General features: G+C 64.5%; 44 protein-coding genes, 1 pseudogene and 1 riboswitch (1 of these 46 running past the window's edge). Of the genes and pseudogenes, 27 read left to right on the top strand and 18 right to left on the bottom strand.

The features are described from left to right. From P0D71_RS25060 to P0D71_RS25050, 3 genes are all read left to right on the top strand, one after another. A protein-coding gene (locus P0D71_RS25060) for an EAL and HDOD domain-containing protein (protein ID WP_408482631.1) crosses the window boundary here: on the top strand, positions 1-656 show its 3' end. 682 nt of this gene lie to the left of the window's left edge; the window shows 656 of its 1338 coding nt (coding positions 683-1338); its start codon lies off the left edge, out of view; the stop codon is at positions 654-656. 233 nt (positions 657-889) lie between these two features. Beyond that, a complete protein-coding gene (locus tag P0D71_RS25055) occupies positions 890-1450 on the top strand; it encodes a peroxiredoxin (RefSeq protein ID WP_408343141.1) in 561 nt (186 codons plus the stop codon). 100 nt (positions 1451-1550) lie between these two features. Further along, positions 1551-2015 carry a hypothetical protein gene (locus tag P0D71_RS25050; RefSeq protein WP_408482629.1) on the top strand — a complete coding sequence of 155 codons (465 nt, stop codon included), beginning with the start codon at positions 1551-1553 and terminating at the stop codon, positions 2013-2015. A gap of 79 nt (positions 2016-2094) precedes the next feature. On the opposite strand, the gene P0D71_RS25045 is transcribed toward P0D71_RS25050, so the two are convergent. The 4 genes from P0D71_RS25045 to P0D71_RS25030 form a co-directional block, all read right to left on the bottom strand. Further along, positions 2095-5418 (bottom strand): efflux RND transporter permease subunit, encoded by a 3324-nt coding sequence (locus tag P0D71_RS25045; protein ID WP_408296976.1) that lies wholly within the window; start codon positions 5416-5418, stop codon positions 2095-2097. Between the two features lie 3 nt (positions 5419-5421). Next, positions 5422-8556, bottom strand: coding sequence for an MdtB/MuxB family multidrug efflux RND transporter permease subunit (locus tag P0D71_RS25040; protein WP_408482627.1), 3135 nt, complete (start codon positions 8554-8556; stop codon positions 5422-5424). 18 nt (positions 8557-8574) lie between these two features. Continuing rightward, positions 8575-10008 carry an MdtA/MuxA family multidrug efflux RND transporter periplasmic adaptor subunit gene (locus tag P0D71_RS25035; RefSeq protein ID WP_408482625.1) on the bottom strand — a complete coding sequence of 478 codons (1434 nt, stop codon included), beginning with the start codon at positions 10006-10008 and terminating at the stop codon, positions 8575-8577. A 364-nt stretch (positions 10009-10372) separates the two neighbouring features. Beyond that, positions 10373-11209 (bottom strand): IclR family transcriptional regulator, encoded by an 837-nt coding sequence (locus P0D71_RS25030; protein ID WP_408482624.1) that lies wholly within the window; start codon positions 11207-11209, stop codon positions 10373-10375. On the opposite strand from P0D71_RS25030, the gene P0D71_RS25025 reads away from it, so the two are divergent. Both P0D71_RS25025 and P0D71_RS25020 read left to right on the top strand, forming a co-directional pair. Further along, the gene (locus P0D71_RS25025) at positions 11208-11447 is read left to right on the top strand and encodes a hypothetical protein (protein ID WP_408482622.1); all 240 of its coding nucleotides are present in this window, start codon (positions 11208-11210) and stop codon (positions 11445-11447) included. The two genes, P0D71_RS25030 and P0D71_RS25025, sit on opposite strands and share 2 nt — an antisense overlap. A 378-nt stretch (positions 11448-11825) precedes the next feature. Further along, complete coding sequence (locus P0D71_RS25020; protein WP_408482620.1) at positions 11826-12776, top strand: GGDEF domain-containing protein; 951 nt, start codon at positions 11826-11828, stop codon at positions 12774-12776. Positions 12777-12827: 51 nt separating this feature from the next. Here P0D71_RS25020 and crcB read toward each other — a convergent pair whose 3' ends face one another. The 3 genes from crcB to P0D71_RS25005 form a co-directional block, all read right to left on the bottom strand. After that, the gene (crcB, locus tag P0D71_RS25015) at positions 12828-13208 is read right to left on the bottom strand and encodes a fluoride efflux transporter CrcB (protein WP_408482618.1); all 381 of its coding nucleotides are present in this window, start codon (positions 13206-13208) and stop codon (positions 12828-12830) included. 76 nt (positions 13209-13284) lie between these two features. After that, positions 13285-13346: riboswitch (Fluoride riboswitch) on the bottom strand. Positions 13347-13510: 164 nt separating this feature from the next. Next, a complete protein-coding gene (locus tag P0D71_RS25010) occupies positions 13511-14698 on the bottom strand; it encodes an ammonium transporter (RefSeq protein WP_091794976.1) in 1188 nt (395 codons plus the stop codon). Then, complete coding sequence (locus P0D71_RS25005; RefSeq protein WP_408482616.1) at positions 14686-15057, bottom strand: hypothetical protein; 372 nt, start codon at positions 15055-15057, stop codon at positions 14686-14688. The genes P0D71_RS25010 and P0D71_RS25005 overlap by 13 nt, the downstream gene beginning before the upstream one ends. 53 nt (positions 15058-15110) lie before the next feature. On the opposite strand from P0D71_RS25005, the gene P0D71_RS25000 reads away from it, so the two are divergent. After that, positions 15111-16880: a sensor histidine kinase gene (locus tag P0D71_RS25000; RefSeq protein WP_091794973.1), complete on the top strand. Its 1770-nt coding sequence runs from the start codon at positions 15111-15113 to the stop codon at positions 16878-16880. Positions 16881-16883: 3 nt separating this feature from the next. Here the strand turns inward: P0D71_RS25000 and P0D71_RS24995 are convergent, their stop codons facing one another. Continuing rightward, positions 16884-17207, bottom strand: a complete 324-nt coding sequence (locus P0D71_RS24995) for a hypothetical protein (RefSeq protein ID WP_408186826.1) — start codon at positions 17205-17207, stop codon at positions 16884-16886. A 141-nt stretch (positions 17208-17348) separates the two neighbouring features. Further along, positions 17349-17930, bottom strand: a complete 582-nt coding sequence (locus tag P0D71_RS24990) for a DJ-1/PfpI family protein (RefSeq protein ID WP_091794967.1) — start codon at positions 17928-17930, stop codon at positions 17349-17351. A 339-nt stretch (positions 17931-18269) separates the two neighbouring features. On the opposite strand from P0D71_RS24990, the gene P0D71_RS24985 reads away from it, so the two are divergent. The 4 genes from P0D71_RS24985 to P0D71_RS24970 all read left to right on the top strand — a co-directional run bounded on the left by P0D71_RS24985 (position 18270) and on the right by P0D71_RS24970 (position 22867). Beyond that, positions 18270-18743: a BCAL1086 family glycoprotein gene (locus P0D71_RS24985; RefSeq protein WP_408186825.1), complete on the top strand. Its 474-nt coding sequence runs from the start codon at positions 18270-18272 to the stop codon at positions 18741-18743. A gap of 87 nt (positions 18744-18830) precedes the next feature. Further along, complete coding sequence (locus tag P0D71_RS24980) at positions 18831-19286, top strand: Rrf2 family transcriptional regulator (RefSeq protein WP_408186824.1); 456 nt, start codon at positions 18831-18833, stop codon at positions 19284-19286. Between the two features lie 143 nt (positions 19287-19429). Then, positions 19430-20077, top strand: coding sequence for an NAD(P)-dependent oxidoreductase (locus P0D71_RS24975; RefSeq protein WP_408482614.1), 648 nt, complete (start codon positions 19430-19432; stop codon positions 20075-20077). Between the two features lie 165 nt (positions 20078-20242). After that, a complete protein-coding gene (locus P0D71_RS24970; RefSeq protein WP_408482612.1) occupies positions 20243-22867 on the top strand; it encodes a mechanosensitive ion channel domain-containing protein in 2625 nt (874 codons plus the stop codon). 180 nt (positions 22868-23047) lie between these two features. Here the strand turns inward: P0D71_RS24970 and P0D71_RS24965 are convergent, their stop codons facing one another. After that, on the bottom strand, positions 23048-23716 hold the full coding sequence (locus P0D71_RS24965) for a cysteine dioxygenase family protein (RefSeq protein WP_408482610.1): 669 nt from the start codon (positions 23714-23716) through the stop codon (positions 23048-23050). Positions 23717-23854: 138 nt separating this feature from the next. Here P0D71_RS24965 and P0D71_RS24960 point away from each other — a divergent pair, with 138 nt between their 5' ends. Next, positions 23855-24328 carry an Lrp/AsnC family transcriptional regulator gene (locus P0D71_RS24960; RefSeq protein ID WP_408482678.1) on the top strand — a complete coding sequence of 158 codons (474 nt, stop codon included), beginning with the start codon at positions 23855-23857 and terminating at the stop codon, positions 24326-24328. A gap of 238 nt (positions 24329-24566) precedes the next feature. Continuing rightward, complete coding sequence (locus P0D71_RS24955) at positions 24567-24776, top strand: hypothetical protein (protein WP_408296992.1); 210 nt, start codon at positions 24567-24569, stop codon at positions 24774-24776. 129 nt (positions 24777-24905) lie between these two features. On the opposite strand, the gene P0D71_RS24950 is transcribed toward P0D71_RS24955, so the two are convergent. Then, the gene (locus P0D71_RS24950; RefSeq protein WP_408482608.1) at positions 24906-27458 is read right to left on the bottom strand and encodes an FUSC family protein; all 2553 of its coding nucleotides are present in this window, start codon (positions 27456-27458) and stop codon (positions 24906-24908) included. A gap of 203 nt (positions 27459-27661) precedes the next feature. Between P0D71_RS24950 and recC the strand changes: the two genes are divergently transcribed. From recC to P0D71_RS24935, 3 genes are read left to right on the top strand one after another with little or no spacing between them, the layout of a single operon-like run. Then, positions 27662-31045: an exodeoxyribonuclease V subunit gamma gene (recC, locus tag P0D71_RS24945; RefSeq protein WP_408482606.1), complete on the top strand. Its 3384-nt coding sequence runs from the start codon at positions 27662-27664 to the stop codon at positions 31043-31045. Further along, entirely contained in the window at positions 31042-34734 is a 3693-nt protein-coding gene (recB, locus tag P0D71_RS24940; protein WP_408482604.1) for an exodeoxyribonuclease V subunit beta, read from the top strand. The genes recC and recB overlap by 4 nt, the downstream gene beginning before the upstream one ends. Further along, positions 34731-36854 (top strand): AAA family ATPase, encoded by a 2124-nt coding sequence (locus tag P0D71_RS24935; protein ID WP_408482602.1) that lies wholly within the window; start codon positions 34731-34733, stop codon positions 36852-36854. Before recB ends, P0D71_RS24935 begins: the two co-directional genes overlap by 4 nt. A gap of 194 nt (positions 36855-37048) precedes the next feature. Here P0D71_RS24935 and P0D71_RS24930 read toward each other — a convergent pair whose 3' ends face one another. Next, positions 37049-37690: a VC0807 family protein gene (locus tag P0D71_RS24930; RefSeq protein ID WP_408482601.1), complete on the bottom strand. Its 642-nt coding sequence runs from the start codon at positions 37688-37690 to the stop codon at positions 37049-37051. 151 nt (positions 37691-37841) lie between these two features. Between P0D71_RS24930 and arfB the strand changes: the two genes are divergently transcribed. Then, positions 37842-38246 (top strand): alternative ribosome rescue aminoacyl-tRNA hydrolase ArfB, encoded by a 405-nt coding sequence (gene arfB, locus P0D71_RS24925; protein WP_091794934.1) that lies wholly within the window; start codon positions 37842-37844, stop codon positions 38244-38246. Here arfB and P0D71_RS24920 read toward each other — a convergent pair. Continuing rightward, the gene (locus P0D71_RS24920) at positions 38243-39562 is read right to left on the bottom strand and encodes an EAL domain-containing protein (protein ID WP_408482599.1); all 1320 of its coding nucleotides are present in this window, start codon (positions 39560-39562) and stop codon (positions 38243-38245) included. The two genes, arfB and P0D71_RS24920, sit on opposite strands and share 4 nt — an antisense overlap. A 546-nt stretch (positions 39563-40108) precedes the next feature. Between P0D71_RS24920 and P0D71_RS24915 the strand changes: the two genes are divergently transcribed. After that, on the top strand, positions 40109-40399 hold the full coding sequence (locus tag P0D71_RS24915; RefSeq protein WP_408186814.1) for a putative quinol monooxygenase: 291 nt from the start codon (positions 40109-40111) through the stop codon (positions 40397-40399). 86 nt (positions 40400-40485) lie between these two features. On the opposite strand, the gene P0D71_RS24910 is transcribed toward P0D71_RS24915, so the two are convergent. The 3 genes from P0D71_RS24910 to P0D71_RS24900 form a co-directional block, all read right to left on the bottom strand. After that, positions 40486-40743, bottom strand: coding sequence for a hypothetical protein (locus P0D71_RS24910; RefSeq protein WP_007182306.1), 258 nt, complete (start codon positions 40741-40743; stop codon positions 40486-40488). Positions 40744-41022: 279 nt separating this feature from the next. Further along, positions 41023-41262 carry a hypothetical protein gene (locus P0D71_RS24905; RefSeq protein WP_408186035.1) on the bottom strand — a complete coding sequence of 80 codons (240 nt, stop codon included), beginning with the start codon at positions 41260-41262 and terminating at the stop codon, positions 41023-41025. 247 nt (positions 41263-41509) lie between these two features. Continuing rightward, positions 41510-42226 (bottom strand): YdcF family protein, encoded by a 717-nt coding sequence (locus P0D71_RS24900; RefSeq protein ID WP_408482597.1) that lies wholly within the window; start codon positions 42224-42226, stop codon positions 41510-41512. 266 nt (positions 42227-42492) lie between these two features. Here P0D71_RS24900 and P0D71_RS24895 point away from each other — a divergent pair, with 266 nt between their 5' ends. Continuing rightward, entirely contained in the window at positions 42493-42816 is a 324-nt protein-coding gene (locus P0D71_RS24895; RefSeq protein ID WP_091794922.1) for a hypothetical protein, read from the top strand. Positions 42817-43197: 381 nt separating this feature from the next. Here P0D71_RS24895 and P0D71_RS24890 read toward each other — a convergent pair whose 3' ends face one another. Continuing rightward, positions 43198-43452, bottom strand: a complete 255-nt coding sequence (locus P0D71_RS24890; RefSeq protein WP_408186033.1) for a hypothetical protein — start codon at positions 43450-43452, stop codon at positions 43198-43200. Positions 43453-43755: 303 nt separating this feature from the next. Then, positions 43756-44151, bottom strand: a pseudogene (locus P0D71_RS24885) (transposase); the annotation flags it as partial. 409 nt (positions 44152-44560) lie between these two features. Here P0D71_RS24885 and P0D71_RS24880 point away from each other — a divergent pair. The 9 genes from P0D71_RS24880 to truB all read left to right on the top strand — a co-directional run bounded on the left by P0D71_RS24880 (position 44561) and on the right by truB (position 57648). Beyond that, complete coding sequence (locus P0D71_RS24880) at positions 44561-45463, top strand: LysR family transcriptional regulator (protein WP_408293608.1); 903 nt, start codon at positions 44561-44563, stop codon at positions 45461-45463. Positions 45464-45540: 77 nt separating this feature from the next. After that, on the top strand, positions 45541-46836 hold the full coding sequence (locus P0D71_RS24875) for a pyridoxal phosphate-dependent aminotransferase (RefSeq protein ID WP_408482596.1): 1296 nt from the start codon (positions 45541-45543) through the stop codon (positions 46834-46836). A gap of 370 nt (positions 46837-47206) precedes the next feature. Then, on the top strand, positions 47207-48421 hold the full coding sequence (gene scpB, locus P0D71_RS24870) for an SMC-Scp complex subunit ScpB (protein WP_408482594.1): 1215 nt from the start codon (positions 47207-47209) through the stop codon (positions 48419-48421). Between the two features lie 64 nt (positions 48422-48485). Next, positions 48486-50372, top strand: coding sequence for a 23S rRNA pseudouridine(2605) synthase RluB (rluB, locus tag P0D71_RS24865; RefSeq protein WP_408482592.1), 1887 nt, complete (start codon positions 48486-48488; stop codon positions 50370-50372). Between the two features lie 536 nt (positions 50373-50908). After that, positions 50909-51367 (top strand): ribosome maturation factor RimP, encoded by a 459-nt coding sequence (rimP, locus tag P0D71_RS24860; protein ID WP_064269683.1) that lies wholly within the window; start codon positions 50909-50911, stop codon positions 51365-51367. Beyond that, on the top strand, positions 51364-52839 hold the full coding sequence (gene nusA, locus P0D71_RS24855) for a transcription termination factor NusA (protein WP_091794906.1): 1476 nt from the start codon (positions 51364-51366) through the stop codon (positions 52837-52839). The genes rimP and nusA overlap by 4 nt, the downstream gene beginning before the upstream one ends. Positions 52840-52932: 93 nt before the next feature. Next, entirely contained in the window at positions 52933-55896 is a 2964-nt protein-coding gene (gene infB, locus P0D71_RS24850; RefSeq protein WP_408482590.1) for a translation initiation factor IF-2, read from the top strand. A 346-nt stretch (positions 55897-56242) separates the two neighbouring features. After that, complete coding sequence (gene rbfA / locus P0D71_RS24845) at positions 56243-56608, top strand: 30S ribosome-binding factor RbfA (protein WP_042324072.1); 366 nt, start codon at positions 56243-56245, stop codon at positions 56606-56608. A 104-nt stretch (positions 56609-56712) separates the two neighbouring features. Next, positions 56713-57648, top strand: coding sequence for a tRNA pseudouridine(55) synthase TruB (gene truB, locus P0D71_RS24840; protein WP_091794900.1), 936 nt, complete (start codon positions 56713-56715; stop codon positions 57646-57648). Positions 57649-57671: the final 23 nt, after the last annotated feature.

Here is a 57671-nt window from a genome sequence, read left to right as displayed (position 1 = left end):
GCAACCGCTCGCCGCGGCCGGGCCTGCTGCGCCTGCTCGCGTTGCTGTCGCGAGATGCCGGCATTACCGAACTCGAAGCCGAACTCAAGCTGAATCCGAGCGTGGTGGTGCAACTGCTGCGCCTCGTCAATTCGAGCGCATTCGGCCTCGGGCGCAATATCGCGTCGCTGCGCGAGGCGATCATCGCCACCGGCACGCGGCAGATCGCGCGCTGGGCGCAACTGCTGCTCTATGCCGATAGCGGCGAGCTGCCGTTACGCGCCGATCCGCTGGTGCAACTGGCGGGCACGCGCTCGCGTTTCATGGAGCTGGCCGCGGGCTGGCTGCATCCGTCCGATGACGAGTTTGCCGATGCCGCGTTCATGACCGGTATTTTTTCTCTGATTCATGTGGTGCTCGGCAGCTCGCCAGGCGCGGCGCTGGAGAAGCTCGGCCTCGCGCCGCAGATTCGCGAAGCGATCGTGTTGCGGCAAGGCGAGCTGGGCACTTTGCTACGCCTTGCCGAGGCGGCCGGCGCGGGCGTCGATGCGGCGTCGATCGCGCTCGGCCCCGATGCGCCGGCCGGCTTCGTGGCCTTCACGCCTGAAGTGTTGGCGGAGCTGAACCTGTCGGCCGCGGCCTGGTTCGGCGCGCATATCGGAGAAGTGGTGACCTGACGGGCGGCCGGCCGGTCTCGCACTGCTTTCCGTGCGGAGCAACGGGTTGGCGCGGGTTGCCGTAGGTTGTCGTTGCCGGACTGACGGCAACGACTTGCGCATCCTTTCGGCGGGTTCTTACGTACCTTGTGAGTACGTGGTCCAATAGCGAAGTCGGCTGGCGTTCTCATGAACGCGGCGGCCCCGTTTTCATTGGATGAACCACGTGCATCAACGCCTGGAGGAACAGACAGATGAAGAAGAAACTCATATCGGCGGCACTGGCCGCAGCCGTGTCGGTGGGATTCGCGCTGCATTCGCTGACGGCCTCGGCGACCCTCAAGCCGGGCGACGTGGCGCCGGCGTTCACCGCGCAGGCTTCGCTGGGCGGCAAGACCTATACGTATTCGCTCGCGGCCGAACTGAAGAAAGGGCCGGTGGTGCTGTACTTCTATCCGGCCGCCTTTACCACGGGCTGCACGATCGAAGCGCACGAATTCGCGGAAGCCGTCGACGAATACAAGAAATATGGCGCGACGGTGATCGGCGTGTCGCACGACAACATCGACACCTTGACGAAGTTTTCGGTGAGCGAATGCCGCAGCAAATTCCCGGTCGCGGCCGACGCCGATTCGAAGGTGATCGGCGCGTATGACGCCGGCATGCCGATGCATGCGTCGATGGCCAATCGCGTGTCGTATGTGATCGCGCCGGACGGGAAGATCATCTATGAGTACACGAGCCTGTCGCCGGAGAAGCATGTCGAGAACACGCTGAAGGCGGTGAAAGACTGGGCCGCGACACACAAGCCGTAAAGTCGAAAGCGGGCGCTCACGCATTTCCCGCCATGGTTTCTTGCGGTGAGAGGCGAGCGCCGCGCGTGCCAGGCTGAGTTTTTCGTCTAGTGAGCTTGCGATGCCGATTATCGTTGCGTTGATGGCGCTGGTCGCGCTGGTGTACGGCGCGGTCCGCGCGTTTTATGCCCTGCAGGCAGCGTTCGGACTGGCCGTTGCGCTGGGCGTTGCCGCGCTGGCCGTTTTCCTGGTGATGGCCGCTCTGGCTTATTGGTGGCGCCGCCGCAAGGACGTGGCGCCGAATGTCCGCAATGGTGACTGGACTCACGAACTCCAGGGCAGTTGGGGATCGGTCCGGCTCGCGGCCGGCAAGCGCCTGTGTGAGATTCGGCTCGGCGAGCAGCACGGTGCCTATATCTTCGCCGATCTGCTGGAGGCCGAAGCGCAAGGCCGCGAGGCGCAAGCGCAGGTCGCCCTGAAGGTCAAGGACGCGGCGCGCGAGGTGTGGGTATTGCCCATGTCGAGCGAGCGGCAGGCGAGGCAATGGCAGCGGATTTTTCTGCTTGCGAGAGAGCAGAAGCTGTGAGGCCTCGCGTGCTCTAGCGCGCGCCTTGGGGGTGTTGGTCGTCAGTGCACAGCCCCCATGGCGCCGCGTTGGCAAACCCTCAGGAAGAAGGCGCCACTCCCGTTCTGCGAGCCTTGCGTGACTCCCACCTGACCCGGATCCGGTCCATATAGAGATACACCACCGGTGTCGTATAAAGCGTGAGCATCTGACTGACAATCAACCCACCGACAATCGCGATCCCGAGCGGCGCGCGCAGTTCCGCGCCTTCGCCGCGGCCAAACGCGAGCGGCAACGCGCCGAGCAGCGCAGCGAAAGTCGTCATCATGATCGGCCGGAAGCGCAGTACACATGCCTGAAAGATCGCATCGCGCGAGGACAGTCCTTGCCGCGATGCTTCGATCGCGAAGTCCACCATCATGATCGCGTTCTTCTTCACGATACCGATCAGCAGAATCACGCCGATCAGCGCGATGATGCTGAACTCGGTCTGGAAGAGCAGCAACGCCAGCAATGCGCCCACGCCCGCTGAAGGGAGCGTCGACAGAATCGTGAGCGGGTGGATATAGCTCTCGTACAGCATTCCCAGCACGATATAGACGGCGGCCAACGCGGCCAGAATCAGGATCGGCTGATCGGACATGGACTGCTGGAACGCCTGCGCCGTGCCCTGGAAACTGCCGTGGATCGTGCCCGGCATGCCGATCTGCGCCATCGTGTCGTAGATCGCCTGGGTCGCTGTCGACAGGGAGACGCCCGGAGGCAGGTTGAACGAAATCGTCGAGGCCACGAACTGGCTCTGGTGATTCACGGAGAGCGGCGTATTGCCTGGTCCGAAGCTCGCGATCGCCGATAGCGGCACCATGGTTTCCTTCGAGGTCGACACCGCCGCGCCCGACGAAGCGCTCGACTTGCCGCTCGCCGCGATCGAGTTGATCGCCTGGTTGCGCGCGGAGTCGGCGGCGATGCTCGCCGCGCTCGATGTGGTCGTGCCCGCCGTGCCGCCCGTCGTTGCGCTGGTGGACGAGGTCGTGGTGGCGGCGCTCGTCGCTGTCACCGTGCCCGCGGGCGCGTTGGTGGTCTGCGCGCCGCTCGCGCTGCCGCCCGAGGTGCTGATGTAGATCTGCTTCAGCATGTCCGGGCTCTGCCAGTACTTCGGCGCGACTTCCATCACCACGTGATACTGATTCAGCGGGTTGTAGATCGTCGACACCTGGCGCTGGCCGAACGCGTCGTACAAGGTGTTGTCGATCTGCGCCGGCTTGATGCCGAGGCGCGCGGCGGTGGCGCGGTCGATCGTCACCATCGCTTCCAGGCCGCCTTGCTGCTGGTCGGAATTGACGTCCGCCAGTTCGGGGCGCGCCTGCAACGCTTCGGTGAGCTTTGGCCCCCACAGGTACAGGTCGGGCGTCGAATCGGCCAGCAGCGTGAACTGGTACTGCGCGTTCGATTGCCGTCCGCCGACGCGAATGTCCTGCACCGCCTGCAGGAAGGTCCGCGCGCCGGCCACGTCGCCGAGCGGCGCGCGCAGTTGCTGGATCACCTGATCGGCGGAGGCTTTGCGCTCGGACTTCGGTTTCAGCGTCACGAACATGAAGCCGGAGTTGGTCTGCCGCCCGCCGGTGAAGCCGGCCACGCTGTCCACCGCCGGATTCTTGCCGACAATCTCCATCATCTGCGCGAACTTGCCTTTCATGGCCTGGAACGAGGTGCTCTGATCGGCCTGAATGCCGCCGATCAGTCGCCCCGTGTCCTGCTGCGGAAAGAAGCCTTTCGGCACGATGATATACAGCCAGACGTTCAGGCCGATTGTCAGCAGAAGCGTCGTCACGATCAGGCGCGGATGCAGCAGCGCCCAGCCGAGCGTGCGCTCGTAGCCGCGCTGCATCGACGCGAAGCCGCGTTCGAGCCAGCGGCCAAAGCGGCCTTCTTCCTTCTGCTCGTGCGGCTCGCGCAAGAGGCGCGAGCACATCATCGGCGTGAGCGTGAGGGAGACGATCAGCGAAACACCGATCGCGAGCGAGAGCGTCAGCGCGAATTCGCGGAACAGGCGCCCGACAATGCCGCCCATCAAGAGAATCGGCAGGAACACGGCGACCAGCGAAATACTGATCGACAGCACGGTAAAGCCGACCTCGCGTGCGCCGAGAAAGGCCGCTTTCATGCGCGGCACGCCGTTCTCGATATGTCGGGAGATGTTCTCCAGCACCACGATCGCGTCATCCACCACGAAGCCGGTCGCGATGGTCAAGGCCATCAGCGAGAGGTTGTCGATCGAGAACCCCAGCATGTACATCGCGCCGAACGTGCCGATGATCGAGATCGGCACGGCCACGCTCGGAATCAGCGTGGCGCGCCAGTTGCGCAGGAACAGGAACACCACCATCACGACCAGCGCGACCGCGATCACCAGCGTGCGCTCGGTGTCTTTCAGCGAGGCGCGGATCGTGGTGGAGCGGTCGGCGGCCGGCGCGATGTCGACATCCGCGGGCAGCGACGCGTGCAGTTGCGGCAGCATCGCCGTCACCCGGTCGATGGTGTCGATGATGTTCGCGCCCGGCTGGCGATACAGGATGACCAGCACCGAATGCTTGCCGTTGAAGAGGCCGAGATTGCGCAGGTCTTCGACTGAATCGACCACTTCCGCCACGTCGGAGAGCTTCACCGCCGAGCCGTTGCGATAGGCGATGACCAGGTCCCGGTATTGCGATGCTTTGCTGGCCTGGTCGTTGGTGTAGATCTGCACGCGGTTCGGGCCGAATTCGATCGAGCCTTTCGGGCTGTTCGCGTTGGCCGCGGCGAGCGCCGCGCGCACGTCTTCGAGACCGATGCCGTAGTGCGACAGCGCGTTGGGCTCCAGCTCGACGCGCACCGCCGGATTGGCCGAGCCGCTCACATCCACTTCGCCGACGCCGTCCACCTGCGACAGCGACTGTTGCAGCACGGTGGCCGCAGAGTCGTACAACTGGCCGGCAGTGAGCGTTTTCGACGTGAGCGCCAGAATCAGGATCGGCGCGTCGGCCGGATTGACCTTGTGGTAGGTCGGGTTGCTGCGCAAGCTCGCCGGCAGATCGGCGCGCGCCGCGTTGATGGCGGCCTGCACGTCGCGCGCGGCGCCGTCGATGTCGCGGTTCAGGCCGAACTGCATGGTGATGCGCGTCGAGCCGACCGAGCTCATCGAGGTCATTTCGGTGACGTCCGCGATCGAGCCGAGATGCCGTTCGAGCGGGCTGGCGACGCTGGTCGCCACGGTATCGGGACTCGCGCCCGGCAGCGTGGCCTGCACCGAAATGGTCGGGAAATCGACCTGCGGCAGCGGCGCCACCGGCAGCTTCGTGAACGCGAAGATGCCGGCCAGCGCGATGCCGACAGCGAGCAGCGTGGTGGCGACCGGGCGGGAGATAAACGGACGCGACAGGTTCATCGGTCAGGTCCCCGCATCGGTGGCGGGCGGCGTCGAGTCGCTGGACGAGCCGCCCCGATTGAAGCGCTCACGCGCACGGCGACCGAGCGAGTCGAACGCGAGGTAGATCACCGGCGTGGTGAACAGCGTCAGCAACTGGCTGACGATCAGGCCGCCCGCGATCGCGATACCGAGCGGGCGGCGCAATTCCGAGCCGGCGCCGGTGCCGAGCATGAGCGGCAGCGCGCCGAGCAGGGCGGCGAGCGTGGTCATCAGGATCGGCCGGAAGCGCAACAGACACGCCTGGTAGATCGCCTCGCGCGGGGGCTTGCCTTCCTCGCGCTCGGCATAGAGCGCGAAGTCGATCATCATGATCGCGTTCTTCTTCACGATACCGATCAGCAGCACGATGCCGATGATGCCGATGATGTCCAGATCATGCCCGGTGATGAGCAGCGCCAGCAACGCGCCGACACCGGCCGAGGGCAGCGTCGAGAGAATCGTGATCGGGTGAATGAAGCTCTCGTACAGCACGCCCAGCACGATGTACATCGTGACGATCGCCGCGAGGATCAGGAACAGTTCGTTCGAGAGCGACGCCTGGAAGGCCAGCGCCGCGCCCTGATAGCGTGTCTGGAACGACGCGGGCAAACCGATGTCCTTCTGCGCCTGGTCGATCGCCTTGACCGCCGCGCCGAGCGACGAGCCCGGTGCGAGGTTGAACGACACGGTGGTGGCCGGGAACTGGCTCAGGTGCGTGACCAGCAGCGGCGCGGGCTTCTCGATGAAACGCGCGATCGAGGAGAGCGGCACTTGCCCGCCCGAGGACGTGGAAGAGGGCAGATAGATCGACTTCAGCGATTCGGTGTAATGCTGCATCTGCGGCTGCGCTTCCAGAATCACGCGGTACTGGTTCGACTGCGTGAAGATGGTCGAGATGATGCGCTGGCCGAACGCGTCGTACAGCGCGCTGTCCACGGTGGCCGGCGTGATGCCGTAACGCGATGCGGTGGCGCGGTCGATCTCGATGTAGACCGACTGGCCGTTGTCCTGCAGGTCGGTGGCGACGTCCGCCAGTTCGGGCGACTGCCGCAGGCGCTCGACGAGCTTCGGCACCCACGTCGTGAATTCGCCGATATTCGGATCGGTCAGCATGAACTGATACTGCGTCGGGCTCACCGTCGAATCGATCGTCAGGTCCTGAACCGGCTGCATGTATAGCGACGCGCCGGGAATATGCGCGACGTCGCGTTGCAACTGGCGGATCACTTCGCTTGCGGTGCTGCTGCGGTCGTCGCGCGGCTTCAGGTTGATCAGCATGCGGCCGCTGTTCAGCGTGATATTGCTGCCGTCCACGCCGATGAACGAAGTCAGGCTTTCCACGTCCGGATTCTTCAGGATCTGCGCGGCGAGTTCCTGTTGACGCTCGGCCATCGACGCATACGACACCGATTGCGGCGCCTGCGTGATCGCCTGGATCACGCCGGTGTCCTGTACCGGGAAGAAGCCCTTCGGAATGTACACGTACAGCAGTCCGGTCAGCACCAGCGTGAGGAGTGCGACGACCAGCGTGGAGCGCTGCCGGTTCAGCACCCACGTGAGCGCGACCGCGTAGCGCGCGATCACCCAGTCGATCGCGCGGTGCGCCTTGGCCTCGAAACGGTGGCTCTCGTGCGGCGGCGTGTGGCGCAGCAGCTTCGCGCACATCATCGGCACGAGCGTGAGCGACACGATCGCTGAGATCACGATCGTCACGGCGAGCGTAATGGCGAACTCGTGGAACAGGCGGCCGACCACGTCGCCCATGAAGAGCAGCGGAATCAGCACGGCGATCAGCGAGACCGTCAGCGAAATGATCGTGAAGCCGATCTGTTTCGAACCCTTGAGCGCGGCTTCGAGCGGCGACTCGCCTTCTTCCACGTAACGCGCGATGTTCTCGATCATCACGATCGCGTCGTCCACCACGAAGCCGGTCGCGATGGTCAGCGCCATTAAAGACAGGTTGTCGAGCGAGAAGCCGCACAGGTACATCACGGCGAGCGTGCCGATCAGCGACAGCGGCACCGAGAGACTCGGAATGATGGTCGCGTAGACGTTGGCGAGGAACAGGTACATCACCAGCACCACCAGCACGACCGACATGGCCAGTTCGAACTGCACGTCGCGCACGGAAGCGCGGATCGTGGTGGTGCGGTCGGTGACGATTTCCACGTCGAGCGCGGCGGGCAGCGACTGCTGCAATTGCGGCAGCAGTTTCTTGATGTTGTCCACCACCTGAATCACGTTCGCGCCCGGCTGGCGCTGCACGTTCAGAATGATCGCCGGTGTGCCGTTCACCCATGCGCCGAGCTTGGTATTTTCCGCGCCCTGCACGATGGTGGCGACGTCGGTCAGCATCACCGGACGGCCGTTCTTGTACGCGACCACCGCGCTCTTGTACGCCTCGGCGTCGGTCAACTGGTCGTTCGCGTTGATCGTGTAGTTGCGCGTGGGACCGTCGAAGTTACCCTTCGGCGTGTTGACGTTCAGGTTCGAGATGGTAGTGCGCAGGTCGTCGAGATTCAGGCCATACGCGGCGAGCGCGCGGGGATTCGCCTGAATGCGCACGGCCGGACGCTGGCCGCCCGACAGGCTCACCAGACCCACACCCGCCACCTGGGAGATTTTCTGCGCGAGACGCGTATCGGCCAGATCCTGCACCTGCGTGAGCGGCAGCGTCTTCGAGGTGATCGCGAGCGTGATGATCGGCGCGTCGGCCGGATTGACCTTGGCGTAGATCGGCGGCGCGGGCAGGTCCGAAGGCAGCAGGTTGCCCGCCGCGTTGATGGCGGCCTGGACTTCCTGCTCGGCGATGTCGAGCGGCAGATCGAGGCTGAATTGCAGCGTGATGATCGACGAGCCGGCCGAGCTTTGCGACGACATCTGATTGAGCGACGGCATCTGCCCGAACTGGCGCTCGAGCGGCGCGGTGACCGACGAGGTCATCACATCCGGGCTCGCGCCCGGATAGAAGGTCTGCACCTGGATGGTCGGATAGTCGACTTCGGGCAGCGCGGAGAGCGGCAAAAAGCGCAGCGCGACGAGACCGACCAGCATGATCGCCGCCATCAGCAGCGCGGTGCCGACGGGGCGCAGAATAAAGGCGCGGGATGGATTCATGCGGTAGGTGCCGTGCCTTTATTGCGAGGCTTGCGCCGCGTGTTTGCCATGATGCCCGTGCGCGCCCGAGGCGCCCGAGGCCGCGGCCGCGCCGCGCGCACCCGAGGCGCTTGAAGCACCTGCCGCACCTGACGCACCTGAAGCGCCCCGAGGCTTGTCCGCCGGAATCGTGATTTTCGCGCCTTCCTTCAGGCGGTCCGAGCCGTCGATCACGACGCGCTCGCCGACAGCCAGTCCGGATTTGATACTGGTGCGCTCGCCATCCACGGGGCCGACCTTGACCGGACGCACGGTGACGGTGTTGTCCGCCTTCACGACGTACACGAACGGTCCCATCGAGCCGTTGAGCACGGCCGGCGTCGGCACGATCACGGCGTCCTTGATCGTGTCGACCAGCAGCCGCGTATTCACGAACTGATTCGGGAACAGCAGGTTCTTGCTGTTCTGGAAGATCGCGCGCAGCTTGACCGTGCCGGTGGTGGTGTCGATCTGGTTGTCCAGCGTTTCGAGCATGCCGCCTTCGAGCGAGGTGGTGTTGCTGCGGTCATACGCGGTGACCGAGAGCTTGGCGCCCGCCTGGGTCTGCTGGATGATTTGTTGCAGATTGTCTTCGGAGGTGGTGAAGATCACGCTGATCGGCTGCAACTGCGTGATCACGACGATGCCGTTGGTCAGGCTCGGCGTCACGTAGTTGCCGGGATCGACCTGGCGCAGACCGACGCGTCCCGACACGGGCGCGGTGATGCGCGCGTAGATGAGATCGAGCTTGTAGGTATCGATATTGGCCTTGTCGGACTTCACCGTGCCTTCGTATTGCCGCACGAGCGACGCCTGCGTATCGACCTGCTGGCTGGCAATGGAGTCTTGCGAGAGCAGGGTCTGATAACGCTTCAGGTCGAGGCGGGCGGTTTGCAGCAGCGCCTCGTCGCGCGCGAGCGTGCCTTGCGCGTTATCGAGCGAGATCTGATAGGGGCGCGGGTCGATCTGGGCCAGCACGTCGCCCTTCTTGACCATCTGGCCTTCCTTGAAATACACGTCCTGCAGCGTCCCGCTCAGCTGCGGCAGCACGGTGACGTTGGCAAGCGGCGTGACCGTGCCGAGGGCGGTCAGCACCACCGGCATCTCGCCCTGCGTGGCGGTCGCCACATGAACGGGTTGCGCCATATTGGCCATGCCGCCGGGACCGCCGCGGCCGGGCCGTCCGCCGCTCGCCGCGCTGGCGCCGGACGCGCCGCTTGCACCGCCGCCGGGGCCGCCCCACGGATGCCAGCGCCACAGCACGAACCCGAGGATGACGAGCGCCGCGACGATCAGCGCGAGATTGCGGCCGCGGTGCCGCTTCACCATGCCGGGCGCGCTGGTCGGTGTGCCGGCCGGGCCGCCGCGGGAGGACGGTTGGGAAGCCGGAGGGATGGGGCGTGTGGTTTCCGAATGCTTTTGTTGTTCGTCCATCGGTTCGGTCAGGTGACTGGCTTGGATGTGAGCCGCTCGCGCGTTCCTGCCGTTTCGACAGTTCGGCGGACCGGCATGCGAGTGGCGCGGCAGGCGGTTTCGACAACGGCTGCACCGCGCGCGTTCAGCGCGATGCTACCGGAGACGCGGGACAAGGATGCTAACGCAAGGCGGCATCCTGGCAGGCGGGCGCAACGTCGTTCAAAAGGAAGACGGCAAGCCGGGCGTGTGTCCCGCGACGGGAAGGCATGATCCTACGTCGCGGGCTCTGTAACAGTCCACCCGCGTATTTTTCTTTTGATTACGAAGGTTACAGGATGGGTTGCCATGGCCATGGCCGCCGACCGGCGAGCCGTTGACCGCTTCAGGTATCGAGGCGGCGCCCGGGTGTGCCGCCGATTTCGAGCACGATGTTGGCCACGCACTCGAGCAGCGCGGGGGCGGCGCGCGTGATCAGCCAGTCGCGCGGGCACTGGTCGGCCGAGCCGCCGCAGTTGACCGCGTAGCGTTCGCCCGAGGGGCCGGTAAAGCCCAGCGCGATCGCGTTCAGGCCGTCGTACCATTCGCCGGTGGCGATGGCGAAGCCGCGCTCGATGGTTTCCTGCAACGCGCTCTCAAGCCGGCTGCCGACATGGCCCCAATCGTCGCCTTCCGCGGCTTGCAAGCCGATCAGCAATTTTTCCCGTTCCGGCGCTTCGAGCGCGGCGAGATAGGCACGGCCGATGGCGGTGCGGCTCAGATTCATGCGCGAGCCGATCTCGAGACGCGACACCAGCACCGCCGAGCGCGGCCGGATCGCGTCGATCACCACCATGTCGAGGCGGTCGCGCACGGCCAGATGCACGGACAACGCAGTGCGTTCCGCGAGTTCGATCAGGAACGGCCGCGCGCGAGCGCGAATGTCGAAGTTGCGCAGAAAACCGTTGCTCAACTCCAGTACGGACGAGGTCAGGACGAAACGCTCGCTATCGGGCAAGCGGAACAGGAAACCCGCGCCGACCAGCGTCGCGGTGATTCGCGAAACGGTGGGCTTGGGAATGCCGGTCATTTCGGTCAGCTCGCGGTTGCTAAGCGGCGCGTCGGCAGCGGCCACAGCGCGCAGCACCGTCAGGCCGCGTGCGAGGGCGGTCACTTCCTCGCCGGAGCCGTCTTTTTCTTTGGCCGGATCAGCTACGGTTCGCAAGGGGGTGGGTCGGATCATGGAAATTTTTTGGAACTTTATTTCAGTTTTCTGCCCTCAGCCTTACTGGTGGCTGTCTCTCTCAGTGCCGCCGCAGGCCCCAAAGTGGGGCATGGATATGCTTTCCATCAGAAGATTTATTGTATCGGAACATTTTGCCGCAACGGCTGATGTCCTTTATATTTTGCTTGACTTAGTCAGCATAACCATAAAAAATGGAATCCTATTTCGAAAGACGGTTTCAGGTTCAGGATTTTGAAGTTTTCTGAACCCGCCGTGGCCCGCGCAAAGTCTGGTCGAGTGTCTTCTCATAGTCCTCCGCAACAGTCCATGTCGTGCACCTTAACGGCGCCGCATCGCAGGCCAAACTTTCGAATACCGTCTCTCAGGTTCTAGCACGGCCCTCGGAATGGCTAGAACTTTTTAAGGCGTCACGGAAACGTGACGCCTTTTTTTTCGACTTTTTCGTCGAGTGGTCTCTCGCGCGCGATCCCGCGTTCCGCGACGCGATGCGTGAATCATGCGTGGCTATTCATACGACGCAACCCGCAATCATCAGACTGACGCAGCGAAACTTCCATTCGAACGCGGTATGTATCGTGCTATTTTTTCCTAAATTGCGCACAAAATACGAGACATGAAATCGATCCTGGACCTTCCCGGCAACGCTGCCGGTTTGCAGGCGCTCTTCGGAGCGCTCGAGGGTCCGCATGTCCTCGTGGGCGTGTACGATCCGGCCGATCGGCTCGACTTTGCAAACAGTACGTTCAGGACCGCGTTTCAGATCGACGAAGGCGGACGCGATATGACCTTCGCCGACGTCATTCTGCACGGCGTGCTCAAACAGTGCGGCGCACGCATCGATCGCGGCGATGCGCTGGAGTTCATCGCCGAAACGCAGGCGGGGCGGCGCGGCCAGCCGGGTCAGCGCAATTTCGCCACCGATCTCGTGGACGGGCGCTGGTACTGGATGACCGAGACGCTGCTCGAGTCCGGCTGGCTCGTCGTGATCGGCACGGAAATTTCGACCTTGCGCCACGGCGAACAGGCGTTGATCGCGTCACGCGACCGCGCCATTCAGGAGGCGCGCACCGACGCGTTGACGGGCCTCGCCAACCGGCGGCACGCCTTATCGTATCTGGAGCTGGCGATTTCAGCGTTCGTGCATGCCACCGTGCCGCTTACGCTCGCGCTGGTCGACCTCGATCATTTCAAGAGTATCAACGACACCTATGGGCACGCTGCCGGCGACGCCGTGTTGCGCGACTTCGCAGAGCTGAGCCGCAAGGCGATGCGGCAGTCGGATCTGATCGGCCGGATCGGCGGGGAGGAATTCCTGATGGTGTGTCCGGGCACCTCTGTCGACGAAGCCGTGGCGGCGGTCGAGCGAATCCGCTGCAGTTTGACCGGGCGGCGCGTGGCGATCGGCGCGGAGATTTCGATCGGCTACTCGTTTTCGTCCGGTGTATGCGGCGTGGAGTTGACCGACGACATCAACATCGCGCTCGAGCGCGCCGACCGTGCGTTGTACACGGCAAAACGCGCGGGCAGGAATCGCGTCGTGTCGCGACGGCAGGGACACGCCTGATGACCAAAGCGTGAGCGGCAGGCGCGCCGGCGACAGCCGCCCGCCGCGCTTTCAGCGTGACAGCAACGACACGGTCGCGATGCCGAGAATGGTCATGACGAGCGACGCACCCACGTGAATCACGATCTCGCCCGCGGCCCAGCCGAGCCGGCCGTCCTGCAGCCGCTGCACGACTTCTGCTGAAAAAGTCGAGAAGGTCGACAGGCCGCCCATCAAGCCGGTGATGACGAAGAGCCGCCATTCCGGCGCGATCTGCGGCGCCCGCGCGAACCCCGCGACGGCGACGCCGATGACATACCCTGCAATGACGTTGGCGGCGAGGGTGCCGAGCGGCAAGCCACTGAACAGGCCGTTCAGGCGGATGCCAAGAAACCAGCGAAATAGCGAACCGAGCGCGCCGCCGATACCGACAGCGAGAATGGACCAATACATGGGGAGGCCTGACAAAACCGGAGTGTCGACAAACCGGGCTGAGTGTGGCGCGCGACGCCGCGTCCGCAATCATCCGGGCGAAGCAGGCATCATCAGCCACAGGGGCGGTTAATGGAGAATGCCATCTCCAGCGCAGAAGTCTAACACCGCCAGTTCATGTGGGGACAGTTCGGTGCCGGCGCGCGGAAGCAGGCTGGCCCGCGCCCGGCGCTCGAATCCGGGGCGCCCTCTGGCTACGCGCAAGCGCCGGATGCAGCGCCGCCAGTGCGCTTGCGCGCGGCAAGAAAGCCGCTGAAACGTGCTTACTCGGACGTCGCCGAAATCTTGTGGATCGACAGATCGGCGCCGTTGTACTCGTCTTCCTGATCGAGTCGCAGGCCCACGGTCAGACGGATCGCGCCATATACGAGCGTGCCGCCGAGCGTCGCCACCACGATCCCGCCCAGAGTGCCGACCAGTTGCGCACCGAACGACACGCCACCCATGCCGCCGAGCGCGCGCAGGCCGAAAATGCCCGCCGCGAGCCCGCCCCACGCGCCGCACAGACCGTGCAAGGGCCATACGCCCAGCACGTCGTCGATACGCCAGCGGTTCTGCACGCAGGTGAACATGTAGACAAACAGCACGCCGGCGATGCCACCCGTCACCAGGGCGCCGAGCGGATGCATGATGTCGGAGCCGGCGCAGACCGCCACCAGTCCGGCAAGCGGGCCGTTATAGGTGAAGCCGGGGTCGTTGCGGCCGGCGAGCCACGCGGTCAGCGTGCCGCCGACCATCGCCATCAGCGAATTGACGGCGACGAGGCCGCTGATCTTGTCGATGGTCTGCGCGCTCATCACGTTAAAGCCGAACCAGCCCACCGCCAGCACCCAGGCACCCAGCGCGAGGAACGGAATATTCGACGGCGGATGCGCTGCGATGCCGCCGTCGCGGTGGTAGCGGCCGTGGCGCGCGCCTAGCAATAGCACAGCCGGCAGGGCGACCCAACCGCCGAACGCATGCACGACGACCGAACCGGCGAAGTCGTGGAACTGCGCGCCGAACACCTGGACCAGCCAGTTCTGGACGCCGAAGCGGCCATTCCAGGCAATCCCTTCGAAGAACGGATAGATGAAGCCGACCAGCACGAACGTCGCGAACAGTTGCGGATTGAATTTCGAGCGTTCGGCGATGCCGCCCGACACGATCGCCGGAATCGCGGCGGCGAAGGTCAGCAGGAAGAAGAAGCGCACCAGTGCATAGCCGTTGTGCGCCGCCAGCGATTCGGCGCTGCCGAAAAACTGCACGCCGTATGCAATCGTGTAGCCGATAAAGAAGTACGCGATCGTCGAGACCGAGAAATCCACCAGAATCTTGACCAGCGCATTGACCTGATTCTTCTTGCGCACGGTACCGAGTTCGAGAAAGGCGAACCCTGCATGCATCGCCAGCACCATGGCGGCGCCGAGCAAAAGAAAGAGGGTATCGGTGCCCGTTTTCAGACTTTCCATCGATATGTCCTGCTTATGCCAAAAAAGCGGGCAATGGATGCAAGAAGCGGGCCAAATTTGTGCCGAGCCGCATCGAACCAGTGCAATTCGGCACCGGAATGGGATTCTGCGCGGGTTTCGTCCACTATCATCCGAATGGGTCTGCACAATCGAGTGGCGCGTAACAGCACAATAAATGTGCATGGCGTTTCGATTACGGGCTGGTCGACCCAAATAGGGGCGAAATATTCGATTTTATTTACGTTTAATTCAAAATGCTGACGATTAATTGGCACTCGTTGCTTCCGTTCGACGCCGCCCGCCGGCGAATGGGCGGCCAATGGCGTGCCCTCTTTGTTTTCCCACGCAATCGCCGACATAATGTGCCGTCCCCGAGCATGACCTGCCGGCCACCGACCTCCAATGCGCATGCATGAGACTGACCACTAAAGGCCTGTTGCTGATCGCAATTCCGGCTGTCTTTGAACTGGCGCTCCTGTCCGGGTTGGTCAAGGCGCAGTCGGATGCGGCCCAGGCGGAACGCTGGGCCATCCATAGCGAAGACGTGCTGCGGCAGACCACCGCGATTCTCGATCCGGTGCTGGGCGAGTCCGTGGCGCTGCGTGGCGCGGTGCTCGCCAACGACACCCGCTTCGCCACCCCCGTGACGGTGTGGATGGATGTGGACCGGCGTATCGATCAACTGGCCGAACTGGTCGCGGACAACCCTGCGCAGGTCGAACGCGTGGTTCAGGTGCGTCAGTCGGTGCAAGGCTACCGGCAATGGTCCGACCGCATTCAGGACATGCTGCATTCGGGCCGGCAGCGCGACGTCCTGACGCGATTCCGCGAACTCGCCTCGACCGATGTGCTCGACCGCTTTCGTCAGCAGCTCGCCGCGTTCCAGGCCGAAGAGCGCCGTCTCGACACGCTGCGTTCCAATGCCGCCGACGCCGCGCGCGAGCGGCAGCAGACGTTGGTGGTCGCCGCCGTGTTCGGCTCGTTGCTATTCGTCGCGCTAGCCGTCTGGTTGTTCACGCGCGGCGTGCGCGGCCGGCTCGCGCTCCTCGCCGACAACGCCGGGCGCCTTGCGGGCAACGAGCCGCTGGCGCCGATCGGCCCCGGCGGCGATGAAATCGCGCGCCTCGATCTGACCTTGCACGAGACCAGTCGTCGCCTGCTCGAAGCCGAGCGCATCCAGGCGCGCTTCCGGGCGGACCTGGCGCGCCGCACCAGCGAGCTCGCGCGGATCAACGAGACCTTGCGCCAGCAGACCCAGGAAAACGAAATGTTCATTTACAGCGTGTCGCACGATCTGCGTGCGCCGCTCGTGAACCTGCAAGGCTTTTCGAAGGAGCTGATCCGCGCGTGCGACGAACTGCGCGTCGCGGTGCGCGAGTCGTCGCTTACGGTCGAGACGCGACAGCGCATCGAACGGGTGGTCGATGAGGATATCGGCGAAGCGTTGCACTATCTGCAGACGGCGGTGCTGCGCGCCTCGCATATCATCGACGCGCTGTTGCGGTTGTCGCGCGTCGGCCGGGTGGAGTACCGGCAGCAGAAGGTCGAGGTGCGCGATATCGTGCCGCGCGTGATCGACGCGATGCAAGGCTCGATCCGGGCTCGGCATGCTCATGTCGACGTGCACGAATTACCCGCGGTATGGGGCGACCCCACCGCGCTTGAGCAGGTGTTCGCGAACCTGATTGGCAACGCGGTGAACTACCTGGATCCGTCGCGTGAGGGCAGGATCGAGATCGGTACCACGCCGGCGCCGCCGGGCGTGCACTCGCTACGGATCTTCTATGTGAGGGACAACGGTCTGGGCATTCCGGCGGTTGCGTTGCCGCGGCTATTCAATGCGTTTCAGCGGCTGCACGGCAATGTGGCGGCGGGCGAGGGCATCGGCCTCGCGCTCGTGCGCCGCGTGGTGGAGCGGCATGGCGGACGCGTGTGGGCGGAATCGAAAGAAGGGGCGGGCACGACGTTCTATCTGTCGTTGCCTGAGGCTGAGGTGCGGATCGCCCAATTGGCTGCCGGTACGCACGGGTCGCCGGCGGCGGGCAGTGTTCACGCCGTTCGCCATGGCCGCACGGGCCTGGAAGCTCTTGAACGAAAGAGCGGAAGTGGAAGGGGCAACGCAAGCGGCGGCGGCCCTGCCGCGCATACCGCGGATGCCGAACCCGGCGTCAGTGCGCCATAGCCGTCAGGCGGTAAAGAGACGGCGCGGTTTGAGCAACTGGCTGCCGCGAATCGACCAGTAGCAGCCGCAGGCGATGAGCACGGCGGAACTGGCCATGAATTGCATGGGCGTGGCCCGCAAGCCCGGCAGGCCGTCCAGCGCAAAGAGGCCGCGCGCGACGATCAGCAGCGCAGCCCATACCGAACACGCGGCCTGAACCAGCATGCGCATACCTGCGAGGCGCCGCGCGCGATTTTCCCGCGACCAGTTGGCGGGCGTACGTCCGCAGAAAAAGGCAATTGCCATCAGCACGACGGCGAGAATGACGATCCAGTCGATCAGTTCCATCGAAAAACACTCCCAAGTCAGCCGGCGACTATAGGAAAGCCTTTCGTTGCAAACTATCGGACGAGTCTCAAATGCGAGGAGTTTTAGCGAGCGCGGGTTGTCAAAGAGGCGGCGCGCTCGCCGGTGGATCAGGCAAAAAGATCAGAGTTCGATGCGGGTGCCGAGCAGCACGAGGAATTGGCGCAGCCACTCGGGATGCGCGGGCCATGCCGGCGCGGTGACGAAATTGGCGTCCGTGATCGCGGCGTCGACCGGAATGTCGGCGTATTCGCCGCCCGCCATTTTCACTTCGGGTGCGCAGGCCGGGTAGGCCGAAATGCGTTTGCCGCGGATCACGTCGGCGGCGGCCAGCAGTTGCGCGGCATGGCAGATCGCGGCGATCGGTTTGCCCGCTTCGGCAAATTGCCGCACGACTTCGATCACCTTGTGATTCAACCTGAGATATTCCGGCGCGCGGCCGCCCGCGATCGCGAGCGCGTCGTATTGGCGCGGATCGGCGTCGTCGAAGGTGGCGTTGAGCGTGAATTGATGGCCGGGTTTTTCGGTATAGGTTTGATCGCCTTCGAAATCGTGAATCGCGGTCTTGATCCGGTCACCCGCCTTCTTGTTCGGGCAGACCGCGTCGACCACGTGGCCGACTGCCTGCAGCGCCTGAAACGGCACCATCGTTTCGTAATCCTCGGCGAAGTCGCCGGTCAGAAACAGAATCTTCTTTGCCGCCATCGTATGCCTCCAATTGATCAACGGAACACAGCGAATGCTCATTTGACGCTCGTATAAGCTCAAGCAGTCTACTCCACTACGTTTGACAGAACCGCGACGGATCACGCAATGCACACGTTCGAATGGCACACCTTTCGCGCCGGGGATGCGGCGCCGCTCGCCATGTTATTTCGCGCCGCGGTCACCGGACTTGCCGCACCTCGCTAATGACGAGGGCGCGCGCCGCAGCTTCGAACGAGCGGGCTTCCAGATGCTCGTTGAGGAGCGGGTGCAGCGCAACGGCGTATCATTGGCGCGTTTTCGCATGCGGAAGCCGCTCGACGCGGCTCATACTCAAACATGACTTTATCTATTCGTTCATCCTTGCTGCGCCGTGCGGCGTTCGTGGCCGTCGTATTCGGCGGCCTCGCCGCCTGTCAGAAGAACGACGCGTCCGCAGGCCAGGTCGCCGGCAAGCTCAACGACGCCGCCCAGGTTGCCGGTCAGAAGCTCGATCAGGCGGCCAGCTATGTCGGCCAGCAGGTCGACGCGACCAGGTCCGCCGCGCAGCAGAACCTCGAATCGGCCTCCGCGCCGTCCATCAACATCGATCCCAACGCGCTTGCCTCGACCGCGCAAGCCAACCTGCAAAGCGCCGCGAGCGCGACCAATGCGCAACTCGGCAAGGCTGCTTCGCTGACCGGCCAGAGCCTCGAATCGGCGGGGCGCAAGCTGCAGGAGTGGTCGGCGCAAAGCTCGGCGTCTTCGGCGAATGCGGCGGCTTCGACCTCATCGGGCGAATCGGGCGATGCCCAAAAACAGATGGACAAGTGACATGCCGGCCGCACTACAAGGGCATTTGACAGCCGGATTAAATGTAATTACCATGGTTACACATTGTCGTCGCCGGGCGGATTTGCTGTGAACACGAGTAGCCGGTTTGCATTTGCGGTGCATGTGCTCGCGCTGCTGTCGTTGCAGGAGGGCGTGCCGCTTTCTTCGGAAATGATCGCGGGCAGCGTCAACACGAATCCCGCGCTGATCCGGCGGCTTCTCACCATGCTGGCGGAGGCGGGCCTGACCACGTCACAGCTTGGCGCGGGCGGCGGCGCGCTGCTGGCGCGGGCGCCCGAACAGATCACCTTGCTCGAGGTGTATCGTGCGGTGGACGACGCACAGTTGTTCGCGCTGCATCGCGAGGAGCCGAATCCGGCGTGCATGGTCGGGCGCAACATTCAGGGCGTGCTGCGCGGCATCATCGACGAAGCGCAGCAGGCCATGGAGGCCTCGCTCGGCGCGCGCACGCTGGCCGACGCCACGGCCGACGTAGTGCGGGCCGAGAAGCTACGCGAACGCAAGCGGCGCTCGCACGGGTGATTTGGCAGTAAAGCAGAACGGAAGGGCGCGTATCGGTATTCGAAGCGCGCGTCTTTAGACAATCGGGGGCTCATGCCCCTCTTTTTTCCTCGTTATATGTAATCAATGTAGTTACATATATGTTAATGACAGGAGCAGTGAAAATGAGCAAACAGTTGAAGATCGCGTTGTTCGGCGCCACCGGCATGATCGGTTCGCGGGTCGCTGCGGAAGCCGCTCGCCGCGGGCATCAGGTAACAGCGCTGGCGCGCAATCCGGCGCGCGTGCCGGCCGACGTGGCGAATCTGAAAGCGGCGCAAGCCGATCTGCTCGACGCCGCGAGCGTGAGCGCCGCGGTGCGCGGTCACGACGTGGTGGCGAGCGCCTATGCGCCGCCGCAGGACGATCTCGCGGCGCTTGGCAAGGCGACGCGTGCGCTCGTCGAAGGGGTGCGCGCGGCGGGCCTGAAGCGCCTCGTCGTGGTGGGCGGCGCGGGTTCGCTGGAGGTCGCGCCGGGCAAGCAACTGGTCGATACGGAAGGCTTCCCGGACGCCTACAAGGCGATCGCACTCGCGCACCGCGAGGCGTTCGAGTACTACCGTGGCGTTACCGACCTCGACTGGACTTTCTTCGCGCCGGCCGCGCTGATCGCGCCGGGCGAGCGCACAGGCAAATTCCGCACGGGTGCGAACACGCTGATTGCCGACGCCGAGGGCAATAGTCGCATTTCCGCGGAAGATTACGCGATTGCCTTCGTCGATGAACTCGAGCAGGGCCAATTCGTCCGTCAGATCGCGACGGTTGCCTATTGAGGGTGAAATGAGCCGGAAATGAGGCCTGAGCGAGGTTGAACAGGGCGCGCGCGGTGCTCGCCGCATGAAGTCCGCGCAAGCGTCCTAACATTCGGTTACGCATGTCAGGTTGCTCCTCGCGAAACTGCGGCTACACTGGCGTCTCCCGTTTTCCTACGGATTGCCATGCAGTCATGCCCGTTGCGGCGTGAGTCCGAGGCTGCGCCGTTCAACGGCGGGCAGCCGGCGACCCACGCCGCCGTTCACTTTTCTTCTGGCCGTAGCGGGCGCGATGTCCGCCGCGGCGTGCGCCCGCGGCTCGCGGCTTGGCTCGGCGCCTGGCTGGCCGCGGCCTGCGTCGCGCTGATTCTGTGCGTCGGCTGGATGCCCACGGCGGCTGTCGCGGCTGGCGCCGCCACCGGCGCGCCGGTCATCCCGGCTTTGCAGAGCCTGATCAACAGCGCGACGGTGAGCGCGTCCCCCGCTTCCGGCGCCTCGGCGGCTGAGGCGGCGTCCGCACCCTCGCCGGCGAGCCAGGCGGAACTGACGCGCTCGCTCGACAGCGTGATCTCAACGCTCGACAACGACCGGCAGCGCAGCGCGCTCGTCGCCCAGCTCAAAAAGCTGCGCGACGTGTCGCAAAACGTCGCGCCGGCCGCAGCGGCGCAACCGAGCCCCGGTTTGCTCGGCGCGATCGCGTCGGGCATCGCATCGTTCGAATCCGACGTGCATCAGGGCCGCACGCCGGTCCGCTATTGGGGCGGACGCTTCAACGCCGCCGGCAACGAGCTCTACACGATCATTTCAGGGCAGGGGCACGAGAGCTTCGGCCGCGTTCTGTTTTCGATGATCGCGATGCTGGTGGGCTGGGGCGCGTGCGCCGCCGCGCTGATCTATGTGCAGCACCGGCTGTACCGGCGTTTCGGCATCGTCATGGGGCTCAATCCGAATCCCACCACGCGCGAGCTGCTGATTTTCGCGCTGCGCCGTGTCGGGCCGTGGATCATCGCCTTTCTCGCCGCGCTGCTGTTCGTGCGCGCCATGCCCGATGCGCTCGGCCGCACGCTCGGCATGGTGGTCGCGTATGCGATCGTGGCGGGCGCGGTGTTCTCCGCGATCTGTCTGATCATGTTTTCACTGTTCGGCTCGGGGCATCGGCGGATCGCGGTGCGCCTGCTGATCGATCACGCGCGACGCGTGCTGTTCGTGGTCGGCGTGTGCGGCGCGCTCGGCGACGCCGCCGTCAATTACGACGTCGCGCACCAGCTCGGACCGAACCTCGCCGCGCTGATTTCGACCGCTGCCAACATGACGGCCGCGGTCCTCACCGGCTATTTCGCGCTCGCGTTTCGCCGGCCGGTCGCGCATCTGATCCGCAACCGGCCTTACGAGCAGCGCACCCATCACAAAGCCGCGACCGACGCCTTCGACGTGCTCGCCGCGCTGTGGCACGTGCCCGTGCTGGTGCTCGCCACCGCGTCGGTGGTCGCCACGCTCGGCGGCTCGGGGTCGAACGAAAACGTGCTGCAGATTTCCGTGGTGACCGCGCTGCTGCTGGTGCTGGCCTTTTTCGTCTCGGCCATCGTGTTGCGCCTGACGCGTCCGCGCAGCGCGCGCACGCGTCGCCGCTCGCCGTATCTCACGCGCTTGCTGCGTTTTTCCGGCACCTTGCTGACGCTCTTCGTATGGCTGTTCTTCTTTGAACTAGCGGCGCGTTTGTGGGGCGTCTCGCTTGCCGCCGTGGTCGAGGAAAACGTCGCGGCGCGTGGCATCGCGCACGCGGTGACGGCGATCATCGCCACCGTGTTCATCGCCTGGCTGCTGTGGATTCTGGTCGATACCGCGATCACGGAAGCGCTCAATCCGGGTGGCCCGCGCAACAAGGCGCGCGCGCCGAGCATGCGCGCCCGCACGATGCTGCCGCTCCTGCGCAACGTGCTGCTCGTCACGATCATGACGATCGCCGGCATCGTGACGGCGGCCAATCTCGGCATCAATGTCACGCCGCTGCTGGCCGGCGCGGGCGTGATTGGTCTTGCGATCGGTTTCGGCGCGCAGTCGCTCGTGACCGACCTGATCACGGGGCTTTTCATCATCATCGAAGATACGATTTCGGTGGGCGACTGGATCGACGTGGACGGCGGCCACGCGGGCACGGTCGAGCATCTGTCGATCCGCACGGTGCGCCTGCGCGACGGGCAAGGCGCGATTCACGCGATTCCGTTTTCGCAGATCAAGATCGTCAAGAATCTGTCGCGCGACTTTGCGTATGCGGTGTTCGAGGTGCGCATGTCGTTCTCCACCGACGTCGATGAAATCACGCAACTGATCCGTGAAGTCGGCGCCGATCTGATGGCCGACTTCCGCTACCGTCGCGAGATGCTCGGGCCGATCGAAGTGTGGGGGCTGGACCGTTTCGATCCGAACTGGATGGTCGTGAAAGGGCAGATCAAGACGCGGCCGCTACAGCAGTGGAGCGTGGCGCGCGCCTTCAATCTGCGTCTCAAACGCAAGATGGACGAAGCGGGCATCGAGATTCCGGTGCCGCAGATGCGTGTGTATACGTCGTCGAAGGATAGCGAAGGTCAGCCTTTGCAGGACGACGAAGTGTCGGGGATGGGGCCGCATGGGCATGCGGAGGCGCCAGCAGCGTCATTGTCGGGGGCCGCGGCGGCGCGGACCGCGCATGCGCCTCTCGCCGTGGCGCGCGATGTTTCGCACGAACCGCGGCCGGCGCCGCCGCCCACCGGGCAGACAGCGCCGATTCCGCCGCAGATTCCTACGGCAGGCGAGGCGGGCGGGAAGAGTTGATGGCGTTGATGGCGCTCATGATCGCGACCGGAAGCGGGCAGGATCGGCTTTGGCGCGAGTCGATTTCCGGAGCGGGCGGATTGCCGGCGAGACCCAGGGTTTGGAATTCGCGCGAGACGATGGTGCAGCGCGTCGTCAGCTCGGCGTGCGGAGGGTGCGAGGCGCCCGTAACACGTCGTTTCAGACCAGCGCCGATGTCTGCGCCGCGCGCAAGACCTCGTTGACGTGCGTCGCGATCTGGGCGCCCGCAACGCCGTAAATATGCAGCGACACCGCTGGCTCGGCGCTGCGATTGCCCAGTTGATGAATCCCGCCGCGGCCACCTCGCACGAACGACACGGCGCCCTGATTGCGCGCCTGGGTCCGTGTGGCGCTCGCGCAGTGCTGCGCGCCGTTCCATTCGAAGATCGTTTCGCTCAGCGCTCCATCTACCACCGCGTAGCCGCACCACGTGTGATGCGCGTGCACGGGGCTCGCCTGCTGCGGCAGCCACACCAGCGCGGCGATCGCATAGCGGCCGTGCGGATCCGCAGCCAACAGATGACGCCGGTATTTCTCGACCGAGCCTTCGCGTTGCGCTGCCGTGAGCAAGTCGGGGTTCGCCGCCGCCTGGGCGAGCGCAATCCGCATACTGCGCGCAAAGAAGGTCGAATCGGACGGTTCGGGGAAATGGGCGCAGGCTTCGAACACCGCGTCCAGGCTGTCGCATAGTCGCGCGAGCGGCGCGTTGCGCCCGGCGCACGAGGGCGGGTCCGCAGGCTCGCGCGGCGCTGCCGGAGTCGCACCGGCAGGTTGCACACGTTGGACGGTGGCACGTTCCAGGGATGATGATTGAAACTCTTGGCTCATGATCGTTGGGCAGCGGCGCGGGCTGCTTATCGTTAATTTCGGATAGCGATATTTATACCGGTTTGCCCGGAGAAAGAGTTTCCATATAATTCCCCCTGGAATCTGAAAAGTAGAATAATTTCCTATGGGGGTGTCATGGTGGGAATGGATATCATCGACCGGAAGCTGCTGGAACTGCTGCAGGAGGACGCGACCATGCCGATCGCCGAACTGGCGCAACGCGTGAATCTGTCGCAAACGCCTTGCTGGAAGCGGCTGCAGCGTCTGAAGGAGGCGGGCGTGATCCGCGCGCAGGTCGCCCTTTGCGATGCGCGCAAGCTCGGGGTGGGCACGACCGTGTTCGTCGCGGTACGCACCAATCAGCACACGGAGGAATGGGCGCAGACCTTCACGCGTGCGGTGCAGGATATTCCGGAGGTCGTGGAGGTGTACCGGATGAGCGGCGAAACCGATTACCTGTTGCGCGTGGTGGTGTCCGATATCGACGACTATGACCGCGTCTATAAGCTCCTGATCTCGGCCGTGCCGCTGTATGACGTGAGTTCGAGCTTCGCGATGGAGCAGATCAAGTATTCGACGGCGCTGCCGGTGCGGCCCGCCATGGTGAGGTAGGGCGAAAGGCCGCAGGTGCGTTGTTGCTTTTCCGTTGTTTGCATTTGTTCATTTAGCGAATCGTGCAACGCGCAGGGGCCGGTGACGCTACGCGGCAACCTTGCGCGCCCGCGCTTACTGCCCGCCCGCTGCTCGCTCGTTCGTTGCGTCCATTGCAAGCCGCGTGCAAGCTCAGTGGGCGTAGAATGCCGCCTTCCCAGCCATCATCCGCGACTGCTTCGCGAACCGAGCCCGCCTCATGAACAAACCGCCGCGCAAGAAGAACCCGACCTTTGGCATTGCTGTCTTCATCGTGGTCGCGGTACTGCTGGTGATCGCCACGCTGTTCTATAACGCAATCAAGGAAAAGCACGATTTCGACAGCCAGAACGCACCGGCGCCGTCGATTTCATCGGACGCGGCGGCAGCGGCCAACGCCGTGAAGCCGGCAAGCGGCGCGGCTCAGTAATACTGGGCGCAGCCCCGGTTCGAGCGTCACGCCCGATCTTCCGGCGACGCTCGCCGCCACGAAAAACGCTGGCGCCCCCAACAGCCAGAAACACAACGCGCGCCACGCACAATGTCGGCCCACGCCGCCTCACTCGTCCGGCAGGCGAATCACGCTCGCGTCCTTGCGAATCAACGCCGCCGCCGACAGCATCTGCTTGCATTGATGAGCGAGCAGTTTCATGTCGTGCACGGCGTCCGCCGAATAGTCGGGCGACTTTTCCGTCTCGACCACCATCGCATCGAGCTCACGGCCCAACTGCTTGATCTGCTCGCCCTGATCGGCGGGCGGCGGGGTGCCGGTTTCGGCCTCGGTGAGATTGTCACGCACCACGCTCAACGCGCGTTGCAGCGGCTGTAGCGAAACGCCGTCGGCCTGCTGTTGCGCCGAGGTGCGCAGCAACGGCGCGGCCGCCGTGATCTGCGAGGCGAGCACGTGGCTGCGCACCAGCAGGCCGTTCAGTTCCGGCACGAACTTTTGCGCGGACTTCGGCTCCAGCATCATGCGCTGAAACGCCTGGCCCAGATTCGCGAACGCCACGTGAACATTCTTGCGGGCGAGCCGGTAGCGGTAATCGCGATCGAGCGCTGTCGCCGCGGCTGCGGCGGCAGCGGAGGCGCCCGAAGCCGGCCTCGCGGTCGGATTGCTGACCGTTGTGGTGCCGGCGCCGGCGTCGGCAACCGGTGGTGTTGTTGACGCGCCGGGATCTGCGGCGGCTTGAGCGCTTGCGCCGGCGCTTATGCGACTACTTACGCCACTACTTACGCCGCCGCGTTGAGTAGCACCTGTGCCGCTGTCTGCAGCGCTTGCGCCACCATCAGCAGCCGCGAGCACCGGTTTGCCGAAGTCGAGAGCCGGATCGGCCATGGCCGCGGCCGGGGCGCGCGCACCGGCCTCGGTCACGGTGGCGACCACTGCGGCGGCCGGTTTGCCGCTCCACCACCAGCTTGCTTCGAGATACTGACGCGTCGCGTTGATCATGTTGTTGACGAGCTTGCCCATCAAACGATATTCCCAATACGGGAACAGATGGCTTGCCGCAATCGCGATCGCGCAGCCCACCACGGTATCGATCGCACGCTCGCCGATGATGCGCATGCTGCCCGGTGCGAGCAGATGGAACATCAGCAGCACATACGACGAGGTGAACACCACGCTCGCCGTGTAATTGAACAGCAGCAGACTGTAGCTCATGACCATCGACGCGAACATCACGACCAGCAGGAAGTGCGGCTCCTTGACGAACATGATCAGCGCGATGCTCGCCGCACAGCCGATCAGCGTGCCGACGATCCGCTGCCCGTTGCGCTGTTTGGTGAGCGAATAGCCGGGCTTCAGAATGATGACGGTGGTCATCACGATCCAGTAGGCGTTGGTGAGCGGCAGCAAACGGCCGAGCCAGAAGCCCACGGCGACCGCGATCGTGACGCGCAACGCATGACGGAAGCTCGGCGAGGCCATCGTCAGGTTCGAGAAAATCTGCCCGAACGGCACGCGGCGGCTCGACACGAAACGCGTGAGCGCCTGGTCGAGGCGCAATTCGGTCTCGGTCGTGCTCGGTTCGTTCGAGAGACTCTTGCGCATCTTGTCGATCAGGCGCGTGGCGCTCCAGACGCGCCGGAAAGTCGACGAGATCGTCGAATAGGCCTCGTGGTTTTTGGCCGGCAGGTTCTGCTTGCGCATCAACTCGATTTCGAACTCGATAGCGCGCAGTTCCGCCTTGACGTTCACGCGCGTGCGCGGCGCCTGGTTCTGCAGCACCGCGAGCCCGATTTCCTCGAGGTCGGCGGCCGCCTTGCGAATCAGGTCGCGGTAGAACACGAGCAGATCGGAGCCGCCGAAAGTGGTGCGTACCAGCGGGTAATCGGTGTGCGCGCCCACGAACAGTTCGTGCAGATCGACTGTGTTGATGAACAGATTGAACAGCATGGCGCGGCGCGGCTCGAGCTTGCCGCTCTTGAGCTTGGGCAGATTGCGCAGCACGATGTCGCGCGCGGCGTCCTGGCGATCCACCGCGGCGATCTGCTTGTCGACCAGGTTGCGATAACACTCGTCGAGGTCGTTATCCAGATCGTAGAACTCGGCGCGCGCGAGCAGATAGTCGGCGCACGCGAACACGCTTTCGGCCAGCGCCTGCTGTTCGATGCGGTGCATCATCCAGCGGCTTACCAAGGTCGACCAGTAGGTATACCAGAGACCGCCCACCAGAATCCACGACGCGTTGATGAGCGCCTGCATGGGCGTGAAGCGCTCCTCCAGCGTCATGATCATCATGAACAGCGTGGCAAAGCTGATCTGCGGCCAGCGGTTGCCATACACGACAATCAAGGACAGCAGGAACGTAAGCGGCACGACGGTGCACCACAGCGCCACCGCGTTGACCGTGGCGAGTCCGGTGGCGAGCGCGGAGAGGAACCCGATCACCGTGCACGCCAGCATTTCGTTGTGCTTGTACTTGAGCGGGCCCGGCATGTCGACCACACATGCGCCGAGCGCGCCGGTCGCGATCGTGAAGCCGAGCTCGCGATCGTGAAACACGATCAGGCACAGTACGGCCGGTAACGACACGCCGACCGCGATGCGCAGGCCGCCATAAAAGTACTGGCTATAGAGGAATTTTTTTATTTCGACCGAATAGCGCATCGACTGCCTGGATTCCGTTCACTGAGATAAACGCGGTTGAAGAGACAGACCCAAACTGCCGTCGAGTCTAACTGATTTTATGGGTGATCTGACCTCGTCCGTTTGGCCAGGTTCTGCGCGAGGGATGCGTTTGTTATGCTGTCGCTTCACTGTCTGTCGCGGCTTTGGCGTTCCGCTCCCACCGCGCGCAAACCCCAGGATCCATGCTCCAGCTCTTCTACTCGAACCGCTATGAAACCCTTGTCGGCGCGCTGCTCGACGACCTCGCGCAGGCGCCGTCCGACCCCTGGACCGCGCAGCCCGTGATCGTCCCGAGCGCGGCGGTGCGGCGTCGTCTCGAGCTCGATATCGCTGCGCGCCAGGGTATCTGCGCAAATGTCAACTTTGGTTATCTTGCGCAATGGCTGTGGGCGCAGATCGGCGGTGTGATCGAGGTGCCGAGGCACTCGCCGTTCGCGCCGGACCGGCTCGTGTGGCGCTGCTACCGGCTGCTGGGCCAGGTGAACGAAGGGGGCGAAGCGCCGCCCTGGCATGCGTCGCCGCGTCTGCGCACGTATCTCGACGCGGCGGACGCGTCGATGCGCTACGAACTCGCGCGCCGCGTGGCGACCGTGCTCGACCACTATCTGACCTATCGCCCGGAATGGCTGCTGCAATGGCAGAAGGGCGGCTCGATTTTCGCGAGCGGGGCGGCTGACGACAGCGGGCCGCGTCTGGTCGGTGCGAGCGAAGCGGCGCGCGAGGACGAGCGCTGGCAAGCGGCATTGTGGCGCGCGGTGCTCACGGAGCTGTCGGGCGACGCGCAAACGCCCGCGGCCGCGTTGCCGCCTGCCTACCGTTTTCTGGACGAGATCGGCACGCTCGACCTCGAGGCGATCTCGAACGCGCAGTGGCCCGAAGCGGTCAGCGTATTTGCGCTGCCCACCATGCCGCCGTTGCACGTGGCATTGCTGCGGGCACTCTCGCGCTGGGTGGACGTGCGTCTGTACGTGATGAACCCGTGCCGCGAGTTCTGGTTCGACGTCGTCAGCGAAGGACGTGTCGAGGCGCTCGACGCGGCCGGCCAGCTCGACTATCAGCAAGTCGGCCATCCGCTGCTCGCCGAGTGGGGCCGTCAGACCCAGGCGCAGTTGCACATGCTGCACGAGCTGACCGAGAGCGCGGCCTCCGGCGAGACCGGCGATTTCACCGAGAACCCGGAACCGAGCTGGCTCGCCGCCGTGCAGAACGGCATCCTCGATCTGCGAACAGAAACCGACACCGACGAACTGCCCATCGAGCATGGCATTGAAGTCCACGTCTGCCACAGCCTGTCGCGCCAGCTCGAAGTGCTGCACGATCGCCTGCTCGGCTGGTTCGACGAGTTCGACGACCTGCAGCCGTCCGACGTGCTGGTCGCCGTGTCCGATCTCGCGGCGGCCGGTCCCCTGATCGACGCCGTGTTCGGCACCACGCCGCCAGGCGACACACGCCGCATTCCGTATCGGATCACCGGCTTGCCGCCGTCGCAGGCCAATCCGGTCGCGCGTTTGCTGCTCGACTGGCTGGCCTTGCCCGAGCGCAGCGTGGGTGCGCCGGATCTGATCGAATGGTTGCGCGTCGACGCGATCGCCGTGCGCTACGGGATCGACGCGAGCTCGCTGGAAGCCGCGCAGGAGTGGCTGGCCGCGGCCGGCGCGCGTCGCGGGCTCGCACCGGTCGAGCCCACGGGCGAACATGTGCCGATCGCCCGTCATACCTTCTCGGATGCGCTCACGCGTCTCTACCTCGGCTATGCGATGCCGGACGGCGGCGAGCCGGTCGACGCCTGGCTGCCGGTCGAAGGCGCTGACGGCTCGGACGCGGAACTGCTCGGCCGCCTGTCGCGCTTCGTCGACGACATCGACAGCTTCGCGGCGAATTGCGCGATCGAGCGCACGCCCGTCGAGTGGACGCAACTGCTGCTCGATACGCTCGCGCAGTGTTTCGACGGCGGCGTCGAGTTTGCCGATTCGCTCGCCGCCGTGCGCGACGCGATCGACAAGATGGGCGACGCGATGCAAGCCGGCGCAGAAGAGATCGTGATGCCCGCCGCAGTGGTGCGCAGCGCGCTTACCGAAGCGCTCGACGACCCCGCGCGCGGCGGCGTGCCGTGGGGCAGCGTGACGTTTTCTTCGTTGACCAGCTTGCGCGGATTGCCGTATCGCGTTGTCTGCCTGCTCGGCATGGACGACGGCGTCCTGCCGAGTCTCGCGCGCGCGGACGAATTCGATCTGATGGCCGCGTTCGGCAAAGCCGGCGACCGCCAGCGCCGCGACGACGAACGCAATCTGTTCCTCGATCTGCTGCTCGCCGCCCGCGATCGTCTCTTCATCGCTTATACGGGCCGCAGCATTCGCGACAACGCGCCGTTGCCGCCGGCCGCGCTGGTCGACGAATTGCTCGACCATCTCGCGCGAGTGTCCGCGGGCGAGGGCGCGAGCCCGGCCGAAGTGGAGCGCGCGCGGCATGCGTTCGTCGTCGATCATCCGTTGCAGGCATTCGCATCGGACTATTTCTCGCCGCAATCCGGGCTATTCAGCTACGACGCGGATCGCGCGGAGCTGGCCACATTGCTCGCCGCGCCCACGCATTCCGCTGCCGCGCCTTTCTTCGATCAGCCGTTGCCGCCGGAAGACCCGGCACCGATCGCCTTCGACGAATTTGTGCGTTTCTGGCGCCATCCCGCGCGGGCATTGTTGCGCGACCGTCTGGGCATCGTGTTGTCGGACGCACAGGGCGAGTTGCTCGACACCGAACCGTTCGACCTGGATTACTCAGGGCGCGACGCATTGGCGGATCGTCTTTTGCCAGTGTTGCTCGACGCCGATACGGACGACGATGTCATTTTCGAACGCGTACGCCGCGTGGCGGCTGCGAGCCCGGAACTGCCGGGCGGCGCGACCGGCGCAGTGTGGCGCGCACGTGAGCTCGGCGCGTTGCGCCAGCTCGCCGACAGCGTGCGCCGCGAAGTGGCTTCGGGTGTCGAGCGTTTGCCGTTCGTGCTCGACATCGCGCCGCGCTGGCCGGATAGCGCGGACATGGCCGGGGCGCTCTTTGGCCCCTACGACGCGCTGCTGCGGCAAGCGGCCGAAACGCCGCTGCAACTGCACGGCAGTCTGAATCTGCTCACCGAAACAGGACAAGTGATTTTCCGTTACGCCAAACCCACCGCACGCGACTATCTGTCGGCGTGGCTTGCGCACCTGGTGTATTGCGCCGCGCGACCGCAAGGTCCGCGCCGCACCGTATGGCATGGCAGCGGCGAAAGCTTCGAGCTCACGCCGGTCGCCGCGCCGCTCGACCAGCTCGCGCCGCTTGCCGCGTTGTTCAAGGCCGGGCGCAGGCTGCCGCTGCGCTTTTTCCCGAAGAGCGCGTGGACCAAAGTCAGCGAAAGCGATTCCGCGGCGCTCGGTGTCTGGATCAACGACCGCGTGCGCGGCGAGTCCGACGACCCCGCCTTGCGCATTGCCTTGCGCGGCACGCCGCTCACGCTCGACGAACCGTTCGGCAGTCTTGCCGCGATCGTGTTCAAGCCGCTCATCCAGCATCTGCGGAGCGCGTCATGAGCGGGGGCAAGCACAGTTACGCGCTGGTGGCCGAAGAGCTCGACGTCTTCGCCTGTTCGCTCGACGGCGTGAATCAGATCGAGGCCTCCGCGGGGACCGGTAAGACCTGGAATATTTGCGCCTTGTACGTGCGGCTGCTGCTCGAAAAAAACCTGAATGCGGATCAGATTCTCGTCGTCACGTTCACGAAGGCGGCGACCGCGGAACTGCATGAGCGCATTCGCGGCCGTCTCGCCGAATTGGACCGTGCAATCGAAATGGATGACGACGGCGGCGATCCGTTCATCCGCCGTCTCTTTGAAACGACGCTCGCGCCGGAGCGGGGCATCGAGCGCGAGGCCGCCTTGAAGGTGGTGCGGCGCGCGCTGCGCACCTTCGACCAGGCGGCGATTCACACCATTCACGCGTTCTGTCAGCGCGCGTTGCAGGAGGCGCCGTTCGCCGCGGCCATGCCGTTCGCGTTTGAAATGGAAGCCGACGACGCGGCCTTGCGCTTCGAAATGGCCGCTGATTTCTGGCGTGAGCAGGTGGAGCCGGTGGCGCATGCGCATCCCGCGTTCGCCGCGTGGCTGGTGGGCAAACGCGCCGGTCCCGCTTCACTCGACGAGCAACTCGCACGGCGTCTGAAAAAACCGCTGGCGCAGTTGCGCTGGGGCAAGCTCGACGCAAGCGGCAATGGCGCCGATCCGCAAGCCGGTTTTGACGCAGCCTGCGACCTCTGGCATGCGCAACGCGACAGGATCGTCACTTTGCTCGCCGAGGCGCAAGACCGTTTGAGCAAGACGTCGCACAAGCCCGACCATGTGAGCGCCGCCATCGCCGCATGGACCGAGTACTTCGCGCAGGGCGACTGCCATGCGCCGCCGCCGAAAGCCGCGTTGAAGCTCACGGTTTCAGCTTTGAAGAAGGCCACCAAGGTCAAGTTCGAACCGCCTGAGCATCCGTTCTTCGAGCACGCCGAAGCGCTGGCCGCGGCCGTGGTCGCGGCCGAAGCCGCGCAACGCGCGCGCTGGCTTTCGCTCGTGCAAAGCTGGCTCGACTACGCACCCGCCGAGCTGGTGGCGCGCAAGCGCACGCGCCGGGTCGTGTCGTTCGACGATCTGCTGTCCAACCTGTACCGCGCGCTCGCCGCGCACCCCTGGCTTGCCGATGCTTTGCGCGCGCGTTATCCCGCAGCGCTGATCGACGAGTTTCAGGACACCGATCCGCTGCAGTTCGCGATCTTCAGCCGCATCTTCGCGCCGGCCGGTCCGCTGTTTCTGGTCGGCGATCCAAAGCAGGCGATCTACAGTTTTCGCGCGGCGGATCTGCATACCTATCTGAAGGCGCGCGAGGCGGCATCCGCGCGCTACACGCTGGCCGTCAATCAGCGCTCGACCGCGCCTATCGTTCAGGCGTGCAACCGGCTCTTCGAAGCCAATCGTCAGGCATTCGTGCTGGAGGGGCTCGACTATCAGCCGGTGCGTGCGGGCGAACGGCGCCGGCCACCGTTCGCCGATCCGGGCACGAGCACGGGCGACTTCCGTATCTGGACCTTGCCGCAAGGCGACGCCGCCTTGACCAAGCGCGAGGCTCAGCGCGAAGCGAGCGAGGCGTGCGCCGCCGAGATCGTGCGCCTGCTGCGCGGCGCGCGCGAAGGCACGGTGACGATCGGCGACGCGCCGCTCGCGCCGGGCAACATCGCGGTGCTGGTGCAAACGCATAAGCAAGGCAGTCTGATCAAACGCGTGCTGGCCGCATGGGGTGTCGGCAGCGTGGAACTGGCGCAGGCGTCGGTATTCGCGACGCTCGACGCCGAGCAGATCGAACGCGTGCTAGCCGCAGTCGATACGCCGGGCGATCTGCGCCGTTTGCGCGCCGCGCTGGCAACCGACTGGCTGGGTCTCGACGCCGCGGCGTTGTGGCGCCTCGAGCAGGTCGCCGACGCGCCGTCGGCCGCCGACGATCCCGCGCACGCCGCCGATGCGATGGGTTGGGTCGAGCGTTTTTCACGCTACCGCACGCTGTGGCATGAGCGCGGCTTCGCGGTGATGTGGCGCACGCTGATGCGCGAGCTGCGCGTCGCGCAACGGCTGGTTGCCGGACAGGACGGCGAGCGTCGTTTGACGAACGTGAACCACCTGGCCGAACTCGTGCAGGCTCGTGCCGCGACGCAGCCGGGCATCGCGCCCACCTTGCGCTGGCTCGCCGCGCAACGCGCGCAGGGCGGCGGCGAAGACGCGCAATTGCGGCTCGAATCGGATCGCAATCTCGTGCAGATCGTCACGGTCCACAAATCGAAAGGGCTCGAATATGCGGTGGTGTTCTGTCCGTTCCTGAACGATGGCGCGTTGCGCGAGCCACCGTCGTCCGGTTTGCCGGATGCGCGCGAGTACCACGACGAAGCAGGCGCCGCGGTGCTGCACTACGGTTGCGACGACGAAGAGGCCGAGCATGCGTCGCGTTACGCGGTGCGCGAGCAGGCCGCGGAGAGGGCGCGGCTCGTCTACGTGGCGTTGACGCGCGCGGTGTACCGCTGCTATCTCGTCGCCGGCACGTACCTGTCGTCGCGCTCCACCAAGGAGTCGCGCCGCAGCGTGTTGAACTGGCTGGTGGGCGGCGACGGCCACAGCTTCGACGACTGGCTCGCCGAGCCGCCCGACGAGGCGGCGTTATCGGCGCGCTGGCAAGCGCTGGCGGGCGGCCCGATCACGCTGCAGGCACTGCCGCGGCCCGAACGCCGCGTGCCGCTGGAAAGCCTTCAGGACCGCGAGGCGCACATGCAGGCGCGGGCCAATCGCAGGCCGCTGCGCGATCAATGGCGCATGGCGAGTTTCAGTGGGCTGATTGCCGCGGGCAGTAAAGCCGAGGCAGCGCACACGCCGGTCGAAGAGGTGCGCCCGGATCATGACGAGATTGCCGATGCATTCGTCGTCACGCCGGTGCCCGCGCCGCACGCCGAGGCCCATGCGGAAGACGACATTCTCGCGTTCCCGCGCGGCGCGGCGGCCGGCGACTGTCTGCATCGTATGTTCGAACTCGCCGATTTCACCGACCCGCATACGTGGGGCGACGCCATTCGCGGTGCGCTGCGCGAGCGTCCGGCGCCGGCTGTGCCCGAACTCGCCGCACGCCTGCCCGCGATGATGCACAACCTGCTCACGGACGTGGTCACCACCGAACTGCAGCCCGGCATGAGGCTGGCCAATCTGAATCCGCGCCGGCGTCTGAACGAACTCGAGTTTCTGTTCGCGGCGCCGTCGCTCGATTTTCCCGCGTTGCGCGAGTTGCTGATCGAACACGGCTATCCCGACGTTGCACTGGAACCCGGCGTATTGCGCGGGTTCGTCAAAGGATTCATCGACATGATCGTCGAGCACGACGGACGTTTCTGGATCGTCGACTGGAAGTCGAACCATCTGGGCGCCACGGCCGCCGACTACGCCGCCGCGCCGCTCGAAGCGGCCATGGCGAGTCATGCCTATCACCTGCAGGCGCTGCTTTATACGGTCGCGCTGCATCGCTATCTGAAAACGCGGGTGCGTGATTATTCGTACCACACGCATATTGGCGGCTATCTGTATCTGTTCGTGCGAGGCGTGCGTCCGCATTGGCACGACGCCGATGGACCGGCAGGCGTGCATATGCGGCGGCCCGCATTCGAACTGGTCGCGCTGCTCGATGCGGCCATGATCGGAGGTGTCGCATGAGCACGTTCGAACAGAGCGCATCGGCGCCGCCGGAGTTCGACGATATCGGCGTGAGTTTGCCCGCGCCGGCCGATTTCAGCATTGCGCTCGCGGAAGGTTTCGCGCGTCGCATCGGCACGCTGGCGCGGCGCGGCGGCGCATCGGCGGAAGCGGTCAAGTGGGCGGCGCGAGCCGCGTTCGCGGCGAGCCGCGCGACGGCTGAAGGCCACGTGTGCGTTCCGCTTGCGTTGCTGGCCAGACGCTTCGCGGCAACGAGCGCCGAGGCGCGTGCGGCGCTGTTCGCCAGCGGCATGGCGAGCGACGGTACGCAAAGCGCGGCGGCGTTGCGGCCGCTGGTGGTCGATGGGCAAGGGCGGCTGTATCTGGCTCGCTACTACGACTACGAGCGGCGGCTTGCGCGCGCGTTGGTCGCGCATGCTGAAGTGGCTGCGGTGGCTGCGGGCGCTGATGCCACTGCTGGAGCTGGAGCGGGCGTCGGCGCCCAAACGCTGCGCGAGCGTCTGCTGCGCTACTTCGGGGCGCCGAAGGATAACGAGGTCGACTGGCAGCGTGTCGCGGCGGTCATGGCGTTGTCGGGGCAACTCACCATCGTCAGCGGCGGACCCGGCACCGGTAAGACCACTACCGTGGTCGGCGTGCTTGCGTGCCTGCTCGATGCGCGCGCGGACTTGCGAATCGCGCTGGCGGCGCCCACCGGCAAAGCGGCGCAGCGCATGCAGGAAGCCTTGCTCGCGCGCGCCGGCGATCTGCCGCCCGAACTCGCCGCGCGTTTGCCGCAGACGTCGTACACGTTGCACCGTTTGCTCGGCTCCGGGCCGGGAGGGCGCTTCCGGCATCATCGGGACAATCCGTTGCCTTACGACGTCGTGGTGATCGACGAGGCTTCCATGATCGACGTCGCCATGGCAGCGCACCTGCTCGATGCCATTGCACCGCAGACGCGCCTCGTGATGCTCGGCGACAAGGACCAACTCGCCGCAGTCGAAGCCGGCGCGGTGTTCGCCGAGCTCAGCGCTCGTCCGACCTTCACGCAAGAGGGTTTGCAGCGGATCGCCGCGGCGCTTGGCATCGACGAAACGCGGCTCAGGCAGGCGCTGCCGGGCGCATCGCGCAGTTTCAGTGAAGAGGCCGCCGGTTTGCCCGCGCAAGCCGATGTGCCGGACGACTTCGAAGCGCGGCCCGACGATCTGTTTGCATACGCGGATTCGTCGGACACCTTCGATGAATCGCGCGCCGGTGAGCTGTTCGACAGCGCCGCGTCACCGCCTGGGTCGGCAGCGCACACGCAAAGCGCGCTCGCCGATTGCGTCGTCTGGCTCGAGCGCAACTACCGGTTCGGTCTCGAATCGCCGATCGGCCGCCTATCGCTCGCGATCCGTAACGGCTCGGCAAGCGCGGCGCTCGACGTGCTGCGCATCGATCCCGTGGAATCTTGCGCGGCGGCGCTTCACGAAGACACACACGCGACGCTTGCCGAGCGCACCGTCGCGCGCCTTGCTGCGGGTTTCGCACCCTACGCCGACGCGCTTGCCGCGGCGCTCGCGGCCGACACGCCCGACCCGCTGCCGCTTTTCGACGCGTTGAACCGTTTCCGCATTCTGTGCGCGACCCGGTCCGGTCCGCGCGGTGTCGACCAGGTGAATGCGGCGATGGCGGCGCAAGTGCGGCGCGCAGCCGGCGTGACGCTGGCAGTGGGCGCGCAGTGGTTCGCCGGGCGCCCCGTGATGGTGACGCGCAACGACTACGCACTCGGTCTTTTCAACGGCGACATCGGCATTGCGCTGCCGGGCGCGAACGGCACGTTGCGGGTGTATTTCCGTACCGGCGACGGCGGTTTGCGAGCGGTATCGCCGGCGGCGCTTCCACCGCACGACACCGCTTTCGCGCTCACGGTTCACAAGTCGCAGGGCTCGGAGTTCGAGCATGCCGTGTTGATGCTGCCGTCGGTGTTCAGCCGGGTGTTGTCGCGCGAACTGGTGTACACGGCGATCACCCGCGCGCGCGAGCGGGTGGAAGTGGTCGGCGCTCGCGCCGTGCTGGCGCAGGCAATTGCGACGCCAACGCAGCGCGATTCGGGATTGGCCGCGCGGATAGCGCAGGCGTGGCGCGGCGCTGAATAGAATGATGCGCGGGCAGCGGCACTGCTTCGAGGTCCGCTGCCAACATTGAGCGGCAGAGCGGCAGAGCGGCAGGGCGGCAGGGCGGCAGGGCGGCAGGGCGGCAGAACGGCAGAACGGCAGAACGGCAGAACGGCAGAACGGCAGAACGGCAGAACGGCAGAACGGCAGCCCCACGCATTGCGCGTGGAACACCCTCAACTAGCCGCGCCACCCGATTGCACGCGCGCGTCAACCCGCCCGCGCATGGTCTTCCGATACCACAGCGTCCACAGCGTCAGCCCGCCATAGATCCCGTAGCCGATGAACGGCGAAACGACCAGAAAGCGCTCGATCGGCCAGGTGAGCGCCATCCACGCACGCAGCGCCGTTTCGCCAGTCAGGCCGACGCCCCACACCAGCGTCATCAGACGGATCGCGGCGACCAGCGCGGGCCGCTCCTGCCACAGCGCTTCGAAGCGCGCGGCGCCGCCCTCCATTTCGCGGGCAACGGTGGCGCGTGCGAGATAGAAGATCAGCGGACGGCGCATGGGCAGCGAGAGCAGAAACACCACGCCGACCGCGCCGGATACGAGCGACTCGCGCAACAGCAGCATGCGCGGACTGCCGCCGAGCGCCATTGCCGCGACCGAGAGCGCGATGCCGGCCACCACCATCACGCTCAACGCGTCGACGCGCCTAAACCGCACGAGTTCAACCAGGCTCCAGACGATCGGCGGCACGGCGGACGCGATCAACGCGCCGGTCTCGTCCAGATGCGGCAACACGAGACGGTAGGCGAGCCATGGCAACAGAAAGTTGACGGCCAGTTCGAGCACAAAAGCCGGACGAAGCTTCATGTTAATTTACGCCGTAAGCGAAAAACGCAGTATCGATGACGCGGCGGTGCGGATGCAAATAGTTTTTCGCATCGGCCGCCGCGCCCGATAGCCGATAATCGGCGTTCGGGCGCACTGTGTACACTCATGTCTCCCAGCCCAATCTCGTGTCATGACATCCCGCTATCCGATCCCGTCGAACGAAATCGAACTGACTGCAGTGCGCGCGCAAGGAGCGGGCGGCCAGAACGTCAACAAAGTCTCAAGCGCCATCCACCTGCGCTTCGACGTGCGCGCTTCGTCGTTGCCGGAAGTGTTGAAAATGCGCCTGCTTGCGCTGTCCGATCACCGGCTCACGCGTGACGGCGTCGTGATCATCAAGGCGCAGGAGCATCGGACTCAGGACATGAATCGCGCGGCGGCGCTGGCGCGGCTCGATCAGCTGATCGAAAGCGTCAGCGTGACGCGCAAGCAGCGCGTGGCGACCCGGCCGACGCGCGCGTCGAACCTGCGGCGCCTCGACAGCAAGGCCAAGCGCAGCGAGGTCAAATCCGGCCGCGGCCGGGTGGACGATTAGCGCTTGCTGCCGCGTCCCGCGGGGCGCACGTCGGGGAGGGTGGCGCTCGGCACGAAGTCGACGCAAAGCACATGCGTGCCGTCACGCTCGAATGCAAGGGCGGCGGTGTAGCAGTCCTGACCGTCGGCAAGCGAATAGTGCGGACCCATCATCGCAACGCGCCCCGGCGCGGCGAGCGCGTGCTTGAAGTAGGCGCGCCGCGACCAGTTGCTGCGCGTGTCGGTATAGAGCGGCGCGAGCCGCAGCGGAGGCGGCGGCACAGAGGCGGCCGTGACCGAGGGCAAGGTTTGTTCGCCTTGTCCGTCGGTAATGAACACGCGGCGGGCCTCCGGCAGATGCCACACCTTTTGCGCCGCCTGGCGCAGATCGCCGGTGGTTTTGTAGGTCTCGGCGGCGGCCAGCACTGCTTCGGCGAAACCCTCGAAACCCAGCCGCTGGTGGCCGGCATGCTCGCGCTCGTAGTCGGCGAACTTGCTCCACATCGATTCGATCAGCGCCGGCACGCCGGCGCACGCCGCCTGCACGGAGCTCTTCGGCTGACCGAGCCAGAAACCCTGGACGAAATCCACATCGGCTTCCATCAGGATCATCAATTCTTCGTCGGTTTCGACGCCTTCAGCCAGTACCAGCGTGCCTGATTGATGAAGCATCGCGATCAGGTGGCTGATCATCGAATCGTCGCCTTCGCGCCTGCCGGCGCGCGCGACCAGCGAACGGTCGAGTTTGACGATGTCGGGGCGGAAGCGCCATACGCGGTCGAAGTTCGAGAAGCCGGTGCCGAAGTCGTCGATCGCGATCAGGAAGTCGCGCGGCTGCGAGGCGGCGAGCATGCTGGCGACGGCGGACTCGTCGTCGGCGGGTTGCTCGAGCACTTCGATCACGATGCGCTCCTGAGGCAATCCGAAGTGCGCCGACAGTTCGTCGATGAACGCGCGCTGCGGCCAGCCGGTTTCGAACACCTGTGGACGCGTATTCAGAAACAGCCACCCGGTGCTGATGCCTTGCTCCATGAAGTTCGCCACATGCAGGCAGCGCGCGATACGGTCGAGTTCACGAGCGTCGGCGGCCGAGCGGGTGCCCGAGAAGAGCACTTCTGGCGAGACCGGCAAACCGACCGGGTCGAAGGCGCGCAGCAGTCCTTCATAACCGACGATGCGCTGGTGCGTGACCGAGAGCACCGGCTGGAACACGCTGTGCAAAGTCAGCGCGCGCCACGTCGCGCTCCAGCCGGACTCGTGCCGGACCAGATGCGGGAGCAGGCCGCTCAGGGTCAATTCGCTGACGGATGGCATAAAGGCGGGCATGAGTGCGGACATGGCGGCATCGCGGTAAGCGGGTGACGGGGCGCGTCAGACGATTCGGCGCGCAACGGAGGCACGGCCCCCACGTGTGCAGGGCGGGTCGGATAAAGCCCGGGAACGCGGAGAGCAATGCCAGCCATGCTGGACTCCGGCGGATTAGTCAAAACCAGTCTAGCAGTTTGCAATTCGCGTGAATGTGCGGGTAATCACAGACGCGGGGTCGTACTCGCGCACATGTCGGGCGCCCCGCAAACCCTTTCCCCGAGGCCCATCCAGCACGATGCCGCCGGCCCGCCGCGCGAGTTCTGCGCCCACATGCCGCGCGCAAAACCGATTGCCTTCATCGCAATCTTTTGCATGTATGAAATCGAGCGTAACAGGGCGCTGAGCGGACACCCGCCAAACTCCAGGCGAGGGCGGCTTAGACGTTTGAATGCGTGCGCGCGTTTTCGGGTCAGCAGAGCGCAGGCATGGACCGCGAAGCCGGTGCCTTGAAGCCGCGTCCTGCAGGTTTGGTAGGCGCCCGGTATGCTGCTGCTTTTAATGAAACGGAGGTTAGGCATGTCGGAAATCGCGGTGGTCGCAATCTCGGTGGCGAAGCCGGGGCACGAAGAGCAACTGCGTCAGGCGCTCGAAGGTCTGGTCGGGCCGACGCGCAAGGAGCAGGGAGCGCTTCAATACGACTTGCACCGCGACGTGCAGGAGCCGCGCCGGTTCGTGTTTGTCGAGCGTTGGGAAAGCCAGGAAGCACTGGCAGCGCATGCGAAATCCGAGCACATCGCGACCTACAGGAAAGCGGTGGCGGATTGGGTGGAGCACGCTGAAATTCGCGTCGTGTCGAAGATCGCCTGAACGGGCGGACACGTTGCATAACGGCAAGCGGGTTGCCGGGCCGGTTCGGCCGGAAACCCGCTCGCCGTTTGACGACTACCTGATGATCAATGCGTGGCTTGCGGAACGTCGAGGATCAGGATGATGGTCCAGTCGGCATCGCCATCGTGGTGATACTGCCGTTCCGCGACGATGAACGGCTGCTGCTTGCCATCCGGTCCAAGAAACAGCACGTCGCCTTCCATCGGCAGGCACTCGACGGGCGGCAGCGCCAGAAACGCCTCCTGACCGCCGCGCGGCATCAGTTTTTCGATTTTGCGAGATGCTGCTTCAGTCCATTCGATATCAAGCTGGATGTTGCTCATGCTGTCCTCCGCACCAGGGTGCGCACGGGTTAGGGATTCCGGCTGGGCGCCGGTCGGTGCGCGACTTTAGCACACCGTCAGGCGCGCGCCGCAGGGCTTAAGCGGCATGTTCGGGGCTGGCCGGCGCGCCGGCCTGCTGCGAGGCTCGCAAGTTTTCCGCCAGACCTTTCGAAAGACCACGCGCCAAACCATTAGACAACAAAAAAGCCGAAACCGGCGATGCTGGCTTCGGCTTTTCACCATCGCGGCGCGGCCGCGGGTGAGTCGGGTGAACGGTGCTTAGGAGCCGGCGTCGGCCTTGGGCGCCTTTTTGTGATGCGGGGCGCCCTTGTGGTGTTTCATCGGTGCGGCCGGTGCGCTTTCCATTGCTTGCTGGCGGTTTTGCAAATCTTGCGCGCGCTGCTCGACGTCGGCGGCCTTGGCCGGATCGGTGCTCATCATGACGCCGTTGTCCTGCGCATAAGCCGCGCCCGTTACGGCACTGAGGGAAACCAGGATCGCCAGGGACACTTTCTTCATTACTACCTCCGCAGAGTGGTTGTGGACCCGAGTACTTGCCTGTCCAGACGGAAAGACAATGCATTCTAGTCAGCAATATCCGCTCCAGCGGACGGATTTGTAAGTGCGATGACAATTCGTTACATCTTGTTACGCCGAGCGCGGTCGCGATGCGGACTGACTTCGCGAATAAGTCACGATCATGTTTCGTCACGGATCCACAACCTTCGCATTTCTAAATAAATGGCTTTTCAATGCCATCTGGATTCTAGAACCACCCGATTGCGCGATACACGTGAAATTGTGCGATGCCAATCAACTCATGCAACGCGATCTCCGCACTCACCAGGTTGTCATACCGAGGCAGTACACCAAGACGTGCGCGCCGCGCGTTCGAGATCATCGGTTGTGGCGCGAGGCCGAAGCGGTGGAAGTCGAGCAGGGCGCGCGGCATCTGATAGGCGGAGGTAACGAGGATCAACGAATCGTAACGTGAGCCATCCAGAATGGCGGATACGTTGCGCGCGTTTTCGTAGGTAGTGAGGCTGCTGTTTTCCAGCACGATATCCGCGCGCGGCACCTGCTCACGCAACAGATAAGGCAAATAGGTATCGGCTTCCGTCGCGAGGTGCCGCTGCGGATTGCCGCCGCTCACGATCACACGGCATATGGCCGCCGCGCGTTTGCAGGCGGCATAGTTTTCGGCACTCGCCGAGATGCGCGCGATCACGTCACGCGGAGGCACGAGCGTGTGGTCGTCGTAGGTCGTGCCGCCGCCGAGCATGATGATCGCGGTGCGCGGCGCGAACCGGGCGGGCGTATCGGTCTGCCAGCGCGGTTGCGCCAGATGCAGCAAAGGCGCGGTGAGCCAGCCGGCGGCAAGCAGCCAGAACAGGGCAACCGTGCAGACGGCGAGCGGGCGCCTGGCGCGCTTCCATAGCACGATTGCTGCAAAAAAAAGCGCTAATAAAGTGAATAGAATCAATTTAAATGGGGTAACGTATGTCTTTCGGGACAAATCTATGGGCTTGCTATCGCGCCGCAGCGGTTGCATCGTCGGCTCGTAGGCAGAACGCTAACATGCCGTTCAGACGGGGGTTCCGAAAACGAGACCAGGCAGCACCTGGCGGAACTCGACTGCGATAATCGCAGCCAGCTTCCAGCCAAGGGCGGGTGCCGAGCGCGTCACTGGTGGCGCGGTGACGTGTTGGGCATGGATGTGTCATAGCTGCACTTTAAGAAAGAAGTGAGATGACCACGTATTCCAACGAAGCGGTACTTGAAGCGCTGCGGCGGGCGCAATATCGCCAGGTCCCATGGGCCAGAAGACCCGGCGTCTTCCAATATCTTCGCGCACTGGGCTTGATGGACACCGTTCGGCAGCGCACTGTCGCACCGGCTCCGGGTTTTCACGCACCGGTCGACATTGCCGTGCTGACTGAGCGCGGTAGAGCGGAATTCGCGCGGCTTGCACACGACGAGCGCCTGCTCAGTTGGACCGCACAGCGAATGAACGACTACGTCGTTGCCACAGCCGACACGCGGCCTACTGCCGCGCTCGAAGTCCGGCCATAAGTCCGGCGGGCTGCCAAGCGTACCTTCCCAGCCGCTTGACGCGGCTGGCGGGGATCCCATTGCTGTGTCCGTCCGGCTTCTAGCGGGTAATCGCACAGCACATTCTGCCGTGTCGGGCGTCTTGCACGCCCCTACGCGCATACATTTCGCATCCGCGCGAGACGCGCAAAAAAAAGCCCGTATCGCGAGGATACGGGCGTACCGGAATTACTACTGCCACGCTGTGCTAATGGCGTTAAATCAGACTGCCATTCGGCGGGGTGGTTCCCCCAATAAACTAAAAGCACAACTTCGCGCGAGCACATAACGGACCGTTTTCGCGAACCGTTTCCGCGCTCACGCTGGCTAACCGCCGACCAGGCGCTGACAGGCGCTGACTAATTAACGCCGGCGCGTGGGATCCTGCCGAGGCGCCTCCGGCCGCGTGCGCACGTTACTGGCGATATCGCCACGCAAGTCTCCGCGCGGCGCCGGTGGCGTGAAGTCGCGGCCACGCGTATCGCTTTGTTGCCAGGCTTCGAGGGTAGCCGGACGATCCGGCCGCCAGTTCCATGCCTGTTGGCGCTGCTGAGCAAGCGCCGGTGCGGCCATTGATGAAACGACAATGCCGCACAGAAGCAGTGACATTGGTTTCATGCTGAGCTCCCGTCAAGCCGATCGACTCAAGGCCTGTTTGCATACGTATAAGGTATGCGCAGTCGCGAAAGCACGCTGTAAGTAATAGTAAATGGATGTTTCACCCGCAACTATCGCGCTGCTTCAGACATCTGAAGCAGCGCACAGTTAGCTGGGTGTAGCAGGAGGGGACGACTGCGTTGGGCGCGCCGAGGAGCGGTGCCCATGACAGATGCGGCGAGCGCAGACCAGCGGCGCGCGTCGACCTGGATCGGATAAACGCCGGGTGCCCGCAAGCGCCCGGCGGTCAAACAGTTCGCGTCAGGCCATCTTGACCGGAGCGCGCCACGATTCCGGATTGGTCCAGAATGCGCCGCGCAGGCGGTCACGGCTCGGCGGTGCCGGCGGTTTGGCTGCGGTTGCGCCGATACGGCCGCGCAGCGAAATTTCACGGCCGCTCGTGCCGAGTCGCTTAACTATTTCGGCGAGCGTACCATCGGCTTGCCACTCGTCGAAGCGACGGCGGCAAGTCGGCGGCGACGGATAGCGGCCCGGCAGTTTGGACCAGCCTTCGCCCGTCGACAGCACCCACAGCACGGCGTTGACAACCGCGCGCGCTTCCACGCGTGGTCGACCGCGCCGTTCGCTCCGTGCTGGCTCCGCACAGAACAACGCCTCGACCAGCGCCCACTCGTTGTCTCTCAAATCGTCGAACAGCATCATGTTTCACCTCAGCGAAGCTAACTCCGGTGCGCTGCCCCGCGCCGCGCACTCTCCATGCACTCGATAGGCGAGTGCCAAGGAGGGTCGGGCTTGCCACGGTCTGCTATGCAGTCAGAATCATGGCGCCGACCCTTGTGTGCATGTAAATGCAGGAAGTGTGCCAAGTTGAGTCCAACCGCCTGAAAGCCCCATGACAGCGGGCCAGCGCGGGCGCTAGCTAGGGGCGTATAAGAATCCAAAAAACCCATCTCGCAAATCGGGACAATCACCAATCTTGTGCAATCAGGCCCGGCCAGCGTGCGTTTGCGCCTTATTGCTGCATTGCAGCGCAATGACTAAAACCGATTGTGGTGCTGACTTTCGCCTTACAATACGCATCAAATGATGCAATTGATGAGGTTGGTAAATGAATGTCACGCTGCGGCAGCTAAGGGTTTTCATTGAGGTCGCCCGTCTGCAAAGCTTCAGCCGGGCGGGCGATGAAATCGGCCTGACGCAGTCAGCGGTCAGCCGCTGCGTGCGCGAACTGGAGGGCGAGATCGGTCTCAAGCTGATCGATCGCACGACCCGCGAGGTGCAACTCACGGATGTGGGCGGCAACCTGGTGTCGAGCGTGTCGCGTCTGCTCTCGGATCTGGACGACGCGCTGCGCGAGATCCGCGAAATCGGTGAACAGCGCCGCGGGCGCGTCGTGGTGGCCGCCAGCCCGACGGTGGCGTGCCGGCTCATGCCGCGCGTGGTGGCCGCCTGCGGCCAGCAGTTTCCCTACGTCGCACTGGGCCTGCGTGACGACGTGCAGAGCGACGTGGTCCGCAAGGTCAAGTCGGGCGAGGTCGACTTCGGCGTGATCATCGGCCCGTTCGCCGCAGACGATCTGCTTAGCGAATCGCTGATGACGGATTCGTTCTGCGTCGTCACGCGCGACGATCATCCTCTTGCCGCCCAGCAGCGGGTCGCGTGGACGGACCTGGAAGGTCAGCAACTGGTGATGCTCGACTACGCATCGGGCAGCCGGCCGATCATCGACGCCGTGATGCAGGAATATGGCGTGAGCGCCACGGTGGTGCAGGAGCTGGGGCATTCCGCGACCGTTTTTGGGCTGGTGGAGGCGGGCGTCGGTGTGAGCGTGCTGCCGTGGCTGGCATTGCCGCTGCCGGCGGGCGCCTCGCTGGTGGCCCGGCCGCTGGTGCCGCGCGCCGAGCGCACGGTCGAACTGGTGCGGCGGCGGGACCGCTCGCTGTCGCCGGCTGCGGAGGCGGTGTGGGGGCTGATCCGTCAATTGCCGGGGCGGGCGGAGGATTTGAGCTAGTGACGATAACGCTGCCTGCCTCGCCGCCCCCAGAAGGAGCGCCAAGCTAAACTGTCGCCTCCGCTGCATTTCAATTCATGCCATCCACCCGTCTGGAAGTCTCGATGAGCGAAACGGATTCGTTTTTCCCTGCTATCCCCAATGCGCGCGACGCCGTGCGCGACCTGCGTCCTTCGCAGATTCGCGAAGTCGCCAACGCCGGTTTCGGCGTCGACGACGTTCTGCCATTCTGGTTCGGCGAGTCCGACCGCGTGACGCCGGCCTTTATCCGCGACGCGGCGAGCGCGTCGCTCGCCGCGGGCGCGACGTTCTACACACACAATCTCGGCATCGCGCCGCTGCGCGCCGCGCTGGCGGGCTACGTCAGCAAGCTGCACGGCGCGACATCGCCGGAGCACATCGCGGTGACGAGCGCGGGCGTGAATGCGTTGATGCTTGCGGCGCAGCTCGTGGTGGGCGCGGGTGACCGCGTCGTCGCGGTTACGCCGCTCTGGCCGAATCTGGTCGAGATTCCGAAGATTCTCGGCGCGCACGTCGAAACCGTCGCGCTGGGCTACGGCGAACGCGGGTGGCAACTCGACCTCGAGCAATTGCTCGCGGCGCTGACGCCCGACACGAAGATGTTGCTGATCAATTCGCCCAACAATCCGACCGGCTGGGTGATGAGTCGCGACGAGCAGCGCGCGGTGCTGGCGCATTGTCGGCGCCACGGTATCTGGATCGTGGCGGACGAAGTCTATGAGCGCCTCTACTATGCGGACGGCGATGCCAACGCCAACGCCAACGCCAACGCCAACGCCAACGCCAACGCCAACGCCAACGCCGCGCCCTCGCTCACCGCGCCGTCGTTCCTCGACCTGGCTACCCGCGACGAGCGCGTAATTTGCGTCAATTCCTTTTCCAAGGCATGGCTGATGACGGGCTGGCGGCTCGGCTGGATCGTCGCACCCGCCTCGTTGATGGACGATTTGGGCAAGCTCGTCGAGTACAACACCTCGTGCGCGCCGGCCTTCGTTCAGCAAGCCGGCATCGCGGCCATCGAGCAGGGCGAAGCCTTCACGCAGGAACTGGTGCTGGACCTGAAAGCGTCGCGCGATCATCTGGTGCGCGCGCTTTCCACAGTGCCGGGGGTGGACGTCAAGGCGCCGCCCGGCGCGATGTACCTGTTTTTCTCGATGCCGGGTGCCTCGCGCAGTCTGGAGCTATGCAAGGCAATGGTGCGTGAGGTGGGGCTCGGCGTGGCGCCGGGCAGCGCGTTCGGCCCGCAGGGCGAGGGCTTCGTCCGCTGGTGCTATGCCTGCGACACGGCGCGGCTGGACGCGGGCGTCGAGCGCCTGAAGCGGTTCCTCGCGAGCCACACGACGGACCGCTGAGCGCCTGCCGCAAGGTGGCCGCGCAAAACACTATTGAGCAAACCGGGAGAAGAACAACCGAAGAAAGCGGGTTTCCGTCCAATTAAGCCCGCTTTTTCACTAAAGCACGCCCGCCAAGGCGAGGCCGGAAAATGCGCGGGGGATTTCATCTTTACGCACTGATTGTTTTTGCGTAATATGGCGCTCAGTCACGCGATTCCTTTCAGGAATATCGCTGCTCCGTCCGGCTGGGTTTGGTTCGATTGTCTGTTTCGCCTCCCCCCGGTGCGTGCTCCCATCAATATGACCGATCAGAATCGGGCGAGCGCGTCTTCAGTTCCACATCGTCTGTTTGATCCGGTTCTTTGACCACAGGGTCTGACCTAGCTGCATGAATACCCAAGAGGCGAAGATCGTCCTCGAGACTGCCTTGATCTGCGCGCAGGAGCCGTTAAAGCTCGGCGAGTTGCGCAAGCTCTTTGCCGACGGCGTGTCGGCAGACACCGTTCGGAATTTGCTCGAAGACCTCAAGCAGGATTGGTCTGGGCGCGGTGTGGAGTTGGTCGGGCTGGCGTCGGGCTGGCGGTTTCAAAGCAAGCCCGCAATGCGTTCGTATCTGGATCGCTTGCATCCTGAGAAACCGCCGAAATATTCGCGCGCGGTGCTCGAAACGCTCGCGATCATTGCCTACCGGCAACCGGTCACGCGTGGCGATATCGAAGAAATTCGCGGCGTCACGGTGAATACGCAGGTCGTCAAGCAGCTCGAAGACCGCAACTGGATCGAAGTGATCGGTCATCGTGACGTGCCGGGCCGTCCCGCGCTGTATGCGACGACACGGCAGTTTCTCGACGACCTCGGGCTGAAAGCGCTCGACGAATTGCCGCCGCTCGCGGACCCGTCGGCGCAGTTGAACGCGGATCTGCTCGGCCAGCATGCGATCGAGTTCGCTGACGCCGACGCCGCGCAAGCGTTGGCGTCGGGCGAAGAGGGCACGCTCGGAGAGCCGGTGGATTCCGGCGTGGTAGATGAAAGTGCCGCTGCGGGCGAGGTTATCGACTCGGCCGCTAGTGGTCAACCTCAGGCTATTGCTAAGGCCGTGGGCGAAGCGCCGCAGTTCGATGCCGTAGAGGCGGACGCGGACGCCGGTAGCCATGCCGGTGCCAACCAGCTCGAAACATCAGGCGAGGCGCCCGGAGCGGAAATCGCTGACGGATTCGCTGAATTGCATCAAAAGCAGCACGCTGAGCCGATGGAAGCAGTGCAGGCGGCCGAAGCGACTGACAGCGCAGTGGATACCGCACCCGCATCCGGCTTGCATCCGGACGGGATGGGTGAGCCAGCCGCGCAGGATCATGCTGAAACGGCGCACGCGGAAAACGTTGCACCGCAGACCGGCACCGCCGGGTCCGCACAGAATCACGATCCGGTCTCCCAGACCGATCCGGCAATACCCGCGCACGACTCGGGCGTACTCCGCAATACGGAGCACGCCGCCGAGCCGAACCCGACCAAGGCGGCGCACGGCGATCCTGAGGATCGTCGCGATGCGGCGCAGGACGCGGGCGTTCTGACCGACGACGAACCTGAGTCGCGCAGCGCCTGACGTAACCGAACTTTTTTTGCCACGCCCGCAACGGGCGTGCGCGACCTGACATTTTGAGGTTGTTTTGACACATACCCACGACACCGATTCGTCCGAATCCGAGCGCGCCGTGCCGTCGGCTCGCGCTGACGAAACGCGCACCACGCAAGCGTCGGCAGGCGAGGGCGAGCGCCCGGCGCAGACCACGGAAGCAGACGGTGAAGACCGTCCGCGCCGCGGCCTGCGTCGCGGTCCGCGCAGCCTGATCGCCCGGCGCCGCGCCGGCGCGAAGACGAAGGGCGCCGAAGGCGGCCCCGCGCAAGAGGCGCCGGTTGTCAGCGAGGCGCCGCCGGACGGCGAGGTCGTCGCGCAAGTGCGTATGCCGCGCAAAGATGCCGGCGCGAAGGGTCAGGGGTCACGCCGCAATGCGGGCGGCGCGCGCCGCGAGGGCGCACCGCGTGAAGGAGCGCCTCGTGAGGGTCAACGCGAAGGTGCGCCTCGTGAAGGTCAGCGCGAGCGTCAGCCGCGCGAGGGCGGCCAGCGTCAGAACCGCCGCGGCGGTGAAGCGCCGGCGGCTGCGGCGGAAGCCGGTCAGGACGATCTGTTCTCGTACGTCACATCGCCCGCGTTCGACGCGGACAACAGCGCCACCGGTGGCGTGCGCGCGCCGATGCTGCGCCGTGGCAAGCCGGCCGCGCCCAAGCGCGTGCTGGCAGCGGATGACGACGCACCGAAGTTGCACAAGGTGCTGGCCGAGGCAGGCATGGGTTCGCGTCGCGACATGGAAGAGCTGATTGTCGCCGGCCGCGTGTCGGTAAATGGCGAGCCGGCTCACATCGGCCAGCGCATCATGCCGACCGACCAGGTTCGCATCAACGGCAAGCCGGTCAAGCGCAAGCTCGCCAACAAGCCGCCGCGCGTGCTGCTGTATCACAAACCGACCGGCGAAATCGTCAGCCATGCCGATCCGGAAGGCCGTCCTTCGGTGTTCGACAAACTGCCGCCGATGAAAACCGCCAAGTGGCTCGCGGTCGGCCGTCTCGACTTCAATACGGAAGGTCTGCTGATGCTGACCACGTCAGGCGATCTGGCGAACCGTTTCATGCACCCGCGTTACAGCGTCGAGCGTGAATATGCGGTGCGGGTGGTCGGCGAACTGGCGGAAGGCATGCGCCAGAAGCTGCTGCACGGCGTCGAACTGGACGACGGCCCGGCAAACTTCCTGCGGATTCGCGACGGTGGCGGCGAAGGCACGAATCACTGGTATCACGTCGCGCTCGCCGAAGGGCGTAACCGCGAAGTGCGTCGCATGTTCGAAGCGGCCGGCCTGATGGTCAGCCGTTTGATCCGCACCCGTCACGGCCCGATTTCGCTGCCGAAGGGCCTCAAGCGCGGCCGCTGGGAAGAGCTCGAAGACAACCAGGTGCGTGCGCTGATGGCGTCGGTGGGCCTGAAGGCGCCGACCGAAGACAAGGGCAGCCGCCGCGAAGCGCCGGAGCGTAAGCAGCCGGATCCGATGCAGACGTCGATGGGCTTCATCAACCGTGAGCCCGTGTTGATGTCGCATAGCCGTTTCGAGCAGCAGCAACCGCGCGGCCAAGGCCGCCGTGGTGCGGCGGGTGGTGGATTCGGTGGCGGTGCGAGCGGCGGCGGCTTTGGCGGTGGCGGTTACGGCAATCGCGGTGCCGGCCGCGGCGCGAGTGGGCTCGGCGGTCCGATGGGCGGCGGTGCGGGCGGCCCGCGCGGCGGGCGGGAGGTCGACGGTAATCGTGCGCCGTCGGGCAATGGCAATCGTGCGGCGGGCGGCAAGCGTCCCGGCGGTGCGGGTGCCAATCCCGGCAATGGCGGCGGTAGCCGCGGGCCGGGCGGCAATCGCGGTGGCAACGCCAACCGCGCGGGTGGCGGCAATGCCAACCCGGGCGGCGCCAATCGCGGCGGTGGCGCGCCGCGCGGCCGTTCGCGCGGCCGTTAAAGTAAGCGAGTCATGCATGGCGGCCGGCCGCTGAATCGTTTTTCAACGATTTTCGTGAGTCGCCGCCGTGGTCGATCGACGCGCTCTCCAGGTTCGCGTTGCTTTGCAATTTTCTTGCGGCACATAAAACCGCAGCCTGGACGGAAGTGGGGGCAGATTTCACTTGCCCGGCTTGTCCGGCGTGGATCCGAGGCGGCCCGAGCCGTCTTGCAAAAGGCCTGAACGGCCGCCATATCGTGGAAAGATTCCCGTGAAATCAAGCTGAAATGCGCGTTGGGCGGCGCTTTGCGGTTTGCGTTTGTCCTGAAAAATGGCTACAATCGCGAAGTCGCTGGGCGTGCGGCTTTTTATGTGCGGCTCAGGTGCGACCACCGGTAATAAGATGATGGGCGTTTAGCCCATTTTTTTTTGCCGCTCAGTTCTCAGTGGTTCGGCATCTCGGGTAGCACGAACGTGCGCCGGCTTGGCGCGCGGCCCGCATTGGTTGTTTGCAGAACAGGCGGCAGGCTCGCTGCGCGAACATCTAAGAGGGCATTGTGCAACTGACGGAACTGATTGAAACCACGGTCGTGGGACTCGGCTACGAGCTCGTCGACTTCGAGCGCACCGGCCGCGGCATGATGTGTATCTATATCGACCAGCCGGCCGGCATCGCGATCGAAGACTGCGAGAAAGTCACGCGTCAGCTCCAGCACGTTCTGACGGTCGAAAATATCGATTACGAGCGGCTTGAAGTGTCGTCGCCGGGTCTCGACCGCCCGCTGAAGAAACTGGCGGATTTCGAACGCTTCGCAGGCAGCGAAGTGGTAATCACATTGAAAAAGCCATTGGACGGACGGAAATCGTACCGGGGCATCCTGCATGCTCCGCAAGGCGAGACGATCGGTCTGGAATTTGAAGGGAAGGAAGGCGCCGCGATGCTCGATTTCACGCTCGCGGACATGGACAAGGCACGCCTCGTTCCGAAAGTTGACTTTAGGAGCCGCAAACAATGAGTCGCGAAGTGTTGATGCTGGTGGATGCGCTGGCACGCGAGAAGAATGTCGACAAAGACGTGGTATTTGCCGCGCTCGAAGCGGCTCTCGCTTCGGCCTCCAAGAAACTCTTCGAAGAAGATGCGGATATCCGCGTCCATATCGACCGTGAAAGCGGCGAGCACGAAACGTTTCGCCGCTGGAAAGTGGTGCCGGACGAAGCCGGTTTGCAGGAACCGGATCAGGAAATTCTGCTGTTCGAAGCACGCGAACAGAAGCCCGAGATTCAACTCGACGAGTTCATCGAAGAACCGGTGCCGTCGATCGAATTCGGCCGGATCGGCGCGCAGGCTGCCAAGCAGGTGATCCTGCAGAAGGTGCGCGACGCCGAACGCGAACAGATCCTGAACGACTTCCTCGAGCGCGGCGAGCACATCATGACCGGCTCGGTGAAGCGCCTGGATAAGGGCAACTTCATCGTCGAAACCGGCCGTGTCGAAGCGCTGCTGCGCCGCGATCAGCTGATTCCGAAGGAAAACCTGCGCGTGGGCGACCGCGTGCGTGCCTATATCGCGAAGGTCGATCGCACCGCGCGCGGTCCGCAGATCGAACTGTCGCGTACGGCGCCCGAATTCCTGATGAAGCTGTTCGAGATGGAAGTGCCGGAAATCGAGCAAGGTCTGCTGGAAATCAAGGCGGCCGCGCGGGATCCGGGCGTGCGCGCCAAGATCGGCGTGGTCGCGTACGACAAGCGCATCGATCCGATCGGCACTTGCGTCGGCATCCGCGGCTCGCGCGTGCAGGCGGTGCGTAACGAGCTCGGTGGCGAAAACGTCGACATCGTGCTATGGTCGGAGGATCCCGCTCAGTTTGTGATCGGCGCCCTCGCGCCGGCAGCCGTCCAATCGATCGTCGTCGATGAAGAAAAGCATTCGATGGACGTCGTCGTAGACGAAAACGAACTGGCGGTCGCGATCGGCCGCAGCGGCCAGAACGTGCGTCTTGCCAGCGAACTCACCGGCTGGCAGATCAACATCATGACGCCGGACGAATCTGCGCAAAAGCAGAATCAGGAGCGCGGCGTACTGCGTGACCTGTTCATGGCGCGTCTCGATGTCGACGAAGAAGTGGCCGACATCCTGATCGACGAAGGCTTTACGAGCCTCGAAGAGATCGCTTATGTGCCGCTCAACGAAATGCTCGAAATCGAAGCATTCGACGAAGACACTGTTCACGAACTGCGTAATCGCTCGCGCGACGCGCTGTTGACGCTGGCGATCGCGAATGAAGAAAAGGTCGAAAATGTAGCGCTCGACCTGAAGAGCCTGGACGGCATGGACGCCGACCTGCTCGCCAAGCTGGCCGAACATCAGATCCAGACGCGCGACGAACTCGCCGAGCTGGCTGTGGATGAACTGGTCGAGATGACCGGAATGGAAGAGGATGCCGCTAAGGCGTTGATCATGAAAGCACGTGAACACTGGTTCCAGTGAGAAATGACCATGGCGCACTAAATTGAAGCGGCCGTCAGGCCGCATGACCCGATGCTAACCGCAAGGAATCGGTCCTTGCATTAAGAGGAATGAATGGCGAGTAACAACGTAGCCCAATTTGCCGCGGAACTGAAAATGCCTGCAGGCGTGCTGCTTGAGCAGCTGCAGGCAGCAGGCGTCACAAAAGCGAGCGAAGACGACAGCTTGTCCGAAACGGACAAGGCGCGTCTGCTCGACCACTTGCGCAAGTCTCACGGCTCGACTGATGCTGACAAGCGCAAGATCACGCTGACGAAACGGCATACGTCGGAAATCAAGCAATCCGATGCGACGGGCAAAGCTCGCACCATTCAGGTCGAGGTGCGCAAGAAGCGCACCTTCGTCCGCCGCGACGAAACCTCCGCCGAAAACGGAGATGCATCGAATCATGTGGCCGAGGCCGACGTCGACGATCTCGAACTCCAGCGTCGTGAAGAGGAAGCTCGTCACGAAGCCGAACTGCTCGAAAAGCAGGCTCAGGAGCTGAAGGCGCGCCAGGAACAACTCGAACGCGAAGAAGCGGAACGTCAGGCGCGTGAAGCGGCTGCCGAAGCCGAGCGTCGCCGTGCGGAAGAAGAAGCAGCGAAGAAGCGCGCAGCGGCCGAGGCGGCAGCTCGCGAGCAGCAGGCACAGGCTGCGAAGCCGGCGCAAGCTGCGCAGCTGGCGGCCGCGAAGGCCGAGCCGGTGGTGGCTAAGGCCGCGGAACCGGTAGTCGCCAAAGTTAACGAGCAGGACGACGAGCGCGCAGCTGCAGAGCGTGCCGCGCAACGCGAAGCCGCGAAGAAGGCGGAAGACGCAGCGCGTCAGGCTGCTGAGAAAGCGCGTGCCGAGCAGGAAGAAATCGCCAAGCGTCGTGCCGCGGCTGAAGCCGAAGCACGCGCGATTCGCGAAATGATGAACACGCCGCGCAAGGCGCAGGTCAAAGCGCCGGAACCGGCACCGAAGCCCGCCGAGCCGGCCAAGGCCGCGGAAGCCAAGGGCACGCTGCACAAGCCGGCGCGTCCGGCGGGTGAAGCAGCGGCACGTCCGGCAGCCAAGAAACCGGCTGCTGCGGCTCCGGCTGCCACGACCACGCCTTCCGCCGGCGACAAGAAGAAGCCGGGCGGCGGCAAGGGCGGCTGGCAGGACGACGCAGCGAAGCGCCGCGGTATCAAGACGCGTGGCGATTCGAGCGGCGGTGTCGATCGTGGCTGGCGCGGTGGCCCGAAGGGTCGCGGCAAGCATCAGGATCAAAGCACCACGTTCCAGGCACCGACCGAGCCGATCGTGCGTGAAGTGCACGTGCCGGAAACCATCACGGTCGCCGATCTGGCGCACAAGATGGCGGTGAAGGCGTCGGAAGTCATCAAGTCGATGATGAAGCTCGGCCAGATGGTCACGATCAACCAGATGCTGGACCAGGAAACGGCGATGATCATCGTCGAAGAACTGGGCCACCACGCGGTTGCGGCCAAGCTGGACGATCCGGAAGCCATGCTGGTCGAAGGCGAAGTGTCCGATGCGGAAGCACTGCCGCGTCCGCCGGTCGTCACGGTCATGGGTCACGTCGACCACGGCAAGACGTCGCTGCTCGATTACATTCGCCGCGCCAAGGTCGCAGCGGGTGAAGCGGGCGGCATTACGCAGCACATCGGCGCTTACCACGTCGAAACGCCGCGTGGCGTTATCACCTTCCTCGACACGCCGGGCCACGAAGCCTTTACGGCTATGCGTGCTCGCGGTGCGAAGGCAACCGACATCGTGATTCTGGTGGTGGCTGCCGACGACGGCGTCATGCCGCAGACGAAGGAAGCCATTGCCCACGCGAAGGCAGGCGGCGTGCCGCTCGTCGTCGCGATCAACAAGATCGACAAGCCGGATGCGAATCCGGAGCGCGTCAAGCAGGAACTCGTCGCTGAAGGCGTCGTGCCGGAAGAATACGGTGGCGATTCGCCGTTCGTGTCGGTGTCGGCTAAAACCGGCGCGGGCATCGACGATCTGCTCGAAAACGTGCTGCTGCAAGCCGAAGTGCTGGAACTGAAGGCACCGGTCGAAGCGCCGGCCAAGGGTCTCGTCATCGAAGCGAAGCTCGACAAGGGTAAGGGTCCGGTTGCAACGATCCTGGTCCAGTCGGGTACGCTGAACCGCGGAGACGTGGTGCTGGCAGGTAGCGCTTACGGTCGCGTGCGAGCCATGCTCGACGAGACCGGCAAGCCGACCAAGTCGGCCGGTCCGTCGATCCCGGTCGAAATTCAGGGTCTGTCGGAAGTCCCGCAAGCTGGCGAGGAAGTCATCGTCATGCCGGACGACCGCAAGGCGCGTGAAGTCGCGCTGTTCCGTCAAGGCAAGTTCCGCGACGTCAAGCTGGCCAAGCAACAGGCGGCGAAGCTCGAGAACATGCTGGAACAGATGGGCGAAGGCGAAGTGGCGTACATGCCGCTCATCGTCAAGGCCGACGTGCAGGGTTCGCAGGAGGCGCTGGTGCAGTCGCTGCTCAAACTGTCCACCGACGAAGTCCGCGTGCAGATCGTGCACGGCGCCGTGGGTGGCATCAGCGAGTCCGACGTCAACCTTGCAACGGCTTCGAAGGCTGTCATCATCGGCTTTAACACCCGTGCGGATGCGCAGGCTCGCAAGCTGGCGGAAGCCAACGGCGTCGATATTCGCTACTACAACATCATCTATGACGCAGTGGATGACGTGAAGGCCGCGATGTCGGGCATGCTGGCACCGGAGAAGCGCGAAGTCGTGACGGGTACGGTCGAAGTGCGTCAGGTCTTCAAGGTACCGAAGATCGGCGCGGTGGCCGGTTGTATGGTCACGGACGGTTTCGTCAAGCGCTCGTCGTCGGTGCGCGTGCTGCGCAACAACGTCGTCATCTTCACGGGCGAACTCGATTCGCTCAAGCGCTTCAAGGACGACGTGAAGGAAGTCCGTCAGGGCTTCGAGTGCGGTATGTCGATCAAGAACTTCAACGATATCGTCGAAGGCGATCAGTTCGAAGTCTTCGAGATCACCGAAGTCGCGCGTTCGCTGTAATTTACGCGGCACGGCTCAAAGGGGCGGAGCGGGCTTTAACGCCCGCTCCGCCCGTTGTTTTTGGCGCCGCACGTTGTTCCGCGTGATTGCCGCGCTTCGGCGCCACGCTTTGCTGTCGTGCTTTGCTGTCGTGCTTTGCTGCTATGCGTTGGTTGCCGCGCGTTTGTTCCCGCGCTTTTGTTCCCGGTTTACCGCGCTCTTTCACGCTCTGACGCCGGTCGCCGCGTAACAGCCCGCTGTCGAGCTTCCGGTTCTCCCGGCCGCCTGAATGCCGCCCGGAAGGACAGCCCGCACCGCGCTAGCGCGAACCATTTTTTGCATCCGTTAAGGCGGATCACATCACACCATGCCTAAAAAACGTTCTTCCCCCAATCGCAACGTGCAGATCGCCGATCAGATCCAGCGCGATTTGTCCGAGCTGCTGCGCGAGGTCAAGGATCCGCGCATCGGCATCGTCACGATTCAAAGTGTCGAGCTGACGCCGGACTACGCGCACGCCAAGGTCTATTTCACGACGCTCACGGGCGACCCGCAACAGACGCTCGAAGCGCTCACGCATGCCGCCGGGCATCTGCACAATCAGCTGTTCAAGCGCCTGCATATCCACACCGTGCCGACGCTGCATTTCCATTACGACAAGACGATCGAGCGAGCCGTCGAAATGTCGCGTCTGATCGACGAGGCGAACGCGAATCGCGCGAAAGAAGACTGAGCGCGCTGTAGCCGCGGCTCTCGCTGCCATGCCTGAGTGGCCCTGCGCTCAGCGTTGTTTCCGTCGCTGTTTTCCGTATTTATCGAAGATTTCGTCCCTCCGACATGACCGCATCTCAACGCCCCCGCGTGCCGCGCCGCGCGCTCGATGGCGTCCTGTTGCTCGACAAGCCGCTCGGCCTGTCGAGCAACGACGCGCTGATTCGCGCGAAGCGTCTTTATCTGGCAAAAAAAGCGGGCCACACCGGTACGCTCGATCCACTCGCGACTGGCTTGCTGCCGCTTTGTTTCGGCGAAGCCACGAAGTTTTCGCAAGACCTGCTCGAAGCCGACAAGACGTATGAGGCCACCATGCGCCTCGGCATTCGCACGACCACCGGCGACGCCGAGGGCGAAGCCATCGACACGCGCGAAGTAACCTGCGACGAGGCGGCGATTCAAGCGGTTCTGCCCACATTCCTCGGCGAAATCACTCAGGTTCCGCCAATGTATTCGGCGCTCAAGCGTGACGGCAAGCCGCTGTACGAATATGCGCGTGCCGGCCAGACGGTGGAGCGGGAAGGGCGCCAGGTGACGATCCTGAAGCTCGATCTGCTCAGTTGCGCGTTGCCGGACGTGACGTTTCGCGTGACCTGCAGCAAGGGCACCTATGTGCGCACGCTGGCCGAGGATATCGGCGAAGCGTTGGGTTGCGGCGCGCATCTGGTGGCGCTGCGGCGCACGGGCGTCGGCGCGCTGACGCTTGAAAATTCGGTGACGCTCGACGCATTGTCCGATGCAACGGAAGGCGAGCGCGACGCGTGGCTGCAACCGGTGGACGCATTGCTGTCCACCTTCCCGCTCGTCCAGCTTAACGAAGACGCGACGCGCCGCTTCCTGCACGGTCAGCGGTTGAAACTGTCCGAACTGGATATCACAGGCGAAGCATTGAATGCGCCGCGCGTTCGGGTGTATGCCGCGCAGGGGCGTCTGCTGGGTGTCGCGAAGCAAGGCGAAGGCGTGCTGGCGCCGGAACGGTTGGTCGTCACTACGGCGAGCTGAAAGCCTTCTGGACGTTGGGCAGA

Source organism: Paraburkholderia sp. RL17-383-BIF-A (assembly GCF_046028015.1).
Classification (GTDB): Bacteria; Pseudomonadota; Gammaproteobacteria; order Burkholderiales; family Burkholderiaceae; genus Paraburkholderia.
This window is presented reverse-complemented; position numbering and strand designations above follow the sequence as displayed.

What these genes read in the sequence shown, in the direction of transcription:
- P0D71_RS25055 (WP_408343141.1), top strand. Translation starts at nt 890, where the DNA reads ATGAAGAAGAAACTCATATCGGCGGCACTGGCCGCAGCCGTGTCGGTG.
- P0D71_RS25050 (WP_408482629.1), top strand. Translation starts at nt 1,551, where the DNA reads ATGCCGATTATCGTTGCGTTGATGGCGCTGGTCGCGCTGGTGTACGGC.
- P0D71_RS25045 (WP_408296976.1), bottom strand. Translation starts at nt 5,418, where the DNA reads ATGAACCTGTCGCGTCCGTTTATCTCCCGCCCGGTCGCCACCACGCTG.
- P0D71_RS25040 (WP_408482627.1), bottom strand. Translation starts at nt 8,556, where the DNA reads ATGAATCCATCCCGCGCCTTTATTCTGCGCCCCGTCGGCACCGCGCTG.
- P0D71_RS25035 (WP_408482625.1), bottom strand. Translation starts at nt 10,008, where the DNA reads ATGGACGAACAACAAAAGCATTCGGAAACCACACGCCCCATCCCTCCG.
- P0D71_RS25025 (WP_408482622.1), top strand. Translation starts at nt 11,208, where the DNA reads ATGGAAATTTTTTGGAACTTTATTTCAGTTTTCTGCCCTCAGCCTTAC.
- P0D71_RS25030 (WP_408482624.1), bottom strand. Translation starts at nt 11,209, where the DNA reads ATGATCCGACCCACCCCCTTGCGAACCGTAGCTGATCCGGCCAAAGAA.
- P0D71_RS25020 (WP_408482620.1), top strand. Translation starts at nt 11,826, where the DNA reads ATGAAATCGATCCTGGACCTTCCCGGCAACGCTGCCGGTTTGCAGGCG.
- crcB (WP_408482618.1), bottom strand. Translation starts at nt 13,208, where the DNA reads ATGTATTGGTCCATTCTCGCTGTCGGTATCGGCGGCGCGCTCGGTTCG.
- P0D71_RS25010 (WP_091794976.1), bottom strand. Translation starts at nt 14,698, where the DNA reads ATGGAAAGTCTGAAAACGGGCACCGATACCCTCTTTCTTTTGCTCGGC.
- P0D71_RS25005 (WP_408482616.1), bottom strand. Translation starts at nt 15,057, where the DNA reads ATGTCGGCGATTGCGTGGGAAAACAAAGAGGGCACGCCATTGGCCGCC.
- P0D71_RS25000 (WP_091794973.1), top strand. Translation starts at nt 15,111, where the DNA reads ATGAGACTGACCACTAAAGGCCTGTTGCTGATCGCAATTCCGGCTGTC.
- P0D71_RS24995 (WP_408186826.1), bottom strand. Translation starts at nt 17,207, where the DNA reads ATGGAACTGATCGACTGGATCGTCATTCTCGCCGTCGTGCTGATGGCA.
- P0D71_RS24990 (WP_091794967.1), bottom strand. Translation starts at nt 17,930, where the DNA reads ATGGCGGCAAAGAAGATTCTGTTTCTGACCGGCGACTTCGCCGAGGAT.
- P0D71_RS24985 (WP_408186825.1), top strand. Translation starts at nt 18,270, where the DNA reads ATGACTTTATCTATTCGTTCATCCTTGCTGCGCCGTGCGGCGTTCGTG.
- P0D71_RS24975 (WP_408482614.1), top strand. Translation starts at nt 19,430, where the DNA reads ATGAGCAAACAGTTGAAGATCGCGTTGTTCGGCGCCACCGGCATGATC.
- P0D71_RS24970 (WP_408482612.1), top strand. Translation starts at nt 20,243, where the DNA reads ATGCAGTCATGCCCGTTGCGGCGTGAGTCCGAGGCTGCGCCGTTCAAC.
- P0D71_RS24965 (WP_408482610.1), bottom strand. Translation starts at nt 23,716, where the DNA reads ATGAGCCAAGAGTTTCAATCATCATCCCTGGAACGTGCCACCGTCCAA.
- P0D71_RS24955 (WP_408296992.1), top strand. Translation starts at nt 24,567, where the DNA reads ATGAACAAACCGCCGCGCAAGAAGAACCCGACCTTTGGCATTGCTGTC.
- P0D71_RS24950 (WP_408482608.1), bottom strand. Translation starts at nt 27,458, where the DNA reads ATGCGCTATTCGGTCGAAATAAAAAAATTCCTCTATAGCCAGTACTTT.
- recC (WP_408482606.1), top strand. Translation starts at nt 27,662, where the DNA reads ATGCTCCAGCTCTTCTACTCGAACCGCTATGAAACCCTTGTCGGCGCG.
- recB (WP_408482604.1), top strand. Translation starts at nt 31,042, where the DNA reads ATGAGCGGGGGCAAGCACAGTTACGCGCTGGTGGCCGAAGAGCTCGAC.
- P0D71_RS24935 (WP_408482602.1), top strand. Translation starts at nt 34,731, where the DNA reads ATGAGCACGTTCGAACAGAGCGCATCGGCGCCGCCGGAGTTCGACGAT.
- P0D71_RS24930 (WP_408482601.1), bottom strand. Translation starts at nt 37,690, where the DNA reads ATGAAGCTTCGTCCGGCTTTTGTGCTCGAACTGGCCGTCAACTTTCTG.
- arfB (WP_091794934.1), top strand. Translation starts at nt 37,842, where the DNA reads ATGACATCCCGCTATCCGATCCCGTCGAACGAAATCGAACTGACTGCA.
- P0D71_RS24920 (WP_408482599.1), bottom strand. Translation starts at nt 39,562, where the DNA reads ATGTCCGCACTCATGCCCGCCTTTATGCCATCCGTCAGCGAATTGACC.
- P0D71_RS24915 (WP_408186814.1), top strand. Translation starts at nt 40,109, where the DNA reads ATGTCGGAAATCGCGGTGGTCGCAATCTCGGTGGCGAAGCCGGGGCAC.
- P0D71_RS24910 (WP_007182306.1), bottom strand. Translation starts at nt 40,743, where the DNA reads ATGAGCAACATCCAGCTTGATATCGAATGGACTGAAGCAGCATCTCGC.
- P0D71_RS24905 (WP_408186035.1), bottom strand. Translation starts at nt 41,262, where the DNA reads ATGAAGAAAGTGTCCCTGGCGATCCTGGTTTCCCTCAGTGCCGTAACG.
- P0D71_RS24895 (WP_091794922.1), top strand. Translation starts at nt 42,493, where the DNA reads ATGACCACGTATTCCAACGAAGCGGTACTTGAAGCGCTGCGGCGGGCG.
- P0D71_RS24890 (WP_408186033.1), bottom strand. Translation starts at nt 43,452, where the DNA reads ATGAAACCAATGTCACTGCTTCTGTGCGGCATTGTCGTTTCATCAATG.
- P0D71_RS24880 (WP_408293608.1), top strand. Translation starts at nt 44,561, where the DNA reads ATGAATGTCACGCTGCGGCAGCTAAGGGTTTTCATTGAGGTCGCCCGT.
- P0D71_RS24875 (WP_408482596.1), top strand. Translation starts at nt 45,541, where the DNA reads ATGCCATCCACCCGTCTGGAAGTCTCGATGAGCGAAACGGATTCGTTT.
- scpB (WP_408482594.1), top strand. Translation starts at nt 47,207, where the DNA reads ATGAATACCCAAGAGGCGAAGATCGTCCTCGAGACTGCCTTGATCTGC.
- nusA (WP_091794906.1), top strand. Translation starts at nt 51,364, where the DNA reads ATGAGTCGCGAAGTGTTGATGCTGGTGGATGCGCTGGCACGCGAGAAG.
- infB (WP_408482590.1), top strand. Translation starts at nt 52,933, where the DNA reads ATGGCGAGTAACAACGTAGCCCAATTTGCCGCGGAACTGAAAATGCCT.
- rbfA (WP_042324072.1), top strand. Translation starts at nt 56,243, where the DNA reads ATGCCTAAAAAACGTTCTTCCCCCAATCGCAACGTGCAGATCGCCGAT.
- truB (WP_091794900.1), top strand. Translation starts at nt 56,713, where the DNA reads ATGACCGCATCTCAACGCCCCCGCGTGCCGCGCCGCGCGCTCGATGGC.